This is a genomic window from Mucilaginibacter sp. CAU 1740, assembly GCF_039839285.1.
GTDB lineage: Bacteria > Bacteroidota > Bacteroidia > Sphingobacteriales > Sphingobacteriaceae > Mucilaginibacter.
In genome coordinates this window covers 346,029-403,699 of sequence record NZ_JBDOQS010000002.1, presented here as the reverse complement: position 1 = coordinate 403,699, position 57,671 = coordinate 346,029, and the positions used below count along the sequence as shown (strand labels likewise).

At 44.4% G+C, this 57,671-nt stretch carries 38 protein-coding genes (2 of these 38 cut by a window edge); 17 read left to right on the top strand and 21 right to left on the bottom strand.

Annotation, left to right across the window (positions count from 1 at the left end; all coding sequences use genetic code 11):
* A protein-coding gene (locus AAFN85_RS05990) for an ROK family protein (protein ID WP_347526115.1) crosses the window boundary here: on the bottom strand, positions 1-469 show its 5' portion. Its footprint begins 386 nt before the window's first position; 469 of the gene's 855 nt are visible here — the first part of the coding sequence; its start codon is at positions 467-469; its stop codon lies off the left edge, out of view.
* Positions 470-471: 2 nt separating this feature from the next.
* A complete protein-coding gene (locus AAFN85_RS05985; protein WP_347526113.1) occupies positions 472-1,719 on the bottom strand; it encodes an MFS transporter in 1,248 nt (415 codons plus the stop codon).
* Positions 1,720-2,156: 437 nt separating this feature from the next.
* On the opposite strand from AAFN85_RS05985, the gene AAFN85_RS05980 reads away from it, so the two are divergent.
* Genes AAFN85_RS05980 through AAFN85_RS05970 form a run of 3 tightly spaced genes read left to right on the top strand, consistent with a single transcriptional unit; the run spans position 2,157 to position 4,514 of the window.
* The gene (locus AAFN85_RS05980) at positions 2,157-3,215 is read left to right on the top strand and encodes an AI-2E family transporter (RefSeq protein WP_347526112.1); all 1,059 of its coding nucleotides are present in this window, start codon (positions 2,157-2,159) and stop codon (positions 3,213-3,215) included.
* A 3-nt stretch (positions 3,216-3,218) separates the two neighbouring features.
* Positions 3,219-4,151, top strand: coding sequence for a cation diffusion facilitator family transporter (locus AAFN85_RS05975; RefSeq protein ID WP_347526111.1), 933 nt, complete (start codon positions 3,219-3,221; stop codon positions 4,149-4,151).
* Between the two features lie 36 nt (positions 4,152-4,187).
* Positions 4,188-4,514 (top strand): phosphoribosylpyrophosphate synthetase, encoded by a 327-nt coding sequence (locus AAFN85_RS05970; protein WP_347526109.1) that lies wholly within the window; start codon positions 4,188-4,190, stop codon positions 4,512-4,514.
* Positions 4,515-4,647: 133 nt separating this feature from the next.
* Here the strand turns inward: AAFN85_RS05970 and AAFN85_RS05965 are convergent, their stop codons facing one another.
* Both AAFN85_RS05965 and AAFN85_RS05960 read right to left on the bottom strand, forming a co-directional pair.
* Positions 4,648-5,394 (bottom strand): HAD-IIB family hydrolase, encoded by a 747-nt coding sequence (locus tag AAFN85_RS05965; protein ID WP_347526108.1) that lies wholly within the window; start codon positions 5,392-5,394, stop codon positions 4,648-4,650.
* 60 nt (positions 5,395-5,454) lie between these two features.
* On the bottom strand, positions 5,455-7,650 hold the full coding sequence (locus tag AAFN85_RS05960; protein ID WP_347526107.1) for a DUF5916 domain-containing protein: 2,196 nt from the start codon (positions 7,648-7,650) through the stop codon (positions 5,455-5,457).
* A gap of 512 nt (positions 7,651-8,162) precedes the next feature.
* Between AAFN85_RS05960 and AAFN85_RS05955 the strand changes: the two genes are divergently transcribed.
* The 6 genes from AAFN85_RS05955 (at position 8,163) to AAFN85_RS05930 (ending at position 17,419) form a co-directional block, all read left to right on the top strand.
* Complete coding sequence (locus AAFN85_RS05955; protein ID WP_347526105.1) at positions 8,163-11,309, top strand: TonB-dependent receptor; 3,147 nt, start codon at positions 8,163-8,165, stop codon at positions 11,307-11,309.
* A 12-nt stretch (positions 11,310-11,321) separates the two neighbouring features.
* On the top strand, positions 11,322-13,136 hold the full coding sequence (locus AAFN85_RS05950) for a RagB/SusD family nutrient uptake outer membrane protein (RefSeq protein WP_347526104.1): 1,815 nt from the start codon (positions 11,322-11,324) through the stop codon (positions 13,134-13,136).
* A 24-nt stretch (positions 13,137-13,160) separates the two neighbouring features.
* A complete protein-coding gene (locus AAFN85_RS05945; protein ID WP_347526103.1) occupies positions 13,161-13,865 on the top strand; it encodes a DUF3823 domain-containing protein in 705 nt (234 codons plus the stop codon).
* Positions 13,866-13,889: 24 nt separating this feature from the next.
* A complete protein-coding gene (locus tag AAFN85_RS05940) occupies positions 13,890-15,035 on the top strand; it encodes a hypothetical protein (protein ID WP_347526102.1) in 1,146 nt (381 codons plus the stop codon).
* A 68-nt stretch (positions 15,036-15,103) separates the two neighbouring features.
* The gene (locus AAFN85_RS05935; RefSeq protein ID WP_347526101.1) at positions 15,104-16,120 is read left to right on the top strand and encodes a family 43 glycosylhydrolase; all 1,017 of its coding nucleotides are present in this window, start codon (positions 15,104-15,106) and stop codon (positions 16,118-16,120) included.
* 18 nt (positions 16,121-16,138) lie between these two features.
* Positions 16,139-17,419, top strand: coding sequence for a glycoside hydrolase family 71/99-like protein (locus AAFN85_RS05930; protein ID WP_347526100.1), 1,281 nt, complete (start codon positions 16,139-16,141; stop codon positions 17,417-17,419).
* Between the two features lie 77 nt (positions 17,420-17,496).
* Here AAFN85_RS05930 and AAFN85_RS05925 read toward each other — a convergent pair whose 3' ends face one another.
* The 7 genes from AAFN85_RS05925 to AAFN85_RS05895 all read right to left on the bottom strand — a co-directional run bounded on the left by AAFN85_RS05925 (position 17,497) and on the right by AAFN85_RS05895 (position 28,884).
* Positions 17,497-19,293: a DUF885 family protein gene (locus AAFN85_RS05925; protein ID WP_347526099.1), complete on the bottom strand. Its 1,797-nt coding sequence runs from the start codon at positions 19,291-19,293 to the stop codon at positions 17,497-17,499.
* 46 nt (positions 19,294-19,339) lie between these two features.
* Positions 19,340-20,242 (bottom strand): AraC family transcriptional regulator, encoded by a 903-nt coding sequence (locus AAFN85_RS05920; RefSeq protein ID WP_347526098.1) that lies wholly within the window; start codon positions 20,240-20,242, stop codon positions 19,340-19,342.
* Positions 20,243-20,832: 590 nt separating this feature from the next.
* The gene (locus AAFN85_RS05915) at positions 20,833-22,077 is read right to left on the bottom strand and encodes an FAD-dependent oxidoreductase (protein ID WP_347526096.1); all 1,245 of its coding nucleotides are present in this window, start codon (positions 22,075-22,077) and stop codon (positions 20,833-20,835) included.
* A gap of 288 nt (positions 22,078-22,365) precedes the next feature.
* Positions 22,366-23,367 carry a 4-hydroxyproline epimerase gene (locus AAFN85_RS05910; protein WP_347526095.1) on the bottom strand — a complete coding sequence of 334 codons (1,002 nt, stop codon included), beginning with the start codon at positions 23,365-23,367 and terminating at the stop codon, positions 22,366-22,368.
* A 6-nt stretch (positions 23,368-23,373) separates the two neighbouring features.
* Positions 23,374-24,312: a dihydrodipicolinate synthase family protein gene (locus tag AAFN85_RS05905; protein WP_347526094.1), complete on the bottom strand. Its 939-nt coding sequence runs from the start codon at positions 24,310-24,312 to the stop codon at positions 23,374-23,376.
* A 122-nt stretch (positions 24,313-24,434) separates the two neighbouring features.
* The gene (locus tag AAFN85_RS05900; protein ID WP_347526093.1) at positions 24,435-25,832 is read right to left on the bottom strand and encodes a SusD/RagB family nutrient-binding outer membrane lipoprotein; all 1,398 of its coding nucleotides are present in this window, start codon (positions 25,830-25,832) and stop codon (positions 24,435-24,437) included.
* A gap of 25 nt (positions 25,833-25,857) precedes the next feature.
* The gene (locus tag AAFN85_RS05895) at positions 25,858-28,884 is read right to left on the bottom strand and encodes a SusC/RagA family TonB-linked outer membrane protein (protein WP_347526092.1); all 3,027 of its coding nucleotides are present in this window, start codon (positions 28,882-28,884) and stop codon (positions 25,858-25,860) included.
* Between the two features lie 341 nt (positions 28,885-29,225).
* Here AAFN85_RS05895 and AAFN85_RS05890 point away from each other — a divergent pair, with 341 nt between their 5' ends.
* Together AAFN85_RS05890 and AAFN85_RS05885 are read left to right on the top strand one after the other, a co-directional pair.
* On the top strand, positions 29,226-31,595 hold the full coding sequence (locus AAFN85_RS05890; RefSeq protein WP_347526091.1) for a beta-L-arabinofuranosidase domain-containing protein: 2,370 nt from the start codon (positions 29,226-29,228) through the stop codon (positions 31,593-31,595).
* A gap of 119 nt (positions 31,596-31,714) precedes the next feature.
* The gene (locus AAFN85_RS05885; RefSeq protein ID WP_347526090.1) at positions 31,715-34,117 is read left to right on the top strand and encodes a glycoside hydrolase family 127 protein; all 2,403 of its coding nucleotides are present in this window, start codon (positions 31,715-31,717) and stop codon (positions 34,115-34,117) included.
* Between the two features lie 187 nt (positions 34,118-34,304).
* Here the strand turns inward: AAFN85_RS05885 and AAFN85_RS05880 are convergent, their stop codons facing one another.
* Positions 34,305-34,895 carry a hypothetical protein gene (locus tag AAFN85_RS05880; protein WP_347526089.1) on the bottom strand — a complete coding sequence of 197 codons (591 nt, stop codon included), beginning with the start codon at positions 34,893-34,895 and terminating at the stop codon, positions 34,305-34,307.
* A gap of 338 nt (positions 34,896-35,233) precedes the next feature.
* Between AAFN85_RS05880 and AAFN85_RS05875 the strand changes: the two genes are divergently transcribed.
* Complete coding sequence (locus AAFN85_RS05875; protein ID WP_347526088.1) at positions 35,234-37,087, top strand: DNA topoisomerase 3; 1,854 nt, start codon at positions 35,234-35,236, stop codon at positions 37,085-37,087.
* Here AAFN85_RS05875 and AAFN85_RS05870 read toward each other — a convergent pair whose 3' ends face one another.
* The 5 genes from AAFN85_RS05870 to AAFN85_RS05850 all read right to left on the bottom strand — a co-directional run bounded on the left by AAFN85_RS05870 (position 37,088) and on the right by AAFN85_RS05850 (position 44,992).
* Positions 37,088-38,104, bottom strand: coding sequence for a hypothetical protein (locus tag AAFN85_RS05870; protein WP_347526087.1), 1,017 nt, complete (start codon positions 38,102-38,104; stop codon positions 37,088-37,090).
* 320 nt (positions 38,105-38,424) lie between these two features.
* Complete coding sequence (locus AAFN85_RS05865) at positions 38,425-39,957, bottom strand: SusD/RagB family nutrient-binding outer membrane lipoprotein (RefSeq protein WP_347526086.1); 1,533 nt, start codon at positions 39,955-39,957, stop codon at positions 38,425-38,427.
* 18 nt (positions 39,958-39,975) lie between these two features.
* Positions 39,976-43,422, bottom strand: a complete 3,447-nt coding sequence (locus tag AAFN85_RS05860; protein ID WP_347526085.1) for a SusC/RagA family TonB-linked outer membrane protein — start codon at positions 43,420-43,422, stop codon at positions 39,976-39,978.
* 21 nt (positions 43,423-43,443) lie between these two features.
* Positions 43,444-44,478 (bottom strand): FecR domain-containing protein, encoded by a 1,035-nt coding sequence (locus AAFN85_RS05855; RefSeq protein WP_347526083.1) that lies wholly within the window; start codon positions 44,476-44,478, stop codon positions 43,444-43,446.
* A gap of 73 nt (positions 44,479-44,551) precedes the next feature.
* On the bottom strand, positions 44,552-44,992 hold the full coding sequence (locus tag AAFN85_RS05850) for an RNA polymerase sigma factor (protein WP_347526082.1): 441 nt from the start codon (positions 44,990-44,992) through the stop codon (positions 44,552-44,554).
* A gap of 14 nt (positions 44,993-45,006) precedes the next feature.
* On the opposite strand from AAFN85_RS05850, the gene AAFN85_RS05845 reads away from it, so the two are divergent.
* Complete coding sequence (locus AAFN85_RS05845) at positions 45,007-45,210, top strand: hypothetical protein (protein ID WP_347526080.1); 204 nt, start codon at positions 45,007-45,009, stop codon at positions 45,208-45,210.
* Positions 45,211-45,339: 129 nt separating this feature from the next.
* Here AAFN85_RS05845 and AAFN85_RS05840 read toward each other — a convergent pair whose 3' ends face one another.
* A complete protein-coding gene (locus AAFN85_RS05840; RefSeq protein WP_347526078.1) occupies positions 45,340-46,104 on the bottom strand; it encodes a DeoR/GlpR family DNA-binding transcription regulator in 765 nt (254 codons plus the stop codon).
* 143 nt (positions 46,105-46,247) lie between these two features.
* On the opposite strand from AAFN85_RS05840, the gene AAFN85_RS05835 reads away from it, so the two are divergent.
* The 4 genes from AAFN85_RS05835 to AAFN85_RS05820 all read left to right on the top strand — a co-directional run bounded on the left by AAFN85_RS05835 (position 46,248) and on the right by AAFN85_RS05820 (position 52,982).
* Complete coding sequence (locus tag AAFN85_RS05835) at positions 46,248-47,828, top strand: glycerol-3-phosphate dehydrogenase/oxidase (RefSeq protein ID WP_347526077.1); 1,581 nt, start codon at positions 46,248-46,250, stop codon at positions 47,826-47,828.
* A 56-nt stretch (positions 47,829-47,884) separates the two neighbouring features.
* The gene (gene glpK / locus AAFN85_RS05830) at positions 47,885-49,399 is read left to right on the top strand and encodes a glycerol kinase GlpK (RefSeq protein WP_347526075.1); all 1,515 of its coding nucleotides are present in this window, start codon (positions 47,885-47,887) and stop codon (positions 49,397-49,399) included.
* Between the two features lie 25 nt (positions 49,400-49,424).
* On the top strand, positions 49,425-50,153 hold the full coding sequence (locus tag AAFN85_RS05825) for an MIP/aquaporin family protein (RefSeq protein WP_347526074.1): 729 nt from the start codon (positions 49,425-49,427) through the stop codon (positions 50,151-50,153).
* A gap of 930 nt (positions 50,154-51,083) precedes the next feature.
* A complete protein-coding gene (locus tag AAFN85_RS05820) occupies positions 51,084-52,982 on the top strand; it encodes a gliding motility-associated C-terminal domain-containing protein (protein ID WP_347526073.1) in 1,899 nt (632 codons plus the stop codon).
* Between the two features lie 373 nt (positions 52,983-53,355).
* Here the strand turns inward: AAFN85_RS05820 and AAFN85_RS05815 are convergent, their stop codons facing one another.
* The 3 genes from AAFN85_RS05815 to AAFN85_RS05805 form a co-directional block, all read right to left on the bottom strand.
* The gene (locus AAFN85_RS05815; protein ID WP_347526071.1) at positions 53,356-55,194 is read right to left on the bottom strand and encodes an alkaline phosphatase; all 1,839 of its coding nucleotides are present in this window, start codon (positions 55,192-55,194) and stop codon (positions 53,356-53,358) included.
* A gap of 63 nt (positions 55,195-55,257) precedes the next feature.
* A complete protein-coding gene (locus tag AAFN85_RS05810) occupies positions 55,258-56,772 on the bottom strand; it encodes a RagB/SusD family nutrient uptake outer membrane protein (protein ID WP_347526070.1) in 1,515 nt (504 codons plus the stop codon).
* 35 nt (positions 56,773-56,807) lie between these two features.
* Positions 56,808-57,671, bottom strand: the 3' end of a protein-coding gene (locus AAFN85_RS05805; RefSeq protein WP_347526069.1) for a TonB-dependent receptor. The gene runs 2,493 nt beyond the window's last position; the window shows 864 of its 3,357 coding nt (coding positions 2,494-3,357); its start codon lies beyond the right edge, outside the window; the stop codon is at positions 56,808-56,810.

Genomic DNA, 57,671 nt, shown 5'->3' with positions numbered 1-57,671 from the left:
CCGCACCACAGTTGTAACCCGCGTATAATTTACCTTGGGTGATGATGCCTGTACCTAACCCTGTGCCAAGGGTTACGCCAACCATACTATCTACTTCCTTTCCCTTGCCAAAATATAATTCGCCCACGGCAAAGCAATTAGCATCGTTATTTACATAAACCGGGATATTGTAACGTTCCTGCATCAGTTTTTTCAGGTGTACCTCCTTCCACGATGGGATGTATTGCACATCGTAAACAATACCTTCGGCAACGTCAACCACGCTGGGTACACCTATGCCTATAGCGCTGGCTATATCATTTTGCAGCAGTGCATCCACTACGGTATAAATATCATTCAGTACATCTTCAACACTGCCATCGCTTTTAATTCGTTGCGATACGATGTTGCCGATCGTGTTATTTTCAACTATCGCTCCGCGGATATTGGTAGCCCCTAAATCAATCCCTATAACTTTTAAATTGCTCATTGTTATGCTTTATTCTCGTTATTATCAAAAATGGTTTTATTGGTAACCAATGGCTTAGCCCAAAAGCCAATACTGAGCATATAGCCGAAAGTGATATACAGAAAGCACATCCCCTCTCTTAAACCAAACCAACTCCCCAATCCGCCTATCAGCAATTGCACAACCGCGCCGCCAATGATGCCCGTAACCAGGATACCCGCGAACGAGCCATGATCTTCGGAAACTGAACTCAACGCCAGCGAGAATATGATCGGATACATCACCGACATAAAAAAGCCAACTATCGAAAAGGAGTACAATGATGTTTGAGGCGCACCAAACAAGCCGAGCGTTAGGAATATCAAGGCGAGAATGGTAAAGATCACCAGCAGCTTCCGGCTATCCATCAGCTTCAATAAAAACAAGCCTAAAATACCGCCTGCGGTCATCAGTCCCCAAAAGTAAGCCACGGCATTTGCCCCCGTTGTTTGCGGATCGAACTTGTGATACTCGAACAAAAATTGCGACATCCAGTACGATACACCCTGCTCGCTGCCCACGTAGCAAAACAAGGCTATAAAATAGGCTACTACTACAGGTTTTTTAAACAGATCGATATGAGTTTTCCATGGCCCTGCCTTTTCGTCGCTGGCCAACTCAACTTTCGGAAATTTAGATACCAGCATGATTACCACCATAGCCAGGCAAATCACCGCGAACAGCCAATACAAAGAGATCCAGGGCATACCCGCAGGTACATGTGCCTCCAGCATAGGGAAGAACCCACCTTTACTGCTCCCCATATTTTTAACCATATAGGAGTAAACCAGCGGACTAACAAAAGATGCCCCACCAAATATCAGCTGTGCCAATACCGATGTAAAAGCATAGTTTTCTTCCCCGCCCGATGTGCGCAACAAGGGATTGATCACCACCTGCAGCATGGCCATACCACATCCTATTAAAAACAAGGATAGTATTGCCGTAAGGTAATTGGGGTAAACCGCCAATAACAATGAGCCCGCAAATGCCACTATAAACGCTGCCACCATAATAGCCTTCTCATTATATTTCTGAACCAGCATGCTTGATGGTATCGACATTACCCCATAGGCTATAAAAAACGCGAAGGGTAACAACCCCGCCATGGCATCGCTCAGCTTAAAATCTTTGATAAACTCGGGCGAGAGTGGGCCGATGATATTGGTTAAAAATGAGATCACAAAAAACGTAAGCATGATAAGCGTTACGATGTAGTAGTTTTTTTTCATTGAATGAAAGGGGCTATGGTATTGGTTATTGACGCTTAACTAATATCGCTAAAAATCTATTGGCGGGATAATTTTACAAAATGTTATTTAAATTGTTACACTTTCTTTTTAAAATATTTTAAAAAGTTAAAAACTGGAATAGTAAATCATTTTAGCGAGATCGAGCTTGTCGTCGGTGTTGTCGCCCGCATATTTACTCACCCCGACATCGCTACGCTTGTCACCCCTCTCTACGCTGCGCGCAAAGAGGGGAAACCTTATGTTATTATTTGTCTCCCCTTCACCCTTTGCGGCTTGCCCGAGAGAGGGCGGTCCAGCGTAGCGCAGACCGGGTGAGTAATCATCCGCCGTTTTACATAAGGCTTGCTCTCACTATTAACACCATCTTAACCTAAAATTCTCCTAAATCAAAACATTTAACACATACATACGTGTTTATGGGAAACACCTGCTTTATGGCCCCCAAACGCGAAAAAGAACTTACTTATATCGAAAAAGTATGGCACACCGTTGCCATTGTTGCCCTGTTAGTAGTAGTGATATTGATAGCACGGGTTGCTTTCAATGTACTGCTGATGATACTTTCAGGAGTATTGATATCAACTTACTTTCATGGCCTTGGCGATTTAATTGAGCGTAATACCAAAATGCGCCGGAGGTATGCCATGATCATATCTGTATTAGGATCTTTTTTAATAGTTGCCGGCTTGCTTTACCTTATGGGGACTACCATACAGCACCAGATAGCTTTATTAAAAGAAACCCTGCCGCATACGGTAAATAACTTCAAGGCCAAACTATCCTCAAATCCTACAGGCAAACAAATTCTTGATTATTTCTCGGGCGATAACGATCCGGATAAAATGGTGGTTACCGTACAGCATTTTTTCAGCACTGGCTTTGGCGTGTTGGGTGATATCTATATCATTATGTTTTTGAGCATTTTCTTTACGTCCAACCCCGATGTTTATAAAAATGGTATCCTGATACTGCTATCCGACCAGAAAAAGCAATTAGGCCGCGATATTATGGATAGGATCAGCTTATCGTTGAAGGGTTGGTTAAAAGGCATGTTATTATCTATGGTACTGCTGGCCATATTGCTTACCACGGGCTTAAGTATTATGAGTATTCCGGCCGCTTTGATTCTGGCCTTGTTTGCGGGTATGCTGAAGATCATCCCCAACTTAGGTTCAGTAATAGCCATGATACCCGGTGTTTTACTGGCACTCACAGTGGGGCCAAACTCGGCTATTATTGTGGCGCTGATCTACATAGTATCACAAACTATTGTAAGCAATATCGTAGTGCCGATAGTTCAGAACCGGATGATCAACCTGCCACCTGCCCTCACCATTATAAGCCAGGTAGTGATGGGTACGCTTTCGGGCGTATTGGGTATTATCTTAGCGGTGCCTATTGTAGCCATCATTGTTATTTTGGTTGATGAGTTGTATGTAAAAAAATTAGGCGATGCCGAGGTAATAGCTCATTAACACATGGCTTCATCAAAAAAATCTATCTACAGCGCGCTTATTGCCAATCTGCTGATAGCAATTACCAAATTTATAGCCGGTGTTATTGGCCGAAGCGGATCCATGATCTCGGAGGGCATCCACTCGTTGGTTGATACTGCGAATGAGTTATTACTGCTGCTCGGCCTATACCGCAGCCGGAAAGCGCCGGATAAAACCCATCCTTTTGGTTATGGCAAAGAGTTGTATTTCTGGTCGTTCATTGTATCCATCATGATTTTTGGTTTAGGTGGAGGCTTATCCATTTACCAGGGTATTTTACATATCCGCGAGCCAGAAGCACTTGGCGATCCGACGCTCAGCTATATCGTATTGGGCTTATCAATCATTTTTGAAGGTTCATCGCTTATCATCGCCCTGAAAGAATTTAATGCCGTACGAGGAAATCAAACCTGGTGGGAAGCCGTGGTTAAAAGCAAGGATCCTTCAACTTTTTTGGTGATGTTTGAAGATAGCGCTGCAGTTGCCGGGCTTTTCATTGTAGGTATTTGCCTGTTCCTAAATCATCGCTATCATATTCCTGTACTTGATGGCGTTGCCTCGTTATTGGTTGGATTAATTTTGGTGGGAGTTTCGGCAATATTGGCCCGCGAAAGCCGGAGTTTATTAATGGGCGAAGGCATCTCATCCGAATCGAGAGAAAAAATAAAGCAACTGGTTGAAAAGGATAGCTCGGTATTAAAAGTGATGCATATGCTCTCTACCTACCAATCGCCGGATGAGATCATTTTGATGCTGATAGTAGCTTTTAAAGAAGATCTTGATACACAGCAAATCAACCAGGCTATCGACCGTATTCGCGATTGTATTAAGCAAGAATTTAGTTTGGTAAGGTTTGTATTAGTACAGCCCGAAACATTTTCGGCAGAAATTACCGAAACAGGTAGTGTACTTTAATTGTATATTAGCTATAATACCAAACACCCTACCCTCATGGAAGAGCAAAAATTTCACTACGCTACAGTAACCGAAGCAATAACCAAATTAAAAGAACAGGGTTATACGCACGAATTTAGCCTTGAAGGCGATCATTTTAAAGACGGCGAAGAAATTTTCCCCGCCGCCAAATTTGAAATAACAGACCTATACCGCTACGAAGGCCCCTCCGACCCGGCCGACGAAGCCATCGTCTACGCCCTCGCTTCAACCGACGGTATCAAGGGCACATTAGTAACTGGCTATGGCGTATCTACCGATGAGGCCACTATCGAAACTTTGAAGAATTTGCATTATAAATATCAGCAGGAGCAGCAAGGATAAAACTATTCGCTCCAAATACGATAACCGTCATGTTGAATTTATTTCAACATCCCACTTGCTGAGTCGCCTGCTAAGTCAATCGTAAAGCTGTCCTGTGGGATGCTGAAACAAGTTCAGCATGACGATTTTGCGGTTACTCCAAACACAACACCATCCCCTCAACAACCCGCTTAGTCTCTTCCGGGTCACGCACCTGGATGCAATCAACACCTGTTTTCCTGGCGGGGTGATCATTGCCTCCTTCAAACAAGGCATCGCCGATAAATATCATTTGCTTAATTTTTATGCCGAGGGTGTGCTCAAGCTTATGGATACCGTAAGCTTTATCAATGCCGGGTTTGGTAATATCGATAGAGGTTGCTCCTCCCATTTGAACTGAAAATCCTATGAGCGATCTATCCAGTTTGCTTTTGATCTTTTTGCGTTTGGCAAATTTGGGGTCCCACTTTTTCTTTGCATCAAGCGGGGCTAATTGACCTAATGCCGAAAAAGTGATCTGGCTGCCTCGGTCTTCTATCTGCTCACCCCAGGTTTTTTCAGGTTTAACGCCAGATCCGTCGATGGCTTCATTCAGCTTATCAATGATCTCTTTTTCTTCATCAGCGGTAAAATCTTCCGAATACAACTTCCTCCAACCCGATTTTTTATACTGATAATACTTGGTGCCACATGTTGGCAGGATGGAAAGGTTTTTAAGCAGACCTTTTTCGGGCAAATTGGAAAGCACCTGTTTCTCAAACTGGGGCCAATCGCCGCCCGATATGATGGCGACCTTAGCAACCTTGAGCAAGCTTACCAGCAGCTTGGCCATTTCTTTATCCAAAGCAGCCTTACTTTCGGCAAGGGTACCATCAAGGTCAAATATGATCAGTTTTTTCATGAGTATATGCCGACCTGACTGGCCTTGCATTAACCCAACGTACACATGGCAGCACTTGTTTTACAGGTTACACCAATAGGTCCATTTTAAAGTGAGCTGCCTGTTTTTTACGGTATAAGGCGATGGTGTGGTATTATCCCCATAAACAATAAACAGATCGGATGCCGGTTTGTACCGCCACTGCAAACGGGTATTGATGTTGATGTTATCAATCTGCTGGTTATACTGTACATAAGTGGTAAAATACAGCGTGTTAGTAAACGTAACATCAACCTTAGGCCCTACCAGCCAAAAGGTATTATGCCCAAAAGGTTGCGGCAGGCGAAGATCATTAAACGAGGTGTTGATGGCGATGTTTACATAAGGCTGAAAGCGATAGCCTATCAGCCCGGTTAAGCTATTACGCACGCCATTATCATAATAGCCACCATGCGAAGCCTCGAGCAGGTAGGTAAATACATTTTGCGGCTTCGATGCAAACTGCACATCAATAGTATTCCAGTTATGTTCCGAGCCGGTTGGCAGTAAACCCTTACCTATATTGGTTGGATCATAAGGCCTTAGCAAGCGTACATAATCATTAATGCCCGATACCGACAGTGTAGCCCGGTTGCGGAAGGTAATGAGATACGAAAGGATACTCTCGTTATCGGTACGGTGAAACGACTCATCAAAAAAGTAATTGGATGTAAGCTGGATACCATGGCTCAGGATATTGCCCTTTTTAGGAAAAAAGTTGCGTAACAACAATGGGCTTACCTTGATATATCCTACACGCGGCACATAGCCAACCTCGGCATTGTAGTTTTTGCCTACATACTCTTCCTGCAGGTACAATGTCCAGTATTTGCTGAGGTATTGAAAATGATCTGATAGTACCCAGTCTCTACCACTTACGCCGGGTGTAAAAGATTTTAGGGCGAGGGCCTTGCCTGTCCAGATGTTGCTTCGTGAGGCAAGGTTAAACTCAGCACCGATATTACGGTTATATAGATTGGAGCCTGTATTTGTACCGGGCACGTTTGAAGTAGCATCCTTATTTACAAAAAGGAAAGCAATGTTTGAGCGATCGAGCACCCGGCGTTGCAGAGTGATGATGCCGTAATTTGCCGCGGATTGGGCGGCAGTTGCAGAACTACCCGTTTGAATATCCATTACGCCAATGCGCCAATCTTTATCCAGCTTGCCGGTTAATCTTGCACCAAAATCAATAGGAACATTCAAGCCTATCCGCCTTGAAAAAAAAGGCCGGATATCCGAATAGCCGAAATTGGCAAAAAGATCGCCATTCTCTAAAAAGAACTGCCGTTTTTCGGGAAAAAAGAGTTCGTACCTATTTAGGTTGATCACCTGCTGATCTACATCTACCTGCGAAAAATCGGGATTAACCGTTAGGTCGAGGTTTAATGAAGGAGTAACAGATATTTTGGCATCTCCGCCAATAGCATGTTTGAAATCGGTTTTAGTATTATGCTGATAATCTTTACTAACACCGGTAAGCGCGTAAGGGATGATCGATACGTTACTGCTGGCCGTCGGTGGCGGTTCGTCCCAAACTAATGTACCTGTATAAGCCAATGAAGCAGTAGGGAACTGGCGCGGTATTGGTGTCCAGCTTGATTTTTCTGCGGTTTTTAAATCGTTACGACTAAAGTTGATGCCCCACTCGGTGATCCCTTTTTTATAGCGGATACTTTTAAACGGAATAGCCGCCTCCCATACCCATTTATCAGGATAGTTTTTCACTGCCGAATACCAACGGTTATCCCAACTCAGATCAACCTTGCCGCCTTCGTACATACTCCCATCCCACTGCCCTCCGGCCGCGTTGGCACCAAAACTGAAACCATCGGTACGGGCATCAAAGGGATCCATAAAAATGAGGAAGTTATCATTCTTCACAAAGTTGAAATCCCGCTTTAACGATTCTACCATGTATGGCCCCGGAACCGAGTTGTAATTAATAGCCAGGATGTATAGGTTCTTATCATCATAACACATCCGCACCACCGTTTTCACATTGGCCTTGCTTGTATCCATCGGCAACACCATAAAAAAATCGCCCGCCGAATCGGCCTGCATCCAGGCTTGTTCATTTATTACACCGTCGATACTGATAGCTGAAGTTGCTTTGCGGATATGATATTTATACCCGGCGTTCTTTTTTTGTGCAGAAGCATAATGGCCAACAAAGCAGCAAAGCAGTATGATCGGCAAAGTTTTTAGCGCAGGCAGGCGGTGTAATTTTAGGGGCATTAAGATGAAGGTTCTGATTTTTATTGGTTACGGTTTTAAAGCTACATTTTTTGCTCAAAAAGCTAAGCCCTGTATCATATAAATTACCGCTACAATCCGCATCTTCGCGCCAACCATTATACACCTGCTAATCTGTATCACGTTTTGTTAAAAATGTATCAATACTTCTGCCCTGCCATTATCAAACAAATTATTTCTGCCCAAACCCTCTTTTTTCGCAATCGATTGCAAAAAACTTTATAAAAGCCTGTTTTTGGCCATTAACAGGGCAATTATTAATGTATTATTTATTTTTTATTAATGCCTCCCTGTTGTTTTGTACCTGAAATTATAAACCATCAGCGGTGTTTTAATAGCCAATAGGTAAACGCGCACCGCTTAACCAAATTTTATTTAAACCATGTATTACAACAACCCCAACCCGCCATAAGGCCTTGCCGCCGCATGCGCTATTTACTACCTGCAAGGTAGCCCAACCAAATAAACTTAACCAATCAACAAAGAGAGACGATATGAAAAAATATAAATACTTACTTATACTTTTCTTCCTTTTCCCGCTTAGTTTGTTAGCCCAGCAAACTACCATAACCGGAAAAGTTATAGACTTAACCGATGGGTCGACGCTTCCGGGGGTAAGTGTAAAAATTAAAGACACCAATAACGGTGTGATAACCGATATAGCTGGAAAGTTCCAGCTACAGGTACCCAACTCCAACGCAGTTTTACAGCTATCGTACATAGGTTATGTAACCCTTGAGATAGCCGTAAAAGATATTAAAGATGGCACAATCGCCCTAAAAACAACCAGCAAAAGTTTGGAGGAAGTGGTAGTAGTAGGTTATGGTACGCAAAAAAGGGCAACCATAACAGGCTCTATCGCCACACTGCAAAGCAAAGAGATCACCACCACTAAAAACGAAAGTGTGATCAACATGCTTACCGGTAAAATACCGGGTGTACGCATCCAGCAAACAACTGCCGAGCCTGGCTCATACGCCAATAACCTTAACATCCGTGGTTTTCAGGGTTCGCCGTTGATCGTTATTGACGGCATCATCGGTGGTGATCAATCAACCGTAGGCCGCATGGACCCTAACGAGATCGAGAGCATTTCGGTACTGAAAGACGCGGCTGCCTCTATTTATGGTATGCGTGCCGCAGGCGGTGCCATTTTGATCACTACCAAAAAAGGCGGCAAAAACGGTAAGATTAATATTAACTATTCGGTTAACAGCGCGGTTCAAACTTTTTTGGGCATGCCCGAGGGCGTTGGCGCGGTGGACTATATGTTGCTTACTAACGAGAAGGTTAAACGCGATTTTGCCAATAACTTTGTCCACAACGTAACCCCGCAATATTCATATGCAGATATAAAACCATGGCTCGACGGTACCAATAAAGCGTCGGACTGGATTGGCCTCGCTTTCAGAAAAACGGCTGATCAGATTGCGCATAACCTGAATATTGATGGTGGAAATGATAAGATCAGTTACTTTTTCAACTTTGGTTACCAAAAGCAAAACGGCGTTTTTAAAAGCGGCGATTTAAACTACAACAAATACAATTTCCGATCGAACGTTACGGCAAACATAACCAAAGGGTTAAAAGCACAGGTATTAACATCGGCATGGATGGATGAAAAAAACCAGCCATTTACCGATGAGTGGACGGTTTATAAATATACCTGGAACCAGATCCCCATCAACCAGATCTACGCCAATAACAACCCGCTATATCCCAACCTTATACCTAATGGCGATAATGTAAACCCGGCAATCGCTACCGATGCTGATAAAGTGGGTTCAAAAAGGTTCAGAAACAAAAACATCACCAGCCAGCTCAATTTGCAGTATGATATCCCTGGTGTTCCCGGTTTAAATGCCAAAGCCCTGTTTAACATCGAGTATGGCGTTGCTGACAACAACCTTGTAAAAAAAACGTACAATTTGTACACCTACAAAGCCGAAACCGACACTTACATACCTAACCTTGTAAACTCGCCTGCAGGTATTACCCGTCAGTATTATACGCATTTAAACACGTTAAGCCAGTTAACATTAAACTATGCGCACACATTTGCAAAAGACCATAATGTTGCGGCCATGGTTACTTACGAGCAAAGCCATGAAACAGCGGATAACTTTAATGCTTATCGCGATGTGGAGATCCCTGTTGATTACCTGTTTGGCGGCATACCAAACGCTAACATGTCAGGCGGTATGGAGCAGGGCGGGTTACAAGATCGCGCACACCGCAGTATCATTTCAAGGCTTAATTATGATTATAAAGGTAAATATCTTTTAGAAGGCACCTTCCGCCGCGATGGCAACAACCTTTACAAGCCAGGAGCCGACCAATGGGGCAACTTCTTTGGCGGTTCGGCAGGCTGGGTTATCACCAGGGAGAGTTTTTTCCGCAAACTGGTACCTGATAACATCCTGTATAACTTAAAACTAAGGGCATCGTACGGTAAACTGGGAGATGAAGGTAATGCACCACCATTTAACTATGTTGATGGTTATACCTACCCTGTAAACAGCTATATTTTCGGTTCGGCCGCGGTAAATGGCTCGGCCCCTAAATTGGGTAACCCCGGCTTAACCTGGTCTGTAAATACCATCCAGAACATCGCTTTGGATTTTGGTTTGTTTGGCGGAAAAGTTGACGGTACCATCGAGGTTTTCAGGAACGACCGAACAGGCTTACCTGCACAACCATCTGTTGCATTACCCGGAACAGTAGGTGCAGATGTACCGCAAATTAACTACAACAGCGACCGCGTGCAGGGTCTGGACCTTAACTTATCGTACAGAAACACTTTTGGCCAGGTTGGTTTAAACCTTAGCGGTAACATTGGTACAACCCGTTTAAAAAAGTTGAAAGTATTGCGCGGCAATTCGGGTAATGAATACCTTAACTGGAAGGAAAACCAAACCAACAGGTACCAAAACATATGGTGGGGTAAAGATTATGCCGGTCAGTTTACCAGCTATAACCAAATCTACAACTACGGTGTAAATACCGGCGGTGGTAATAACAATACCATTCCGGGCGATTACTACTACAAAGACTGGAATAACGATGGTGTAATTGACGATAAAGATGATCACCCTATCGCTACAACCGATATTCCGCTATACAACTACGGCCTTAACATCGGCGTAAGCTACAAAGGCTTTGATATGACCATGCTTTTACAAGGCGCGGCAGGCGTTTACGTGCAATACGGAGAACAATTTGCATCACCGTTGATGTATAACAGAAGCGCGCTTACCCGATTTTTGGATAGCTGGCACACGGTTGATCCATCGGCCAACGTATTTGATCCTAACACCCAATGGGTTCCGGGCTTTTACCCTGCCATGGGTTCGCCAGACGCGCAAGGCACAAAGGCCGTTCAAAACGCGAGCTACCTACGCGTAAAAACGCTTGAATTTGGCTATTCGCTATCGCCTTCAATCTTAAAATCTATAGGTGTGCGCAAATTCAGGGTGTATGTAAACAGCTATAACCTGTTAACATTTACCGGCCTTAAAAACTACGATCCGGAACACCAGGGCCCTAAACCAGGCGATAACGGCTTTGGCGCTACAGCTTTAGGCGGTTATACCTATCCTATGAACCGCACCTTTAACCTGGGTGCCAATGTTTCATTCTAAATCATTTAACACATGAAAAAAGTACATAAACTTATTATAGCAATTGCCTTTGGTGTAGGCGCTTCGGTAACTTCATGCCAGCGCCTGGATATTCCACCAAAAAATATTTTTACGCCCGATGTTATTTATGGTAGCGAGGCCGGTGTTAAATCGTTTTTAGCAACCATTTACGCCAACCTTCCTATCGAAGATTTTAAATATCGCCCCGATCAGGGTTTTAAAACCGGTGGTAACGATTGGGAAAATTTTTATAACTCGGCGTCAGTTACCGGGGAAGAGGTTGGCCCCTTTGGTGGCATGGATATAGGTGGCGGTTTTGGGTACTGGCCCTACGGCGATATCAGGAATGTTAATATCCTGATTGATGAATTGCCAAAGCACGTTACCGCTTTAAGCCAAAATACCGTAAACGCACTGTTGGGTGAAGCTCATTTTTTGAGGGCCTATTATTATTTCGGCCTGGCTAAACGTTATGGTGGCGTGCCTATCATCAAAGTTCCGCAAAATCCGGGCGCTCCCCTATCCGAGTTGCAGGTACACCGCGATAAAGAAGAAGCTACCTGGGATTTTATTGGCGAAGAGCTTGACCTGGGCTACCAGATGATGCCCGAAACCAACGATGCAGGCAGGGCCAACAAGTATGCCGCGGCAGCATTAAAATCGAGGGTGATGTTGTATGCCGGCTGTATAGCTAAATATGGCTCAATCAATTTTGTTGATGGCCCGGCAAGGTCTCAAGGACTGGTAGGCATCCCCGTTGCAAAAGCAAATACTTATTTCCAGGCTGCTTACGATGCCGCTAAATTGCTTGAAGGGCATTACTCCTTGTATAACGGTAATGCAGACAAGGTGCAAAACTATGTCGACCTGTTTTTAAAAGCCAGTCCCGAAACCATTTTCATTAAGCAGTATTCTATTGCCAACCATACGGCACACAGCTGGGATGCAACCATGTCTCCGCGTTATTTCACAGCCAACGCGTTGTCACGCTCGTACCCAACGCTTGATCTGGTGCAGCTATGGGGCAATTTGAATGTAACCAATGATGATGGTACTCCTAAACGTTTCAATAGCCGTACCGAGCTGATGCAGGGTTTGGAGCCAAGGTTACTGGCAACCATTTATTTTCCGGGTGCAACCTTAAGGGGCTTAACTTTTGATATGCAGCGTGGTATTTACCCATCATTTAGCGGTACTGCTGCTGCCGAAGTGGCCAAACAACCTAACTCACGTTCGTACATTTTATCGGGCGATACCAAAACGCTTTACAACGGCAAACAGGTTATCGGCTTCACCGGTCCGTGGACTGGCGGCGACGAACTCACCCGTACAGGTTTTTATGTGCGTAAATATGTTGATTATAATAAAGCGCAACCTACTGTTGATCTGAACAGGAGCGAGCAACCATGGATAGACCTGCGTTACGGTGAAATTTTATTGAACCGTGCCGAAGCAGCAGTTGAATTAGGCAACAATGGCGATGCATTAACATCTATCAACCAACTGCGTACCCGTGCTGGTGCTACCATTTATGGCTCTATTGATCTGGATAAAGTACGTAAAGAGCGCCGCATGGAGCTTGCTTTTGAAAACCAGTATTACTGGGATTTGAAAAGATGGCGCATTGCCGATGTTGTGCTTGACCGCGCCCACTTTAAAGGCCTGATGCCATACTATGTATTTAACGAAAACAAATACATTTTCCTGGCCGAGCCGGAACTGTTTAACCGCGAATACACCTTCCAAAAACAGTTTTACTACGAGCCTATACCCGGTGGCGAAATTGGTAAAAACCCTAACCTGCTTCCTAATAACCCTAATTATTAATAAAGAATTTAAAAGTTATAAGATATGAAAAATCTGATTGGTAGAATTTTGGTGGGCATAGCTATACTGGCAAGTTCTGCATGTACAAAAACAGATAACTACGATGGCCCTAACGCTTCGTTACAGGGCAATATCCTATCGTCCGAAGGTGGTAACCTCCTCACCTCGGGCGGCAGCACCACCATCAAAATGCAACAAATAGGCTGGACAACCCCGCAAACCATCCCAAGTAAGTTTGATGGTACTTATGAGGATACCAAACTATTTAAAGGCGGATATAAAATTGTGCCAACCGGTGGCGCGTTCTGGCCTGTTACCGATACTGTTACGGTTAATATAGACAAAGGCACCAAACATGATTTTACGGTTACGCCATACATCGTGATCAAAAATTTCCAGCACACCTTAACGGGCACTACGCTTACACTTACGTTTGATATCGACGCGCCTGTAATTGCCGGTTTGCCAACTATTAAAGATGTGCAGCCTTATGTAAATACTACAAGGTTAGTAGGTACCGGTGCATCTATCCGCGATTTTTCGGATCTCAACGCTAAAACCATCAATAAGGCATTTATTGATATGAGCGCTGCCGAAAAATCGATCACCCTTACAGTACCTGACCTGATCCCCGGTCGCACATTTTTTGTGCGCGTGGGTGTAAGGCTGAGCGATAGCTTCAACAGCTCCAATTTTTCGGAGATAGTACAGGTAGATATTCCTAAATAAGTTAACCTAAAACCAAAAAAGGAAATGAAAATCACAAAAACAACAATGGCATGCGCCATGATGATAATAGGCCTTGGCATTGCCGGCTGCAAAAAAGAAAAATACACATCGCGCGATACTTCGTATATTAAACCACCGCCACCGGATACTACCGCTCCACCAGCGGTAGATGCCACGCTGATATCGTTTGATAATGCCGATAAACCAGACGGCTGGCAAACCGTAGGCACACCTACCATAGCCACAAGCGGCCAAAAAGAGGGCACCGGCTATCTGAAAAACACCATCGCCAACGGAGGCGATTTTATGCAGTTTATTAAAGATCTGGCTACACCGCTTGATACTAAACTTACCAGCGATAACGGCCAGTTTAAATTTTGGTGGTACGTATCGGATGTATCATTGCTTAAGGCAGATGGATCTATTGAGATCACCAGTTCTGGAAAATCCGACGATCATGAATCGGCATGGGATGTGGCACCGCTAATCCCGACCCTTAAAAATGGTTGGAACGAGATCGCTCTTAATTTTAGCAAAGCGATTAAAACCGGCGATGGTGGCGCTGATTATTCGGCAATTAACCACTTCCGCATTTTCTTTTTCACCACCAGTAAAGCTCATGACGATCTGGTTACCGGTGTTGATGACTTTGTTTTCAGAGCTGCCCCTGCCCCACCTCCGGTAGTATTCGACGCTGTTGATAAAGCCGATGGCTGGCAAACCGTGGGTACACCAACCATTGTTACGGGCGGACAGAAAGAAGGTACCGGCTATATGAAAAACACCATAGCCAATGGCGGCGACTTTATGCAGTTTATTAAAGATGTTGACCCGCCGGTTAACACCTCTTTCGGCGCTGCTGATGGCAGATTTAGTTTCTGGTGGTATGTATCTGATGTTTCATTATTGAAGGCTGATGGCTCTATCGAGATTACCAGTTCGGGCAAATCTGACGATCATGAATCGGCCTGGGATGTAGCACCGTTATTACCAACGCTTAAAAACGGCTGGAACAAGATCACACTTGATTTTGATAAATCGATCAAAACCAGCGATGGTGGTGCGGATTACACGGCTATCAATCACTTCAGGATCTTTTTCTTTACCACAAGCAAAGCACACGATGACTTGACTGTAGGTATCGACGACCTGCGCTTCATCTCTAAATAAAATAGCCCCAAAATTTCAAAACAAGCCCGGCAACCTGTTATGGGTTGCCGGGCTTAAATACCCAAATAATGATCTTATATAATCTATTTAAATCAATTGCCCGCAAAAGTGCCCCTACAGCTATGGCTTGTAGCCTGGTAATATTGGCAGCAAGCTGTAGCAAGGCTCAAAATAAACAGCCAAAGCAGGATAACAGCAAACCTGCCGCGGAAACTCCCCTTGCCCCTAACCCCTTTATCCGCGATATGTACACTGCCGATCCATCGGCGCACGTTTGGGCCGATGGGCGTTTGTATGTTTATGCTTCGCACGATATTTATCCTGCACGGGGTTGTGACTTGATGGATCAATATCACGTATTCTCTACCGATGATATGGTGCATTGGAAAGACCACGGCGAGATCCTTCGTGCATCGCAGGTATCATGGGGCCGCCCGGAAGGTGGTTTTATGTGGGCCCCTGATTGCGCATATAAAAACGGCACTTATTATTTCTATTTCCCACACCCAAGCGGCACCGAATGGAATACCACCTGGAAAATTGGTGTAGCAACCAGCAAAAGCCCGGCAAGTGGTTTCACCGTTCAGGGCTACATTAAAGGACTTGAAGCCATGATAGACCCCTGCGTTTTTGTTGACGATGACGGCCAGGCCTATTTTTACTATGGCGGTGGAGGTACCTGTAAAGGCGGTAAGCTTAAAAACAACATGACCGAAATTGACGGCGATATGAAAGCCATGGAAGGCCTTAAAGATTTCCACGAGGCAAGCTGGGTACATAAGCGTAACGGCATTTACTATTTATCCTACTCGGATAATCATGACGTTAATGGCAAGCACAACCGTATGAATTATGCTACCAGTAAAAGCCCGCTTGGCCCGTGGACGTACGGCGGTATCTACATGGATCCAACCGATAGCTATACCAACCATGGTTCGATAGTACAGTTTAAAGGCCAATGGTATTCATTTTATCATACCAGTGCCTTATCTCACGATGACTGGCTGCGATCGATATGTGTAGATAAGCTTTACTACAATGCCGATGGCTCTATCAAAATGGTTGAACCAACCGCAGGCAAATAACCCTAACACTTAAACATCATGAATATCAGAAAAACAACTTTTACAGCGGCGGCGATAGGCATTATGCTCGGCGTTACCTTAAGCTGCTCGAAAAAAAGTAGCGGAGGCGGCGATGTTAAACCCGACGATAAACCGAAAGATACGATAGACCTTACCCCCTCACCCGTTGGCGATGTGGTAGGTAAAGTAATTGTTGGCTACCAGGGATGGTTTGCGGCCATTGGCGATGGATCGCCGATTGACAGGTATTGGCACTGGGCACAAACCTGGGAAGAGCAGCCATCACCAACCAACACCGCCATTAAATCGTGGCCGGATGTTCGTGATTACACTAAAACATTCCCTACCAAATATGCCAACCTGAATAATGGCCAGCCCGCTAATGTGTTCTCATCGTTTTCGGATCAAACCATTGATATGCAGTTTAAATGGATGCATGATTATGGTATTGACGGTGCCGCACTGCAACGCTTTAACCCAAGCGGACTGGAAGGCCCTGTACGTGATGCCATGGCAGCCAAAACCAAAATAGCGGCCGAAGCGCACGGTGTTAAATTTTACATTATGTACGATGTAAGCGGTTGGAAAAACATGCAATCAGAACTAAAAACCGATTGGACCAACAAAATGTCGGTCTATACCTCATCCCCTGCTTATGCCAAGCAAAACGGCAAACCGGTAGTATGTATCTGGGGCTTCGGTTTCAGCGATGAAAACCATCCATTTACTGCCGCGCAATGTATTGATGTGATCAACTGGTTTAAAAGCAAAGGTTGTTACGTTATTGGCGGTGTGCCTACTCATTGGCGTACCGAGGATAGCGATTCGCGCCCCGCCTTCCTATCAGCCTATAACGCGCTGGATATGATCTCGCCGTGGATGGTTGGCCGAATTGGCAACAAAAGCGAATCGGATAGTTTTTACGGCTCGGTTAACCGCCCCGATGTTGCTTATTGTAAAGCCCACGGCATCGATTACCAGCCCTGCATCCTCCCTGGCGATTTGCAGGAACACCAACGCGCCCATGGCGATTTTATGTGGCGTCAATTCTTCAACATGAAAAGCGTAGGCGCAAATGGCCTGTATATTTCCATGTTTGATGAATACAACGAAGGTAACCAGATAGCCAAAACCGCCGAAAGCCAGGATTGGGTACCGGCAGGTTCATCATTTGTTACTTTAGATGAAGACGGCACTGCCTGCTCATCTGATTATTACCTGCGACTTACCGGCGATGGCGCTAAGATGTTTAAAGGATTGATCCCTTTAACACCTACAAGGCCTACCCCTGTTAAATAAGCAAGGCCCTATCACAAATGCGAAAGCCCCATTTACCGGTTGGTAAAGGGGCTTTTTTATTAACTATTAGTGATACCTTATTTGCCAAAATCGTAAAACTTCCAACTGGTGCTAAAATCGCGGGTAAGGGGTTGGTTGATTAATGTAGCCCTGATCATCTCTATCGGGATCAGATTTTCTTTCATTACCGCATCATGAAATTGCTTGTAGCTCATTTTGCCGCTATCAACCAGTTCGCGTTTTAACGACATGATCTGTAAGCCTCCCGTAAGGTAAGCAACCTGATAAAGCGGGCTATAGCCACCTTCAAACGAACGCCTTACTTCGCCCTCGGCATTGGCTTTTTCGTGGCCAACACGGTCTATCAAAAAGTCGATACATTGTTGTGGTGTCCATTTACCTAAATGATAATTGAGCGAGAAGATGATCCTTGCGCAGCGGTGCATTCGCCAAAACAGCATGCCAACCCGTTCTTCGGGTGTTTGAGCAAAGCCTTTTTCGTACAATAACAATTCCCAATATAACGCCCAACCCTCGGTAGCAAACGGGGTTGAAAAATCCTGCCTGTAAGCTTTGTACCTGCTATTCATAAAATATTGCAGGTTATGGCCGGGGATTAATTCATGCTGTACTGTCCCCCTCGAAAAATAAGGGTTATTACCGCGCATGCTCATCAGCTTATCTGCTGCCGACATGGTATTGGTTGGGTACGAGATACTGATCTCTTTTCCACCCGTAAAAAAAGGATTAACCAACTGCCGCTCCGGCGACATCATGACCATGCCCCAGGTTTCTTCCGCCAGAGGTGGTATGGTGATCAGGTCGCGTTGTTTGATGAAACTTAAGGCATCATTATATAATTTCACAATTAATTCGGGCTGATGGCCTACCGGTACATAGCTATTCTTTACCTTTTCCAGCGCCTTTTTCCAGTCGCTGCCAAAGCCCATTTCCTGCGATGCTTTCAGCATTTCCTTATCGCACCAGGCAAATTCTTTATTAGCTAACGCGATGAGTTCTTCCGGGGTGTACGGGATCATTTCTGTACGCAACTGGCGGATCAGATCCTCCCGGCCAATAGGCACGCCTTTTATACCACTGGCATCAGGCTTTTGGGTAGTGTTTACTTTACCTTTGGCTAATGCTTGATCGCTGTAGGCTTGTAAGGCGTTGTTTACTGCTTTATAAGGTTCGGGCACCCACCAGGTAAAAGCAGGATCGAAAGTATTATAGAAACCATAGAAATCTTTCAATCGCCCTTTTAAACCCAACAAAGCTTCTTTTAGCATGCGAGCTAACGGCATATCAATGTTGGCTACTTTATTAATGGAGGCTGTATCAGCTTTGATCTGTTTCAGAATGGTGTCGAGCGAGGCGGCTACTTTCTGACCGTCAACAAATGTTCCGCGGCGGCGCAGTTTTTCGAGGTTGTAGATACCATCAGCGCAGCTTAAGTATTTGGTGATCTGGCTGTATTGGTCGCTTTCTTTTTTCAGATCGTCAATATCGTAATTGATCCGTTTTTTGAGCAGGATATAATCCACCTTGCCGTAAATACTCATCGAGTTAAAATCAACCTGTTCCAGCTTTTTCAGGTAATCGTTATCAGTTTCAAGCAGGCGTTTACGCTGCTCGGGCGAGTTCAAAACATTGATCTTATATTGATATTCCGCATGCTCGTTCACGCTGTAGGGCGAATAAAAATCGTGCACCGCACCCATATCCTGTCCGTATTGGATAACGGTACCTGCCATTTCGCTACTTTGTTCATAAATACTTGCCGGAATAGAAGTTTGGGCATCAGCATTAAGCGCAGGAATAAGCAAAGCAATGGCTGCTAAGGACATAATATGCCACTTTAAGTTTTTGATCACTTTTTAAATTTTAAGTTTTTTAAGAAAAATATTTCGGGAAAGCCTGTTAGCTCGCTGCCCTGTTTAAACTGATGAGGTTATTATTATATGCATCCAAATAACCCCTCGGCGAATTACCGATAACACATTTAAACACGCGGTTAAAGTTGGTAATACTCTTAAAACCACATTTATAAGCCACTGTATTGATACTCTCAAATTTATGCGAGATCAACTTTTTACAGGCCTCATTGATCCTGATCTCGTTCAGGAAAGAGATAAAAGTATGCCCGGTATGCTTTTTGAAATACCTACAAAAGGATTCGGGTGTCATGAAAGCTACCTTGGCTACATCTTCCAGCGTGATATCCTCGCTGTAGTTCTGCATAATGAAATTGTAGATATTACCTATCCGGATCCCCTCATTTTCGGTAATACCGGGCAGGTTTCCGTAAGATGAAAGCGGATCGAGTTTAGCTTTGATATTGGTCAATCCCTTAACCAAGTTTAAAAACTGGATCAATTGATCGGTACCTGAGGCATTTTTAAGCGCTATCATGAGCTGTGCCACCCTATCGTTAACATCATCAGGTACTTTAAACCCTTGCTGATGCTGCTGCATAAAGATCTTGTTCGATTTTAATTCGGGCAGATCAAACATGGCGGCCAGCGTTCCTTCGGGGTTAAAGAAAATGGTTAATGCCTCTACGCTTTTAGCAGGATCACCCGCGAAGTATTCGGGATTGCTTTTAAATACGTGGGGCAGATTGGCTCCTAATACAAATATATCACCGGCCGTATAATCGTGCATATTATTTCCGGCAATCAAAGTGCCCTCACCACGCTGGATCCAGGTGATCTGGGTTTCCTTATGGCGGTGCAGATAAGGATAAAAATAAGGCTGCGAAACCTTTTCGGCAATTACGCTTTTATCGTGCGCTACTGGAATAGTGAACTGTAAAACTTTCATCCTGCTGTTTTTTAATCCTCCATGAATTTACAATTACTTAACTCATTTTCCCAATTTTTCACCCACATAGGATAAAATACGGTCAATATCAGTTAAATTAATGTATGTTGAGGTAATGAGAAATTAACTCATCAATGTGCATAGGATATATCGCTTTGAGATACGAGGCACCTACGGAGCCAAAAAGCCCGTCTTTGATTTGCTATAGACACGTGACTCCTAACGGAGTCGTCCAACAATTATAATAATCAATTGGTCTTTTAATTAAAATTCGCTGCTACCGCAAGGCTGTGCCTTGTGATGAACACGCCAAGTCTCGAAGCGACTTAGGGGTTTCGCAAAGGCATGGCTTATACCTTGCATGTGAGCCACAAGGCACAGCCTTGCGGTAGCGACGCCCCTAACTGGCAATTCGCATCTTAAAAATATGCTGTGTACCCCGTAGGGGTAACGTGTTTATAGCAACGAAAAGATTGATGTTTCGGCTCCGTAGGTGCCTCGTATCTTAAAGCGACAATCATTAACTATCCACGAAGAAGCCCGTTCACATAACTGCAAACGGGCTAATTAATAAATAATAAATCTTAAATCTATTTCCTTTCCGGCGCAAAAGCCTCAACAGAAATACTTGTTGGCTTACCCGATATAATTTCGCTGGTCAATAAACCAGTTGCAGCGCCAAGACTCAACCCCATCATACCATGCCCGGTTGCAACTGTAACATTATTGTATTTACTACTACGACCGATATATGGCAAACCATCAGCAGAAGACGGCCTAAAACCAAACCAAATATCTTTTTCGGCAGGGACAGTCGGTTTTAAATCCGGGAAATATTTGGGCACCGATTCAACTATGCCCTTTACCCTGTTCATATTGATGCGACTGTTGATCTTATCCAATTCCATAGTACCGCCGTAACGCAAACCGCCATTCATCGGGGTGATGGCAACACGTGCTTCGGCCAGTAATGCCGGGATCTGCATGGTTTGCTTTTCATCTTTTACATTGAATGAATAACCTTTACCCGGCATCAACACAATATTCAATCCCAATAATTTACCCACAGCAGGCGACCATGAACCGGTAGCAATAATATATTCATCAGCAGTAAATTCTTCATTGTGTGATAACACCCGACTTACCTTACCATTGGTTGTTTCAATTTTAGTAACCTCCTTATTAGTGATGAGTTTTACACCTACCTTTTTAAGGTAAGCCAGTAAAGCAGCCATTAATTTATTAGGCGATAAATGCGCATCGCAACGATAATGTACAGCACCTAAAACGTCCAGTTCCAGGTTTGGTTGTAAAGCTTTGCATTCAGCCGGACTCAATACGGCCATGTCCAAACCAAGTTCCCTACCCTTTTCGGCCATGTGCGCTTCTTCTTCGCCGGCTTTTTCCGTTTTGTAAAACATCAGGATGCCTTTTTCAACAAGGTCGAAATCAAAACCTGGCTCTTTACTCAAATCTTCGTAAAGCTTCTTGCTAAGCAACGAGAGTTCGGTTAAAGGCACAGCCGAATGCTCAACATGGGCGTTGTTAGCTTTCTTTAAAAACTGCAATCCCCACGAAATTAATTGAGGGTTTAACGACGGACGCACATAAAAGGGGCTTTTGCTGTTAAACATCCACCTGATGCCTTGTGCAACCATGCCCGGAGTAGCCAGCGGTATAAAATGGCTCGGAACGATCATGCCGGCGTTACCGTACGAGCAGTTATCCGTCATATCGCCTTTATCAATCACCGTAACCTCATGCCCCACCTTTTGTAAATAATACGCGGAACTTAAACCAATTATCCCACCGCCTATAATGAGCACTTTTGCCATTTTTATTTTTTGAGCTGAAAGCTTAAGGCGGAATGCCGAAAGCTTGTTTGTATTTTGGATCTAATTAAATTAATACGTCATTGCGAGGTACGAAGCAATCGCGAACTATACAGGGCGGATTTGCCTGCGTGCGATTGCTTCGTACCTCGCAATGACATGTTGGAATATTTGCTTCTGAGTCCAGACTTACGAAGTTTTAAAAACTTCGTAAGTCTTACCTGCTTTGTCATACACTCATTCAGAGGCCTCGGCTTTTATTACTCGCAATAACAATATTGAGAGTATGAATTATAACACCTGAAAACCATGCGCATACGGATCGTCATCATCAATTTTGATGTTGTTGTATCCGTAAACCCTGGCCCAGCCTTCAACACTTGGTACAATGGCATCTATATCATTGATCTTCACCACTTCCTCAACCTTGCCGATAAACTTGCTGCCAATGATACTTTCGTGAATGAAAGGCTCACCAACTTTCAGTTTACCTTTGGCAAACCACTGTGCCATACGGGCAGATGTGCCTGTGCCACATGGAGAGCGATCGATAGCCTTGTCGCCATAAAACACAGCGTTGCGGGCTGTAGCATCTGCCGATAGCGTAGCGCCAGCCCAAAGGATGTGTGTGCAAGTGTTGATAGTAGGATCAAGCGGGTGTACAAACTGGTATTTCTCGTTGATGCGTTTACGCAAAACTTGGCTCCAGGCCACCAGCTGACCGGCAGTGTATTTTTCAATACCCTCAAAGTTAGCCTGCGGATCAACAATGGCGTAGTAGTTACCACCGTATGATACATCGATAGTTAGCATACCCAGATCAGGGCACTCCACCTCCAGGTTAGTGGCAGCGAGATATGCCGGAACGTTCCTCAATTTTACCGAGGTTACTTTTTTACCTTCCTGCTTGTATTCGATCAATACCAAACCGGCAGGCGCTTCCATCCGCACAATTCCGGGCACTTTAGGTTGGATCAAACCTTCTTCAATAGCGATGGTGATAGTACCGATGGTACCGTGACCGCACATAGGCAAACAGCCGCTGGTTTCGATAAACAGAACAGCTACATCATTTGCCGGATCATGAGGCGGGTACAAAATACTGCCCGACATCATATCGTGGCCGCGTGGTTCGAACATCAGGCCGGTACGGATCCAGTCGTACTCTTTTAAAAAGTGCTGGCGTTTCTGGCTCATATTATCGCCCACCAATTGCGGACCGCCACCTGCAACCAACCTTACCGGGTTACCGCAGGTATGCGCATCAACACAAAAAAAAGTTTTACTTGCCATAGTTAATTAAGCTACCTCTTCAGTCACTTTACCCCAGCTACCAACAGGCAATTCCGGACGGATAGCCAACGCGTCATCAATCACTTTCTGAACGTAGGTACGCTCCTCGCCAACTAAAGCTAAACGTGGCGCGCGTACATTTTCGGTACCAATACCGGTAGCAACTTCGGCCAGTTTAATGTATTGTACCAGTTTTGGGTGGATATCCAGTTCCAACACCGGTAAAAACCAACGGTAAATGGCCAAGGCCTCGTCATATCTTTTAGCTTTTACCAAACGGTAAATGGCAACGGTTTCTTTAGGGAAGGCATCAACCAAACCGGCAACCCATCCATCGGCCCCCATCACCAAACTTTCCATAGCCAGCGGATCAACACCTGTGAAAATTTTGTACCTGTTGCCAAAGCGGTTGATCATGCGGGTAACGTTCGAAACGTCACGGGTTGATTCTTTTACCGCTTGGATATTGCTGTAAGCAGCCAGTTGCTCAAACATATCTAAAGTAACCTCAACCTTGTAATCAACAGGGTTATTGTATATCATGATAGGCAGTGGGGTGCTTTCGGCAACCGCGGCGAAGTAAGCTATTGTTTCGCGCTCGTCGCTTTTATAACGCATTGGCGGCAACAACATCAAACCAGATGCACCTAATTCCAATGCTTTTTGAGCACACCTTACTGCTGCTTTAGTAGTTTGCTCGGCAATGTTTAATATTACCGGTACTTTACCTTCCACGAAGGCTACGGTGTGTGCAAGCAGATCATATTTTTCCTGCTCGTCCAATACACTGGCCTCGCCTAATGATCCGCCTAAAATAAAACCGTCAACACCGGCTTCAAGTTGGGCTTTCAGGTTAATATCAAATGCGTCGAAATCAAGCTCGTCGTTATCTGTAAATTTTGTAGTTACTGCAGGGAGTACGCCTTTCCAATCAAAAGTTATCATTCTTAAATATTTTTCACAAAACTAAAATAGTACTATATAATGTTTATTTAACAATTTAGCAGACACTAACCGTATTTTAACCAGTAATGCTATTTAACCGGTTAATGCCTGCTAAATAATGCCTATTGCGCATCCCACCAAACCCTATCGGTAAGTTTGGCGCTTTGTTGCGGCTGCGGATTAGGCACAATTTCCGACTGCGGATACAGCACCCTGCGAGGGATTTCCGACAGCGCGTTTTTTACCTTTGTTAAAGCGGGATAACCAGTCCTTCTCCAATCGTTGTAGTTTTCCATGGTCAGGAAGTTGGCAATTACCTTCTCTTCGATGATCAGTTGCTCGGCATTAGCGCTGGTTAATGTACCCCTCGTGGCCAGGTAAGCAACAATATCAGTTTCGGCAATACTCAATTTTGACATATGCGATCGTACAGCCAACAAATAAACTGGTTGCGCCGCTGTAGCACCAGAAATGATCAAAGTAGCCTCAGCCTTTAAAAACAACGCTTCCGAGTAGTTAAGCAGGTAATTATTGGAGCTTGTGCTGGCATAAAACGAACCACCTAATGAGTATGATTCCAAACTGCCGATATCATCAGCACCTATCTGCCTGCCGGTGTATAATCCTGTTTCTGCAGCTGGTGCAACCATTTTTATTTTTCGCGGATCATTACGGGTTTTAAAGCCTTCCACAAAAGTTGAAGCCAATACCAGCGTTGAACCCGGCAAAAAGTTTTGCTGCCATGGGTTTTCGGCACCTGCCGCACCGCTGAAAGGCATTTTCATATCATCATCGTTGCTGGTCATGCCGTTTTCAAGAGCGGTTAGCGCTAACTGAGCCTGTGTTGCCGCGGTATGGCCAGGAGCTTTGGTTAAATGCATGTAATAGCGGGCTTTTAAAGTATAGGCTGCCCTCTTCCATTTATCCATATCGCCGGTATAGTAATAATCGTCGCCCGCAGGCACAACAGTGCTTTTTTTAGCGATATCGGCAATAGCACCATCTAATAATGTTTGGATCTGTGTATAGATAGATTCCTGGCTATCATAAGTTGGGGTTAGGTTACTGATACCTGTAAAGCCTTTTGAATATGGCACATCGCCCCAAACATCAGTAGCCGCACCAAGCGTGTAGGCCGTAAGCACTTTTGCTATGGCAGCATAATTAGCATTACCGTCGGCCTCGGCTTTTTTATTCAGGATAACAAGGTTGTTCAGTACCTGCGGATAAAAATTGTACCAATCGCCGTCCATATCCTGGTGATACATCAAATAGGTGCCAAAGTTTGGCGGAACCTGGTTAAGGGCAATTACCTGCATATATTGTTGCAATACAACGGCGAGGTTACTATTGCCGGCGGCAGTTATATTTTGTGAGATGGCTGCCTCAACCGGGGCCAGGATCAATGATTCCTTTACTTCGGCCGGACGGTTTGGATCCTGATTTACGTCGATAAATTTTTTACAGCCTGTAAAGCTTATTAAAGCACAGGCAGCTAACGCGATATATTTATTTTTCATGCTATTTCTTATTAATGATTAAAAACTACAGGGTTACCTTCAGGCTAAAATCAATTGATCTTGATGTTGGAGTTGAGAACGAGTAAATCCCCTGCGAGCCGTTTGATGAACCGAACGAGCTAACTTCCGGGTCGCCGCCGGTAAAGTGCGGCGCGTGGATCCATAAGTTACGACCGGTTACGCTTAACGTTGCCGATTTGAAAGGGCTTTTGCTTAACCATGATGGTTTTAAAGTATAGCCCAGGCTTACGTTACGCAATTTCACATAACTGCCATCCTGGATAACAGATTCGAGGATACCATTGATACGCTGATAGTATTGCTGCCCGTTAACCGATACCGTATTGGGCTGACCGGTAGTAGCGTTTATACCATCAACCACCCTTGGGCCACGGTTTTCAGTAACTTTAGGTGTACCATAAAAGTAGCCGTAACCATCAACGTTGTTCTGGATATCGCCGCCGCGTTTAATATCAAAAAAGAAACTGAAGTTGAACTGCTTGAACCTGATATTGTTATTGATACCACCCAGCCAGTTAGGGTTGATATTGCCTATTATGCCCTGGTCATCAGCTGCAAAAGGTAAACCCGAATCGTCGGTTAATAATTTACCGGCTGCATTACGCGCGTAACGGGTTCCATAAATAACGCCATAAGGCTGGCCAACTGTAATATTGGTAAAGCCGTTGCCCAGCTGCTGCTGGTTCTGGTAAATTGATAATACTTTGTTACGGTTGCGCGTAAAGTTAAGGGTAAGGTCCCAGTTAAAATCTCGGGTTTTTATTGGGTTTACATTCAGTAAAACCTCAATACCGCGGTTACGCATAACAGCTGAGTTTACAGATGTTGAAGAATAACCGCTTGATGGAGCAATGGCTACGTTAGGAATAATACCGGAAGTTGTTTTTTTACTATAGAAAGAAGCCTCCAGGCTGATTCGGTTATTAAAGAAACCCGCTTCAAAACCGGCTTCAAACTCGTTGATACGTTCGTTTTTAAGAGTAGGGTTTCCATAAATATCACTGATGAGGAAGCCCGCCTGCCCCGCGTAAGGGAAGTTGAGGTTACGGATAGCAGCTACGTTATACGGAGTTAACAGGCTGTATGGGTTGATGCTACCATCGTTGCCTACCGTACCGTATGATACCCTCACTTTACCCAAATTCATAACTTTTGAAAACTCAGGACTAAAGAACTCAGAAAAAATAAAGCTGGTTGCAGCCGATCCATATGGATAGAAATTATGATCGGTTGATAGTACTGAGTTACCATCGTACCTGCCGGTTAATGACAATATCAGGAAGCGCTTATACTCAATGTTTGATTGCAGATAGAAGCCAATTTTGCGTTGTAATCTCTGATTTTCGGAATAGGTAACTGTAGATGCCGAAGCCATATTGTACAGTCCAGGTACAGTTAAGCCAACACCGTTTGCATAAGTATATTCATTATAGGTAGAGATAATGTTATTACCCAATACCACATCTACATTAAAATTACCGAAGGTTTTATTAGCGCCTATCAATAAGTCGTTATTAAACTGGCGATAATTGATATTCTGATCAACCAAACGGCCATTAGGATTTGATACCGATTCGGTTGATTCATGGTAACGATCCATTTCGGTATAAACATCAGCACCAAAACGTTCTGTAACCGTTAACCATGATAAAGGCTTGTAATCCGCCGTAAACGTTGGCAAAAAGTGGTTAACGCCCGAGTGGTTTTTGATATTATCCAACACCCAGTAAGGGTTGTTACGCGAAAAGCGGTACAAGCGCTGCGTGCCATCGGCGTTTGTTGCCGGTTGCAGATTGTATGATACAGGCGCGGTGAAAATTGTCCAAACCGGGCTTTCCAAAGCGTAACCTTCAGGTAGCCTGTCATTTTGGGAGTTGGAGTAGTTTAACTGGAAAGTTGTGTTCAGGTTATCCAAAATATGCGCGCTATATTTAGCAAAAAGAGTGTTGCGCAAAAATTTGGTAGTAGGCACAGTACCTTGCTGGTTAAAATTTGAGTACGATACCAGGTAGGTTGAAGTATTGCTGCCGCCACCAATGTTGATGGTGTTATTATAAGTATGGCCGGTTTTAAAAAACAAATCCGACTGGTTATAAACTTTTGCAGCCTGACCGTTTATTTTCAGCGTATCCATACGTGCGCCCCATGAGGTACTTGTTTTTTGGGTTTCGCCATCGTAATAAATGCCATTGGTACCTTGCGAATATTTGTTTTGAATTTGCGGAAGCAAGGGATTCTCGAACGAAAAATCAGAAGTAAAAGTGATAAGTGGCTTTTTATTCAGCGCGCCGTTTTTGGTGGTGATCATTACTACACCATTAGCGCCTTTTGAGCCGTAAAGCGCTGTAGAAGCAGCACCCTTTAATACGTTGACACTTGCAATAATAGATGGGTCGATATCTGCAATACGGCTTGTACCGGGACCAGAGTTCAGGTTACCTGTTTCAGAGTTATCAACAGGAACACCGTCAATAACCATTAGCGGTTCGTTATTACCATAAAATGAAGTGGTTCCCCTGATCAGGATGCGCGCCGAACTACCCGGCGTACCCGAAGAACTTGTTACCTGCACGCCCGATACCTTACCGGCAATAGCGTTTACAATGTTCGGCTCTTTTGATTGGGTAATAGATTCGCTTTTTACTTCCTGCGTGCTATATGTGAGGATGCGTTTTTCGCGTTTGATACCTAAAGCGGTGACAACCACCTCGTTCAAGGCTTTGCTATCACTATTAATAGTAATGTTGATGCTGGCCTGGCCGCTAAGCTTAACCTCGGTAGGGGCATATCCTATGGCGGATACCGTTAATGTACCTGTGCCCGGATAGGCAATTTCGAACGCGCCGGTAGCGTTGGTTATCGAACCCTTGTTGGTTCCTTTTAATTTAACCGAGGCTCCGGCTACGGCCTCGCCTTTCTCGTCGGTTACTTTACCTTTTAATGTTATTGACTGTGCATAAGTGTAATTAACACACATAAATACACTCAATAATGGTAAAATGAGTTTCTTGAGTAAATGTTTAAACTGCATAAAATTAAATGAGGTGGTTAGCAATTATGTCTTTATATCTGATTTTCAGATATGTAAAACTATATTTCACCCGCCCATCATTTTTTTATGAATTTTGCCAATACTACCCGTATATTAACATTGTTGTTACACTAAGATTATTTAATTGTGACTTTTACAATAATTTTAAACATTAGGGATAGTTTAGTTTAAGGCTACAAAATCATTTTTATACCCACAATTCGGCTTTTCAGTTAAAAAGCGGTTAATATCCGGTTAACACCGGCAAATAATCACCCATAATTATCAGCACATGAGGGCTACTTTTATAAACTGATTTTGATGAAACAAAACCCCATATCATGCTCACAAAAAAATGGCTTAAATTAAATACCTGTATTGTAGCCTGCCTTGCAATAACTAACGCGGCACAGGCGCAATCATATCTGCCCCTTCAAAACGATACCCGGATGAAGGTAAAACCGGTTGTTCCGGTAAAGGCCTATGCCTTCGATCTGAAAGATGTAAAACTGCTTGATGGGCCTTTTAAAGTGGCGCAAGAAGCTGATGTAAAGTACCTGCTTTCTATCGAGCCGGATAGGCTGCTATCTGCATTCCGCTCCCATTCGGGCTTAAAACCTAAGGGCAAAATGTACGAGGGCTGGGAATCATCAGGTCTGGCTGGGCATACGCTTGGTCACTATCTTTCGGCCATTGCCATGCACTACGATGCAACCCGCGACCCGGAATTTTTAAAACGCGTTAATTATATAGTAACAGAGCTTAACGAATGCCAGGTTGCCCGTAAAACCGGCTATGTTGGTGCGATACCTAAAGAGGATACCTTATGGGCCGAGGTTGCCAAAGGCGATATCCGTTCGCGGGGCTTTGATTTGAATGGCGGCTGGTCGCCCTGGTACACCGTGCATAAGGTGATGGCCGGTTTGTTGGATGCTTATTTATATGCTGATAACAAGCAAGCCCTGAAAATATGCAAAGGCATGGCCGATTGGACCGGTGAGACCATCAAAAACCTCGACGACGAGAAGCTACAAAAAATGCTGCTTTGCGAATATGGCGGCATGGCCGAAGTGCTTGCTAACTTGTATGCTATCAACGGCGATAAAAAGTACCTCGAGCTATCCTATAAGTTCTACGATAAAAAGATCCTCGATCCTTTGTCGCAGCAGCAGGATATTTTGCCGGGCAAGCATTCCAACACCCAGATCCCTAAAATAATTGCCAGTGCCCGCAGATACGAACTTACCGGCGATAAAAAAGATAAAACCATTGCCGACTTTTTTTGGGAAACCATTGTAAATAACCACTCCTACGCTACAGGCGGCAACAGTAACTACGAATACCTGAGCGAGCCACGCAAACTGAACGACAGGCTTACAGAAAACACCACCGAGACCTGTAACACCTACAATATGCTGAAGTTGACCCGGCATTTGTTTGCGGTAGCTCCTTCGGCAAGTTTGATGGATTATTACGAAAAAGGATTATATAACCACATCCTCGCCTCACAAAACCACAGCACCGGTATGATGTGCTACTTTGTTCCGCTACGGATGGGTGGCACCAAGCAATACAGTACCCCGTTTGATGATTTTACCTGTTGTGTAGGTTCTGGCATGGAAAACCATGTAAAGTATAACGAGACCATTTATTTTAAAGGTGCTGATGGTAGTTTGTATGTTAACCTGTTCATCCCATCGGTATTGAACTGGGCATCAAAGGGTATCAGCATGAAACAGGAAAGTAATTTACCTAATACAGATCGCACCACGTTTACTGTTACTGCAACTAAGCAGGTTAATTTGGCTATCCGTATCCGCAAACCTAAATGGAGCGATAATGTATCGGTAAGCATCAACGGTAAAAAACAAACCGTTAATGTTGATGCCGAGGGCTATTTGGTATTGAACCGCAAATGGCGCAATAACGATAAAATAGAATTAATCACGCCAGAGAGCTTATATACCGAGGCTATGCCCGATAATGCCAACAGACGCGCGGTATTTTACGGCCCCGTGTTATTGGCCGGTGTATTGGGTAATACCGAACCTGATCCGCTTAAAGGCGTTCCGGTTTTTGTTACCAGCGAAACCGATCCAAACAAATGGTTGCAGATGGTTGATCAGAAGCAATTAAGCTTCCATACCACGGGTATCTCTAAACCTGTTGAAGTTAACCTGATCCCCTTCAATCAAACTAAAAATGAATATTACTCGGTGTATTGGGACGTATTTACCCCTGATGCCTGGGTGGTACAGCAAAAAGCTTATGATGAGCAACGCAAAAAACAACAGGAACTGGAAGCCCGCACTACAGATCTGCTCCGCATAGGTGAGATGCAACCCGAGCGCGACCATAACTTTACCAGCGAGAATGCCACAACCGGCGAGGACCACCAGAAAAAATGGCGCTCGACAGAGAACGGCGGCTATCTTCAATACGAAATGAAGGTTGATGCCAATGCTCAAAACACGCTCATTAATACTTATTGGGGTATGGATAACCGCGGCCGTAGCTTCGATATTTTGATAGATGGCATCAAACTATCAACCGAAGATTTGAACCAGTACAAGGAAAGCCGTTTTTACGATATAAGCTATACACTCCCAATAGAACTTACCAAGGGCAAGCAAAAAGTTACTGTAAAGCTGGTACCAAAAAAAGACAACAGCGCCGGTCCGGTTTATGGCAGCCGGATGGTTAAAAATTAAGCTGAAAGCCGAAGGCTGAAAGCTAAAAGCTATACAGATAAGCGAAAAGCCAAAGGCGTAAAGCTAAAAGCTATTTAATTGGATAAAATAACACATATCAATCTGTTTAAAATAAGATCATGATCAATAAAAGCAAGGCGGCCTGGCTACTATCGTTAGCGGCTATGACTGCTGCTACCAATGTATTCGCGCAGCAAAAGGACTACCCTATCCAGCCGGTAGCCTTTACCAGTGTGCATGTTAACGATAATTTCTGGGAGCCAAAAATGGAGGTTAACGCCAACGTTACTATCCCCTACGTGTTGGAACAATGCAAAAAGAACGGCCGGATGGATAATTTTTTGCGGGCAGCCAAAAAGCTGGATGGCGATAAACTAAGCGAGTTCCCTTTTGATGATACTGATGTTTACAAAGCTATCGAGGGGGCGTCATACTCCATGCAAAACAAAAAGAACCTGAAGCTGGATAAATACATCGATACGCTGATCAACATTATCGGTGCCGCGCAGGAATCTGATGGTTACCTGTACACTTTCCGCACGGTGAACGCCAAAAAGCCGCATGAGTGGATAGGCAGCAAACGCTGGGAGAAGGAGGAAGACTTAAGCCATGAACTTTATAACGCCGGGCATTTGTATGAAGCTGCTGTGGCACATTACCAGGCTACCGGCAAACGCACCCTGCTTAATATCGCCATAAAAAATGCAGACCTGTTGGTGAATACTTTCGGGCCGGGAAAGATTGAAGAATATCCGGGTCACCAGATCGTAGAGATTGGCTTGTCAAAAATGTATCGGGTTACGGGCAACAAGAAATACCTTGACTTAGCTAAGTTTTTCCTTGACGTGCGTGGCCCTAAAGGTGATGCCTACAACCAGGCCGATAAAAAAGTGATAGACCAGCACGTGGCTGAAGGTCACGCCGTACGCGCCGCCTACATGTACACCGGTATGGCCGATATTGCCGCTTTAACCGGCAACGCGAAATACCTCGCTGCTATTGATGATATCTGGACGGATGTGGTAACGAAAAAGCTGTATATCACGGGTGGCATTGGTGCAACCGGTAATGGCGAGGCTTTTGGTGACGATTATCAATTGCCTAACATGTCGGCCTATGCCGAAACATGCGCGGCTATTGGTAATGTGTACTGGAACAACCGCATGTTTTTACTACATGGCGATTCGAAATATATTGATGTGTTGGAGCGCACGCTTTACAATGGTCTGCTATCGGGTGTGTCGCTGAGCGGCGATAGGTTCTTCTACCCAAACCCCTTGGCATCTATGTTTCAGCATCAGCGCAGCGCATGGATCAGCTGTGCATGCTGTATCAGCAACATGACACGCTTTTTGCCATCATTACCGGGTTACGTTTACGCCAAAAACCAAAACGACCTGTACGTTAACCTTTACATGAGCAACACCAGCGAAGTTAAATTAGCTGCAGGTAATGTAAACATCACCCAAACCACAGATTACCCTTGGAAAGGCAATATCAATATTGTAGTTAATCCTGCTAAAGCTACCGCGTTTACGTTAAGGTTACGCATACCAGGATGGGCAAAAGACCAACCAGTTCCCGGCGACTTGTACACCTACCTGGATAAAAATCAAAAACCGGCAACCATACTGGTTAACGGCAAAGCGACAACTTACAGCACCGAAAAAGGCTACGCTATAATTAAACGTACCTGGAAAAAAGGTGACAAGGTTACTTTAGACCTGCCAATGGAAACCGAAAAAGTTTTGGCCAACAACAATATTAAAGATGACCGCGGCCGCTTCGCCTTTCAGCGCGGACCAGTAGTGTATTGCCTTGAAGGCCCCGATAACCGCGATAGCCTGGTGCAAAACATTATGGTTGATAAAAATGCCATCGCAGCAGCCAACTACCAAGCCAACCTGCTTAATGGTGTTGATGTAATAAGCGCCGATGGTAAGAGCACCAAACGCCAGCTGAATAGCGACGCGCTGATAGAGACCGATCAACAGGTAAAAGCCATCCCCTACTACGCCTGGGCCAACCGCGGCCCGAGCGAAATGACGGTTTGGATCCCATACGAGGCTTCGGCAGCAAGGCCTAAACCGGCACCTACCATTGCCAGCACCAGCAAAGTAACATCATCCGTAAAAAATAAAAGGATGTACAATGCCATTAAAGACCAGTACGAACCGGCAGATTCGAAAGATACCAACTACCCTTACCTGCACTGGTGGCCAGCACACAACACAAGCGAGTTTGTTCAGTACGATTTTGATGCAGCGCATACCGTGAGCGAATCAAAAGTGTATTGGTATGATGACGGGCCATGGGGCGGTTGCCGGATTCCGGCATCGTATAAAGTTCTTTATTTAAAGGATGGGCAATGGGTTCCGGTTAAAAACACTACGCCATATGCTATCAGCAAGGATGCTTTTAATGTGGTGAGTTTTGAGCCTGTCACTACAACAGCGTTAAAGTTAGAAGTACAATTACCGGTTGATAATTCGACCGGGATACATGAATGGGAAGTTAAATAGATCAGTTAATATGTTAAGCATAAACCCGGCGCATTTTATGCGACCGGGTTTGCTTTTTTTGTTCCATACAACTATAAAAACGTCATTACTTCGTACCTAATAATGACGAGGACTGAAAGCTCCATACAAGAAAAAAGCCGCTTTTTTAAAGCGGCTTTTTTCTTGTAATACTTTATTATTCAGCTCCTCAACCCTTAGTTATAACAACACTGGCTACATTTTGCCAGTTCTGAATAACCTGATCGTAAAAAGGCTCATCTGCCGAGCCGCCTTTCCAGATCACATAGGTCTTTTTATTATCAGTACCTAAATAAAACCTGGCAGAAGATTGAATATCTCCGACTGTAATGCCGGTTAGTGTGTTGTAAAGATTGAAGTTAAAAGTAGCCTTGTAGTTATCTGAAGCTCCAACTACAATGTTCGATACAGCCAGGTTAGCTTCAAATGGATAAGAACTGCCTACCATTATGCTATCCACCCCGCCCGAGGTATTGGTGAACGTACCTCTAAAATCAAAAGCATAATCGGATTTTGGAGATTTGCGGCAAAACATCGTCACTTTCACATCATCGTACGAGCCAGCTGGTAATTGAATGGCTCCAGCTAAGGCATCAGCGCTAAAAATATTCAGCTTTTTCTCTACCATGATAACCGAATCAAGTGTTTTTTTGCCTTGTGCTACAAGTTCGATCTTTTCAACCCAAACCGTGGCCGATGACCAGCTAACAGCTATTGGCTTTGAAGCACTGTCAGTCAACACTGTCGTGTTGGTTTTCATTTTAGCGTTTAAAGACGTGTTAGCTTTTACAAAATAAGAGATCTTACCAGAACCGGAAGCTGTTTTTTGAGGATCGTTGCTCTTTTTACAGGATACAACAACAGACGCAATTAGCGCAATAGCACAAAAGTGCTTTGTGAATAAGGAAATAGGTTTCATTAGAAGTTATATATAAGTTAAAATTCTGCTTAAAGGTATAAACAATTCTTAAATTTAAAATTGATCTTTTTATTTTTAACAACCCATAATTACCGGATAGCTACCACTTACCAACATAACTTGCAGCCCCACCGGTAATTTCATACTTTCGTCGCCCTTAACACCAACGTGAAAACGATATGAAAGTGATCATAGCCGAGAAACCTTCTGTAGCCCGCGAAATTGCCAGGGTGTTTGGCGCTAATACCAAAAAAACGGGCTATATTGAAGGTAAAGGCTTCACTTTTACATGGGCATTTGGTCACCTGTTACAGCTTGCCGCCCCGCAGGAATACGGTTATTACGGATGGAATATCCAAAACCTGCCCATGCTTCCGCCCAAATTCAAACTCTCTATCCGCAAGGTTAAAACCAAGGATGGCGTGGTTGATGACCCATCGGTAAAGAAACAGCTGGATGTGATCAAAGCCCTTTTTGATGAGGCTACAGAGATCATTGTAGCAACGGATGCCGGGCGTGAGGGTGAACTCATCTTCCGTTATATTTACTATTATCTCAAATGCAAAAAGCCTTTCAAAAGGCTTTGGATCTCCTCACAAACTGATGAGGCCATTAAAGAAGGGTTCCGCAATCTGAAACCGGGGAGCGATTACGATACATTGTTTAATTCGGCCCATTGCCGTTCACAATCGGATTGGTTGGTGGGGATGAACGCCACACAGGCGCTAAGCCTCTCATCAGGTAACCGGGCGGTACTTTCATTGGGACGGGTGCAAACCCCTACCCTGGCTATGATCTGCTCACGGTTTATCGAAAACAGAAATTTCGTACCGCAAACCTATTACCAGGTAAGCATCCACCCGGATAAAGACGGCCAGGTATTTAAAGCGATATCGACCGAAAACTACGCTACTAAGGAGGAAGCAGAGGCAGTATTTAACCAGGTTCAGGATGTAGAAGGCGGCTTTCCGCAAGGCGGCCATGTTTTACAGGTTGAGGCTAAGCCACGTAAAGAACCACCTCCGTTATTGCACGATCTGAGCAGCCTGCAACAGGAAGCTAATAAACGTAAAGGATTTACTGCAGATCAAACCTTAAACCTGCTGCAAAACCTGTACGAAAGCAAACTGGTTACCTATCCACGTACAGGCAGCCGTTATATTGGCGATGATGTTTTCGCGGGTGTGCCAACCCTGATAGAAAAGCAGGAACAGCATCCTTTATTCGGCAAACAAGCACAAGCCCTTGCCGGTGCCAAATTGAGCAAACGAAGTGTGAACGCGAAAAAAGTAACCGATCACCACGCTATTTTGCCTACCGGCGAAACGCCTAATCACCTCTCGGCCGATCACCAGGCCATTTTTGATATGGTGGCAGGGCGTATGCTCGAAGCTTTTCACCAGGATTGTATTAAAGAGATCACCAAGATCACAATGCAATCGGGCGCTAAATTTGTAGCCAGCGGAACTGTGATCCACACCGCCGGATGGCGTGCTGTGTTCAACGATAAAGAAGACGACAAGAAAGACGAGGAAAACGCCACTTTACCGAAAGTAACGCAAGGCGAAAACCTGCCAGTTACAGCTAAAGCTATCCTCGAAAAACAAACCAAGCCCAAACCGCTATACAATGAGGCCAGTTTACTAAAAGCCCTCGAAACAGCAGGCAAGGAAATTGACGACGAGGAATTGCGCTACGCCATGAAGGATAGTGGCTTAGGAACACCGGCAACACGGGCCTCCATTATCGAAACCTTGCTTAAACGAAACTACATTCTCCGCGAAAAGAAAAATCTCGTACCTACCCAAACCGGACTGGGCGTTTATGATGTAGTAAAAAACCAACAAATAGCCCAAGCCGAATTAACGGGAAACTGGGAAAAGCGACTGGAAGAGATCCGTTCAGGGGCTTCGGTTACTGATTTCCAGGAAGAGATCAAAACTTATACCCGCGCCATCACATCCGAGCTATTGAGTTTGGGCAAGGCGCTTAACATTCCTGCACCGGAAGTTGCTGCCAAGCCCAGTGCTTAATTAGCGGATGCCCATAATGTAGCGGCTCTCCTCCAAGAAACGGTCGATCTTTTTAGTGCTCCTGAAGCTTTTAAGCGGCAATATTTTTTGTTTATTACTTCCGGGGATCTGGAAATACATTTTCACATCTGTACCCGAGTAGATCATGTTTGTAGTGCGCCTGGTGATCTGAAAGTTGATAAAATCGGCAAAGCTATAGGTCTGGTTACCGATGCCTAAAAGATTCTCCCGGCTCACGGTTTTGGCATTGGTATCAAAAGTTACTTTGGTAAATGCCGAAAAAGCAAAAATAGCACCGAAGCCTAAAAACGCAACGATCACCAAAACTTTGTGAAACGTATCCGAATCGTGAGTGATGGAATGATTAATAAGTTCATTCACCCCCACAGCCAAAAGCGCTAACCCAATGATAAGGCCGCCAACAACGTTACGTTTAATGCTGTAGTATGGCGGGTTGTTATCGTAAAATTTAAAATCGGTTATAAGTAACTGCGCATTATCATTTACCTGATATCCGGCTGAAAGGAACTTCGATATCACCGAAAAAGCTTCGTCGCTAAGCGCAATAGCGTTAGGATCATCATCTTTTGCGTACGATGCCGAAACCACTACGCCTTTGCCATATTTATCCCTTTTTGGAAAAGCCCTGTAATTGAAGCCGCCCATGGTATTACGTACCATACCAACATTGGCCAGGTCATCAAAACGTTCGGAACGGATACTTAACACACCGAAAAGCTTTTTACGCATCATCCGCGCCTCGTTATCAAACACAACTACTGTGCGGCCTACCGCCCAAATTAGGGCAACAATTATCGCAAACGTAATAAACATGGGTACGCCGGTTGAAAAGGACACTACCGGATCCTGCTCTAACATGATATAAGCAACAACCATAAAACCGATCAATATTATTCCAAAAGCGATACTCAGTGCATTAAAAATACGGTAAGGATACAGTGTTACCCGCTGTGCTTCGACATTCCAACGGGTTTGCGCGAACTTTTTTAGTGCCATAAAGGTTTAAATTTAGATGGTTTAACAAGGTTATCGGCTTATGGTTTTAACTGTAAGGCAATATATTACAAAACGCAATTTAAAAAATGTAATTTCGATAGAGCCTGCGGAGGGATGGCGCGTTGGAGCGAAAGAGAAATCTTATACGCCTTGCAATACCGCCGTACAAGTTGGCCATACAGGGCGTACAAGATTTCTCCCAGCACCCGCACATTGCCCCCGCTCGTCGAAATGACAAATAGGTTTATTACTCCCAAAACAAAAAACGGGGAAAGGCCCCACGCCCTTCCCCGTACAACATTGCATTAATCAAACTAACACTATTGTTTATCCCACCACATCCTGGTCAGGAACTCGTCGGGGCCTTGTCGGGCTACGGCGGCGTTGTATGACTCTGGGTTGAGGTTTTGTTCGCTTATGGGGTACAGCATTCTTCTGAATATTTTACCCCCGGTTGCGTTGCCCGGGTAGTTATTAGGGGTAAGTGCCGGATAGCCTGTGCGCCTGTAATTGGCAAAAGTTTCCTGTGCATCAGGGAACAAGCCAACCCAAAACTGGGTGTAGATCTGCTCCAGCTTTTGCTCGGTAGTACCACTGTTGTTAAACGCATGCGCGTTCATATAACTGTTGATCTGCGCGGTGCTGATAGTACCGGCAGAACCGGCAATAATAGACCATTGCCTCAAAGCCGCCGTCACACCGTTTTCATATAATGATTGCGCTGACGAAGCGCTATACCAGCCACGTAATGAAGCCTCGGCAAGCAGGAAATAACTTTCGGCGGCAGTATAAACCAACCTTGGCGAAGCAAATAACAACACCGTTTTAGGGTTTGGCTCAGAATAGGTTACAAAATCTGCAGGCTTTGCGTTAAAAGTAGCAGGCATACCTTTTTGGATGGCCGATGTGGTATCCGCATTACCGCCATTATAAACTATTGAAACCACACCCAAACGTGGGTCTTTATTAGCTTTCAGGTAGTTAATAAATACGTCCTGGTATTTTCCGCCTTCAATATTGCTGCTTCCGTTTACAGCTATGTAATCGCTATTCCAAAGGTTAAGTGCCAGCGGGTTGATGTTGATATTCTGGCCTGCACCTACGTAAGCAACTTTAGCGATATCGGCATCGTCCATAATAACACCACCGGCAATTGCTTTGGTAGCCCATGTTTGTGCCTGGGCAATGTCAACCTTAGTCATGCGCATGGCGCAACGCAACATCAACGAGTAGGCAAACTTTTTCCATTTGGCGGTATTGCCGCCGTAAATCAAATCGGCACTACCAAAAGTAGCTTTCGCCGCATCAAGGCTTTGGGCGGCCTGGTCAAGCTCTTTTAACAGATCGGCATAGATATCTTTTTGTGCATCATAAGCCGGTTTGTATATAGATTGATTGTACCCTTGTGCAGCTTGCGAGTATGGGATATCGCCATACAGATCGGTTAAGCGGCTAAAGCAATACACCCGCCATATGCGGGCCTCGGCTTTCAGGTTCACCTTGTCGGGAGCATCACCAACGGCTTTTAATACTTCTACCAATTCATTGATCTCGTTGGTGTAAGCGGTGCTGAACACTCCAGCCGATGCCTGCGCCTGGGCCAAAATATACTTGGAACCGAAACCGGCAACATCATTATAACTGGTGGTGTACTGCATAGTACCCAGCAACAGGTTAGCCATATTGGCTGTACCATCATATTGCGCCTTGGTAAAGATCAACGCGGGCGTTGGCGTGGTTGAAGCGTTAGGGTCGATATTTAGGGTATCGAAGTTTTTGGTACACGATTGCGTGGCCAACACGGCTGGCAGTACCATCAGAGAACAGATATATCTTTTTAAAATTCTTTTCATCGTTATCATTTTAAAGGATTAAAACTTAACAGCCAGGTTTACACCAATTGAACGGGTACGCGGCAAGCCAATTGATTCGAAACCCTGGCTTTCGCTGTTGGTAAGCGTTTGTTCAGGATCGAAGTTGTCTGTCTTTTTATAGATAGTCAAAAGGTTACGTGCAACCAATGATACACTTGCCGATCTGATCCTTACAGCCTTCAAATCAATAGGTGGAATATTGTATGATAATATTACCTGGCGCAGTTTTACAAAGCTTCCATCGTGTAAAAACAGGTCTGAATAAATTTTATAATTATCGTAGTAAGTACGCAGGCCGCTTACAGGTACAGTGCGGGTGTACGGGTTACCGCTTTTATCAACTCCGGTTACCGTTAAGCCGCCGTCCCTGCCCGGAAGGGTTGATTTCATCAAACCTAAACGGGTAGCGTAAACCTCCATTAATGAGAATACCTTGTTACCGAATTTACCATCAAGCAGTACGTTTAACGAGAAGCGTTTATACCTGAACTCGTTGGTTAAACCCATTGTTAACGGCGCAACACTTTTGCCAAACTCATGCAGCGCAGTTGGCACCGGGTAGCCTGTTGTAGGATCAAACACCACGTTTCCATTAGCATCACGCGTCATGCTGGTACCTACCAGCGTTCCGAATGGTTTACCAACAATATTATTCAAATAAGCATAACCATTTACCGAGCTTGCCATTTGTATGGTTGAAAGCCCTGGTGCCAGTTTCAGTACTTTATTATTGTTGTAAGCGGCGTTGTAGCTTACATTCCAAGCAAAATCCTTCGATTTTATTGGGTTACCGGTGATCAGCAATTCGACACCTTTATTGCTCACTTCGCCTACGTTGAGGATAACCGAGCTATAGCCCGATGTTGTTGAGATACTGGTTTTAACAATATCATTAGTGGTTTTACGGTTGTATAAAGTAACGTCAAAACCTAAGCGGTTATTAAGCATCTGCAATTCAAAACCACCCTCGAAGGTTGTTGAAGTGTATGGCTTTAAATTAGGATTGGTAATATTAGGGCTTTTAACGTTTTGCAACGGCGGCCCAGCGCTTGGCACACTGGCGTAACTCAAATTAATAACATACGGATCCGGAGCGCCACCGCCTACCTGTGCCCATGAGCCTCTTAACTTAAAGAGATTGATTGCCTGTGGCAGCTTGATAGCATCAGACAGGATGAAACTTCCACCCACACTTGGGTAAAATATGCTGTTATCCTTTAAGCTAAGTGTAGAGAACCAATCTTTACGACCGGTAAACGATAAAAACGCTAAACTTTTAAAATCAAAATCGGCCGCACCAAATACCGAGTTGGTAACTATCTGAAAGTTATTAGGCGTTGTCGAAGATTTTGAAAGATTGGTAAAACTGTAAAAGTAAGGGATAGTGAAAGTATCACCGGTGAGGTTTAACTCGTTGGTAACGTTACGGCGGCTGTTAACACCTGCCAAAACATTCACATTAAAATCGCTTACAATTTTGGTTTTGTAGCTGGCAGTAACCAGTTCGTTTGTTTCTGATACATCAGATTTATAACCGGCATACGCACCATTTAACATATACAGCGCACCGGTTGGCAAAATATTGGTGTAGTTGTAGTTAAAAAAATCGCGGCTTACGGTGGCTTTAAAGGTCAGGTTATCAATCGGCGTAAAAATAACCGAGCCCTGACCTATAAAGCGGTTTTTCTGATCGTCCTCTTTAAATTTATTGATCACAAAATAACCGTTCGAAGCTATCGAGGCATCATTCCACATAATTTCGTTGCCTTTATCATCGTACCCGGGTTTCAACCAGCGTACATCAACGGTATTGGCAACTTCAAGCGGTGTCCAGTTAGGGTTACCCAAGGCATCACCCGCCCCGGTACGGTTATGTCCGTTTTCAATATTGTATTGGGCCAGCGCCTCGATGGCAATGTGCTTGCTAAGCTTGCCGTTAAGTGCGAGGTTAAAAGTTTTACGATCATAAGTAGTGCCAGGCAAAACACCTTTACTGCTCAGATCAGCTGCCGAAAAACGATAGGTAAAAGCCTCGTTACCGCCAACAAAAGCAATACTGTTGGTATAGGTAGCGCCGGTTTGATAAAAGTTTTTGATGTTATTTTTCTGGGCTACATAAGGGTGAGTTTTGCCGTCGACAGCCACATAATCTGTCGAACCATCTATTTTTGCACCCCATGAACGCCTTCCGGTAGTTTGGGCTTGAGCCAGTGTGGTTGGTTTTACGCCGTTATCACCCTGCCCATATTCGTACTGAAAATCGGGAAATACAGAAGCGTTATCATAGGTGGCCGTCGAATTAAATTCAATACCTATCCCCTGCTGGGCCTTACCTTTTTTGGTAGTGATGAGGATAACACCATTTGCTGCACGCGAACCATATAAGGCCGCCGCCGTACCACCTTTCAATACGCTTATTGATTCGATATCGTCCGGGTTAATGGCCGCGATACCGTCACCGCGGTCAACGTTATTGGTTGAGCCATTAACCGTTGGCGCACCACCCGGCACACTGTTATCAATAGGCATACCGTTAACCACATATAAAGGCTGGTTACTGCCCGATAGGCCACCATTACCCCTGATCACCACGCGGCTTGAACCACCCGGGCCGGTTGATAAACCCGTAGCGTTTACACCGGCAATTTTACCGGTAAGGGCGTTGGCCACGTTATTTTCGCGGGCTTGAGTAAACTCGGTACCCTTAACTTCGGTAACAGAATAGCCTAATGATTTTTTCTGTTTGCTGATACCCAAGGCCGTAACCACAACCTCGTTAAGGGCTTTGTTATTTTGGGCAAGTTTTATTTGTATAGGCGATGCAGGGCTGGCAACAGGAACATCCTGTTGAGAATATCCCATATAAACTACGGTTAACGTAAGCGCGCCGCCCGAATATTTATCAGGTACTAACAGTTTAAAATTACCGCTAACATCGGTAGTGGTACCAACCTTGTTATCGGCTTTCAGATATACCGATGCACCAACAACCGGTTGCCCGTCGGCAGCGTCGGTTACTTTACCGGTTAACACAACTGCTGCAACAATTGGATTAGCCTGTACATCGCGGGCAGCGAAAATAGAGATCTGGTTATCGTTTATTTTACGGTACTCTAACTGAAAAATGGTTAACAATTGTTTCAGGTTATCATCAAGCGATAACAGCTTTGAATTAGCCGATAAACTTGCCGGTACAAATTTGTTATCCAACAAACCTTCCTGGTAAGCAATACGCACATTAAATTGCTTTTTCAGGTTGTCGAGCGCGTCTTTGAGCAGCACTTTGGTTTCGGTGCTTTGCGGTAGCTGGTAGCTGTAGCTGCGGGCATGCATGCGGGTGTTACTGGTTAGTGCCATCTGGGCAAAACCGTAAACCGAATGGCCAAGCAAAACCATCAGGAAACAGCAACATCTAAAAAATTTTGATGAGTCGAGTTTTCGCATAAAATGATCGTTTAGGGGTTTTTAGTTTAGTTTGGTTATAGTGATATTTTTATCAGAGCGCGTAATTTTAACTGGTAGTGTGGTAGATATGGTTTCGATCAGCTCTTCAACGTTGGGTACGTTGATCTCGCCCTCAATTTTAAGCGCGGCCAGATCCGGGTTTGCAAGTGTAACGTGATAGCCATAATCGTCCGTCATGATCTCGCTGATCTGCGCCAGTGTGGCATCATTAAACAATAACTGGTGCTTGGTCCACTTGGTTATTTTTTCAGGTTGAGGGAGAAAAGTGCGGGCTATAGCTTTTTTACGGGCGTATTGTACAAAATCGCCGGGTTTCATAATGAGCGATTGTTTGCTGGAAGCCGGGTCAACATAATCAACCCTGATCTTGCCTTGTACTAAGCCCACATCGGTTTTATTATGGCGCGTGCGCACATTGAAAGTTGTACCCAAAACCTCGATGTTCATATCCGAGCAGTGTACAATAAACCTCTCGGTAGGTTTTACGTGGCTTGGATCCCTGTTAATATGCTTTACTTTAAACAAACCCTCGCCGCTTATCCAAACTTCGCGGGCATTTTTATCCCAGTTATTTTTGTAGCTAAGTTTCGAGTTCCCGTTTAAAACCACGGTCGATCCATCGGGCAGGTTAACGGTACGTAGTTCGCCAAAGGCGGTGCCTATTTCATTATTGCTATTTTTATTTAAAAGCCATAGGGTAACAGCTACTGATGAAATAAGCAGGAATATCGCTGCAACGCGCATAAACCTTTGCATGGTAAATATTTTGGCGCGGGGTTGTTGGGTTTGCAGGGTTGATGTTATCCTTTGCCAAACCTGTTCCTGATTTTCGGCATTGGTAAAAATTTCCTGTTTACGATAAGCGCTGATAACGCTTGATGCCTGGCTTATGGTTTCCTGCAGTGCCGGGTATTGAAATACCACCTCATGCCAAAATAAAATATCATTTGGCGACGGGTTGACAACGAAACGAACAAAATCGTCGTCTTCTAAAAAATCGGCAAGGGTGTAAGTACTGTATTTGGCGGTCTGCATGCGGTATAAGGTTGTTATTTTATCCTTATAGACAGCACCCTGCCCCAATTATCCCTACAAACTCAAAAAAAATTTAATTTTTATAATTATTTATATAAAAACAGGAACAGATGGCTAAAACCAATACCACTTTTGATGTTTTAAGCGACTCTTGCAGGTTATTGAAGGCTTTATAAATAAGTTTATAGGTGGAGCTGATATTAATTTCCATAATATCGGCTATTTCCTCATAGCTTAAGCCTTCGTAAAATCGCAAATAAATAATTTCCTGTTGCCTGGCGGGCAAAGCTTTGACGTGTGCTTTTATTTTTTGCTGCAATTCGTATTCTTCTTCCCCGGCTATGATGTGATGATCGAACGAGATCTCGAACGGAACCTGATGATTAGTTTCTCCGTCCAGGTCAACAAAACGCGATTTTGATTGGAGCTTGCGAAAGATGATACTCCGCAACGATTTGAAAAGATAATTTTTGACTGAAGCAGGATTGCCAAGCCCCTCTCTGCTTGTCCACAAGCGGATAAACGATCATGAATGGCATCTTCAATTACGTTTACATCCCTTGTAAATTTGTAGCCATAATTGTTCAGCATTTTAAAATAGCTGTTGTACAATTGCGTGTAGGCTTCCCAATCGCCCCGCTTAAAGGCAAGCCAGGTTGCAGTATGTTTATCTTCATGAACTACTTGTTCCTGAAACATAGCCTAAATTGGGGTAAAACGTTTTACAATTGAAATCCAGGTACAATGTAGTAATTATAACAATAATTTTACATCTACTTTAAAAGTGTTTTTCGCAAAAAGTATGCCTGCTAAAACAATTTAGAACTTACACGAAATATTTTACCTTCTTTTTAACTTTAACTAAACAACTGTAACCTTCACCCCTTTTTCACTCAGCATTTTAAGCATTGCCGGGCTGATGCCACTATCGGTAATGATCTCATTTACCTGATCTAACGAGCAAATTTTTGCCAAACCACGCTTTCCAAATTTTGTACTATCGGCCAATACAATAGTAGTTTGCGCCGCATTGATCATTTTTTGGTTGAGGCGTGCTTCGGACAAATTGGTTGTGGTGAGTCCTATTTCAGGATCGATGCCATCTACACCTAAAAACAATACGCCGCACAGCATATCATCCAGCATCAGTTCGGCATAGTTACCGGTAACTGATGATGAGGTGCTGCGCATTTGGCCACCTAATTGGATAATATCAACTTCGGGGTGTTGCAGGAGTTCTAAAGCAACCGGCAGCGCTCCGGTAACCACCGTTAAATGCTTAGTAGGTTGCATAGCCCTCGCCAGGGCAAGCATCGTGGTACCCGATGCTATGATCACTGAGTCATTGTTGCCAATAAGAGCGGCTGCGGCCACCGCAATCTTGTTCTTTTCGGGTGCATTGAGTTTTTCCTTTTCGGCTACCGGGCGATCGTTGGTGTAAGGGTTGGTTTTACTTGCGCCGCCGTGGGTGCGGAAAAGCAGGTTCTTATCCTCTAAAAGTTTCAAATCCTTCCGTATCGTAACTTCCGAAACATCCAATTCATCGCTCAGGTCCTGCACGTTTACAAAACCATCGCTCTCTATTTTTTGGAGGATTACTTTATGCCTGTCGGTGTTTTTACTCATTGCCGCTAAATTAATCAGAAAACCTGTTTACAAGTGAGATTAAGCCATTTCTCTCATCAAAAATAACAAAACAAAATTATTTTACATTTCATTTAGTTATTTTTTATTTCGATTTTATACATTTGAATAAATATCGAAACAAAATGAATTTATTTAAAAGAGAAAGCAACCTGCAAGCCATAAGCGATCCCGACAAAACCTGGGACATTATTATTATAGGCGGAGGCGCTACCGGTTTGGGTGCCGCTGTTGATGCTGCCTCGCGGGGTTTCTCTACCTTATTATTAGAACAGGCCGATTTTGCCAAAGGAACCTCCAGTCGGGCTACCAAATTGGTTCATGGCGGGGTGCGTTACCTGGCGCAAGGCGATATAGGCCTGGTGCGTGAGGCTTTGCGCGAACGTGGCTTATTATTAAAGAATGCTCCCCACTTAGTTAAAAACGAAAGTTTCATTATCCCTAATTACAGCTGGTGGGATGGTGTGTTTTATACCATCGGCCTTAGTATTTACGATATATTGGCGGGCAAGCTTGGCTTGGGGCATACCAAACACATCTCCAAAAAAGAAACCCTGAAACGCCTGCCCGGCCTACAGGAAAAAGGGTTACACGGGGGAGTTGTATATCACGATGGCCAGTTTGATGATTCACGGTTGGCTATTAACCTTGCACAAACGGCAGTTGAACAAGGCGCTACGTTGCTTAACTATTTTAAAGTAACAGGTGTTACCAAAAACGGGAACAACCAACTTACTGGCGTGAATGCTACCGATGCAGAAACCGGCACCAGCTACCAGTTTAAAGGCAAAGCCATTGTTAACGCCACCGGTATTTTTGTTGACGATATATTAAAAATGGACACGCCCGAGAAAAAACCGATGGTAAGGCCAAGCCAGGGTGTACATCTTGTATTCGACCGTTCGTTTTTACCGGGTGATGATGCCTTAATGATTCCCAAAACTGAGGATGGCCGCGTACTCTTCGCCGTGCCATGGCATGGTGAATTACTGGTAGGCACTACTGATACGCTAATTGATGAACACAGCCTTGAGCCGGTAGCACTGGAAACCGAGATAGAGTTTATTTTACGCACGGCAGGTCAGTATCTCACCAAACAACCCAAACGCGAAGATGTGCTTAGTGTATTTGCAGGGTTACGCCCGCTCGCGGCTCCGCAAAACGGATCGTCAAAAACAAAAGAGATCTCGAGAAGCCACAAACTAATAGTATCTGATTCGGGGTTGATCACCATAACCGGTGGTAAATGGACAACCTACCGTAAAATGGGCGAGGACATAGTTGACCAGGCAATTAAGACTGGAAACCTGCCATCCACAGCATGTAAAACAGATTCCCTCCCTATCCATGGAAGCAAGCCAAATCCGGATTGGACCGATCCGATGTTTGTTTATGGTGCCGACACCGAGAAAATACAGGCTTTAAGCAATGAAAATGCTGAATGGAAAATCCCTGTACACCCGGATAGCACGTACACCAAAGGCGAGGTTATTTGGTCGGTAAGGAATGAAATGGCCCGCACGGTTGAGGATATATTGGCCCGCCGCACCCGGGTGCTGTTCCTTAACGCCAGACTGGCCGTAAAAATGGTCCCTGAGGTTGCCCGATTAATGGCGGCGGAGCTTCAAAAAGATGCAGACTGGGAAGCTGCACAGGTAGAAGCGTTTAATAAAACAGCTAAAAATTATATACTAACAGCACATTAAAATGAACAATATTAATGTGATATTCATTTAATAAACCAAGGTAAACCAAACCAATTATGCAGGAATATATTTTAGCCCTCGACCAGGGAACTACAAGTTCACGCGCCATAATTTTTGACCATGCCGGCAAAATAGTTACTTCGGCACAAAAAGAATTTAAACAACATTTCCCAAAACCAGGCTGGGTTGAGCACGACCCAAATGAAATTTGGGCCAAGCAGATCTCGGTAGCCGTAGAAGCTATTGCAAAAGCAGGCCTCGGCGGCGGCAATATCAAAGCTATCGGCATCACCAATCAACGGGAAACCACCATAGTATGGAACCGTAAAACTGGCGAACCAATCCACAACGCCATTGTTTGGCAAGACAGGCGCACCGCTGCTTTTTGCGACGAGCTGAAACAAAACGGTCACGCCGATATGATCCGCGAAAAAACCGGATTGGTAATAGATGCCTATTTTTCCGGCTCAAAAATAAAATGGATATTGGATAATGTTGAAGGTGCACGAGAACAGGCCGAAGCAGGCGAGCTGGCGTTTGGAACAGTTGATAGCTGGCTGATCTGGAAACTTACCCGCAGCGAAGTTCATGCTACTGATGTAACCAATGCAGGGCGTACCATGTTGTTCAACATCCGCACTCAACAATGGGATGATGAGCTGTTGCAATTGTTCAATATCCCTAAAAGTATCCTCCCTGAAGTAAAACAATCAAGCGAGTTATACGGCCATACTGCAAATAACATTTTCGCGCAAAGGATCCCGATAGCAGGTATAGCCGGCGACCAGCACGCGGCCTTGTTCGGGCAGATGTGTATTGATAAGGCTATGGTGAAAAACACCTACGGCACAGGTTGTTTTATGCTGATGAATATTGGCAACGAGTTTATCCAATCAAAAAACAACCTACTTACCACCGTGGCCTGGAAAATTAACGGCCAGATCACCTACGCTTTTGAAGGCAGTATTTTCATTGGCGGTGCCGTTGTGCAATGGCTGCGCGATGGATTGGGCATTATCAAAACATCAGCCGATGTGGAGCGCTTAGCTACCTCGGTTAAAGATACCGCAGGTGTATATTTTGTACCTGCCTTTGCCGGTTTGGGTGCCCCCTACTGGGACCCGGAAGTGCGTGGCGCTATTGTAGGTTTAACACGCGGGGCAACGGCAGCCCATATTTCGAGAGCAGCACTGGCCTCAATCGCATACCAGACTATGGATGTATTGAAAGCTATGGAAGCTGATGCCGGTATGGAGATAAAAGAATTAAGGGTAGATGGCGGGGCTACGGCCAATAACCTATTGATGCAATTTCAATCGGATGTATTGAATTGCAAAGTTATCCGTCCGGAAATTACTGAAACCACCGCACTTGGTGTGGCTTATATGGCTGGTTTGGCTGTGGGTTATTGGAAAGATGTAGCAGAGATCCAGCAACTATGGGCGGCGGAAGCTGAATTTAGTCCGGCTGAAGATCTGGAAGAAGTAAAAACAGGAATAGCTGGATGGAAACGTGCGGTGGGTACGGCGCAATGCTGGTCGAACGCGGCAAACCCGGTAACAGTTATATAGTATTCACCCTTTAAAACCTATCAACATGTCACCTTTTGTAGCCGAACTGCTCGGCACCATGCTTATGATATTATTAGGCGATGGCGTAGTGGCCAACGTTGTTTTAAAAGATACCAAAGGCAACAATAGCGGCTGGATGGTAATTACTACCGCCTGGGGCTTAGCCGTTTTTGTGGGCGTAGTTGTGGCCGGGCCTTACAGCGGCGCGCACCTTAACCCTGCCGTTACCCTGGCACTGGCCATAGGCGGTAAATTTGCATGGGCAAATGTTATACCTTATATAATAGCGCAATTTGCAGGGGCCTGCCTTGGCGCATTTTTAGTATGGATAATGTATTACGATCATTTTAAACGTACTAACGATCCGGCTACTATCCTCGCGGTATTTTGTACAGGCCCTGCTGTGCGCAACTATGTATCAAACATTGCGAGTGAGGTGATCGGCGCTTTTGTATTGCTGTTCACTATATTCTATATAACGGGTGCAGAGATCACACCTGCTAAAACTCCGGTGGGATTAGGATCGGTCGGGGCTATACCGGTAACATTTTTAGTTTGGGTGATAGGTTTGGCGCTTGGCGGCACTACTGGCTATGCCATCAACCCGGCGCGCGATCTTGGTCCGCGGTTGATGCATATGTTATTACCTATTAAAGGAAAAGGTAGCAGCGATTGGGCTTATTCCTGGATCCCAGTTGTGGCTCCGTTAGTAGGGGCTTCGATAGCTGCAGTATTATATCTAAATCTTAAATAACTCCAGATCGGAAAAAGAAAATCCGCCTGTCATTTCGACGAACCGGGAAGGGATTGTGCAACCGGGGTGAGGAGAAATCTTATACGCCCTGCAAATCAAACACGCATGGCGGCTTTGCAGGGCGTACAAGATTTCTCTTTCGCTCTGGCGCTCTTGCCTGCCCTTCGCTCTATCGAAATGACATGTTTATAATAGAGTTCACTCATCATATGCCGAACTCCCATTAAACAGGTAAGCCATTTTTTATATTTGCGGAGGATAGCATTTTGCTATCCTTTTTTGTTATCCCTCCACCCAAAACCGATCAAACTACATCGGGCATTTTCACCAATTGTTATCGCTTACAACTCCACGTTTTTGGATTTTAGATGACCTGTTCATTTTATCCATTCAAATTGTTCATTAATGGATACTCTGTTCAAGTTGTTCATTTAATTAATACTTAAGCTAAGAGCTAACAGGAATACTGTTTGCTTGCCATAAAATCAAGATTACTTGTAGATTTATTTTCCCGAATTGGGATTTATTGAAGATTTTTTTCTACGCCACAATTAAAAACAGCCAATTTTTAATCATCAAAAACCAAGCCAATAGTAGTTTACTTTTCTGTGACATAATTTTTCATTTTCGGCTTTTTATGCCAACAACGGCTACTTTCAGATAATGCCGGGATAAAAAAAACTATACTTAGTGTAAGTTTTACAACTTGTGTTTTTAATACACTATCTCTCCTGTTTTCGCACCTCCAAATTTGGCACACTGCCCTACCTACGAATAAGCCTGTGGCTTTGGTTTTGCAACTCTATCTGAAAAAACAACAACGTTAATCCATGTTTGATCAATTGAGGCTGTCCCCCGGCCAGATTGATTAAACTTTAAAGCAAGAAGGTTGCTTTTGTCGGCTCCTTCTTGAAACATGCGTAAAAACACATGAAAATTTTTGCTTTATCAGCAATAGGAATTCTATTGTCATTTTTTACCCTGCGCTTGCAAGCCCAGGAGGGGGAAGCCGTATTAATTGAAGATTTTGGATCTGGCGCAAACCAGATCGGTCCGAAAATAAGCGACGGCGACTTTTCAACCACTTACACGTACCTGCCATCACAACCCGGCGAGGGCAATTATACTATTGCCAACTCAACCAATGGTATGTACCCCGAATCGTGGCTGCAAACCGGCAATCATACGCCCGGCCAGCCTAACGGATATATGATGATTGTTGATGCCACCAACAGCATTGATGAGTTTTACAAACGCACGGTTAAAACTTTGTGCCCTGGCACTACTTACCGTTTCAGCGTTTATGTATTAAACCTAATGAAGGAAGGCGGCATTAAGCCGGATATCACCTTCTCAGTTATAACATCCGCAGAAACAAAAACAAACCATACCGGCCCTATTGCCAACGGCCAGGGTTGGCTGCAATATGATATTATATTCAGCACGCCCGCAACCGGCGGCGATGTTACTATTAAAATGGTTAACAATGCCAGCGGCGGTTATGGTAACGACGTAGCGCTGGATGATATCTCATTAAGACCTTTCGGCCCGGCGCTTACCGCTTATATCGGCGACAATAAAACTACTGTTTCGGCACAAGGCTGCGCTCAAGCTAATAAAATTTATAATTTAAACGTGAGCGCCGCTTCTGCACAGCCATATGCTAAACCGGTTTATCAATGGCAATCATACGTAAACAATGCCTGGGTAAATATTCCAGGTGCTGTATCGGCCTCTTATCCCCTGCTTCAACCTGCTAACGCAGGTACTTATCAATATCGGGTATTGATGGCGCAGGAAGGTAATATTAACTCGGCACAATGCAGATTGATCTCATCGCCGGTTACTTTAACTATTGTTAACCCGGAACCAGTTGTGGCTACGGCAAGTTCGCCGGTGTGTCTGGGTGAGAGCATTTATTTAACCGCTCCGGCGGGCGAAAGCTATAGCTGGACAGGTCCTAACGGCTTCACATCAAACAAGCAAAATCCTGTTATCCCAAATGCAACGGCTGCTATGGCCGGGCAATACCAGGTTGTTATTATTAAAAACGGCTGCGAAACGGTTTCCCCCGCCGTTTCCGTGGCCATTAATAAACCTGTTGAAGCTAATGCAGGCGATAGCAGGACTATTTGTAAAGGCGACAACGTTACCTTGCATGCCACCGGTGGTACAAGCTACCAATGGTTCCCTGCAGCGGGCTTATCCAACCCCAATATTGCGGATCCGATAGCCTCGCCCGACGTGACAACTACCTACAGCGTAACCGTAACCAACGGTACCTGCAAGGCCCAAAGCAGCATGACGCTAACGGTAAACAACGGCCCCATAGCCTACGCCAGCGCTGCGGGCGCAGAGGTTGTTAAAGGTGAACGCATCCAGCTACATGGCAAGGTTGAAGGCACCAATGTTACTTATTACTGGACGCCAAATAATGAGATCAGCGACAGCAATACCCTAACCCCATTTGTTTCGCCCACCAGCGATATTACCTACGTACTGCATGTATTACAACCAGGTTCGTGCAAATTTGAAGCTACTGCAAGTGTGGCGGTTAAGGTAGTTGATAAATTTATTGTCCCAAATACTTTTACCCCCAATGGCGATGGAGCTAACGACACTTGGAAGATAGACGCGTTGGCATCTTATCCAACAGCTACTACACAAGTATTTAACCGTTATGGAACAATGGTTTTCGAGGCAAGAGGATATTCAACTCCCTGGGATGGGACTTATAATGGAACTAAGCTATCTTCCGGTACTTATTATTATAAGATCGATTTGAAAAACGGGAAGGTTTATTCTGGTTGGGTGCAGATTATCGGTTAGTAAAACCGGAGAGGCTGTTAAAAAAGGTATAAAAGCCGTCATTGCGATTAATAAAAGTCGAGGCGTCTGAAGGAGTATATGACATTAGGAGGGATGGCCTGTCACCCTGAGTAAGGTTTATTTGCGCGCAAATAATAGCATTGCAGATGACATTTTTGTGCGTCTGATTATCAACGCATTATAGACTTGTCAATGACAGCTTGTCGAAGGGTCGCGCGCAGAGGCCCTGCCCGCCATGCTTCGACAAGCTCAGCATGACACCCATTTTAAAGATGTCATTGCACGAAGCAATCGCGAACTTTACAGGGCGGACCTGCCTCCGTGCGATTGCTTCGTACCTCGCAATGACGATCTTATTATTGATGGTTAGGCTTTATTGCAACAAAGCCTTGATCCTGTTAAAGATCTCCGTATTGTTAAAAGCACCCCTAAAATCCAAAGAGTGAGGGCCGTAGCTAAATACCGGCACCGGTGTTCCAGTGTGATCGTTGGTACTGAAATCACCCCATACATATCCCTTTTTGATATCGCCATCAAGCAGGGTTAAGCCTCCTGTTTCATGATCGGCAGTAACAATAACCAGGGTTTCGCCATCTTCATCAGCAAATTTAAGGGCATCGCCAACTACACGGTCAAAGTCGCTGTTTTCGGTGATGATCTGCTTCAGGTTGTTAGCGTGACCACCGTGATCAATCTGCGAACCTTCAATCATCATAAAGAAACCTTTTGGTGCGTTTTTGAATGCCTGGGTTACTTTATTGAAAGCTAAAGGCAGGTAGTTTCCCCTACCCTCCATTTTTGGGCGGGTTACGCTATCATCCATCAGACCAAGAATTTTTGATGATGTGCTGCTCAAAAACTCATCGAAGTTGCGGATAACGGTATATCCCCTTTTCTTCATTTTATCAACGGTACTTTCACCGTTTACCGGTTGCGCGAAATCTTTATAAGCCGAACCTAAAAAGATGTCAACCGGCGATTGAGTGATGTTATTCGCGATAGCTACCGAATTACTTCTTTCTGAATTGTGAGCATAAAAAGCTGCCGGGGTGGCATCGGTTAATTCACACACTGCTATGTCGGCTGTTTTCTTTCCTGCTTCTGCACTGTAATCGGCCAGTGATTTTAGTGGCTTGCCTGCCGGATCAACACCAATAGCCCTGTCATTAGTTTTTTGGCCTGATGCGAAAGCGGTAGCCCCGGCAGCTGAATCAGTAATATAAGCATCGGCAGAATTAGTTATCGAAAATCCAATATTCAGCATCTGAAAGATATTCAACTGCCCACGGTTAGCTGTATAAGTTGAATAAATCTGCGATAAACCCATACCATCGCCAATGCACAAAATGATATTTTTTACTTTTTTTACCGAGCCGTCAGATTTGTAAGTTGGTTTATAAATAGCGTAAGGTTGCGGCGCGGTGTACTCATCAGCAGGCTTTTTGTTCAGGAAATCGCCAAGCTCTTCTATCTTATCTGTGCCAATTACATCTACGCCTAAACGGATCAAAGCGAGCCAGCTGCTTTTGGTATCTGGAGTTTCCCAAAAACGGATCTTTTTACCGGCATTGTGCACGCTGTCAATTCCGCCTTTTACCCTGGCTATTTCTTCATTATTTAATACACCCTTACCATTCCAGTGCATGTACTTGCCGAATGGAAAACTTACCAGGCCTATTTTTTTCCATTGCTCGGGCGTGAAACCGTCCATGTGGTCAACATCGAAAGAGATCCAGGCCGGGTAGTTGGTCATCTCCGCAGGAGGTGGCACAGCGCCTGTCATCACAATAGATAATCTGCCAGGGTGGCCTTCGTAATCGAAATATTGCTCAAGCGGCTTTAGTTCTTTTATCACCAATGGTAATACCGCTTTATGATCTTCTTTTATTTCGATCAACAATCTTAAATGGCGTTGCGGATCGCGTTTAAATTTCTCAATCAGCGGGTCGATGTAAAGAATTTTTAACGAACGTTTCGGGTCGATCTCTTTCTTGTCATGCGCCACCATCAACTGGCCATTAACGGCATAACAATCAGCCTCGATAGATCCAAAACCTTTTTCGTAAGCCCTTAAAAAAGGAATACTGTTTTTGTAATCGTTGTGCGAATGGGCATCGGCAACGGTATAAGATGTTTTTACCTGCGCATTTACCGATAATGCTGCAATTGCAAGCAGCGATACCAGCGTGATAATTTTAGTACAGTTTTTCATATGTGTATTTAATAGTAAAACCGGGCAATGCCCGGTTTTAAAGTTTTTAGCATGTCAAAAAAATTACCAGCCTGCGTTTTGCTTCAGCTGTCCCTGGCTAATCTGGATATCCTTTGGTGGAATTGGCCAAACGTTATCCCTTGCCGGATCAAAGGTACGTGCTTTCCACACAACTGAGCCATCCGCGCCGTGTAAAGGTTTTGCGTAAGTTGCCTGCGCATCACCCCAACGAACAAGATCAAAGTTACGGTCGCTCCACTCACCTGCCAGCTCAACGCGGCGCTCGTGTTTCAGGTTAACCATAGTGGCGTTAGTAATTGGTTTTAAGCCTGCACGTACACGTACCAGGTTAAGAGCGGCATCACCATTTTTTCCCTGCATAATCTGCGCCTCGGCTTTGATCAGCAAGATCTCGGCATAGCGCAACAACGGCACGTTCAAATCCGTAGATGGCTCATCGCCGTTAGGGCTTACGTGGATCCCACCGGCATAGCTAAACGGCTCCATGTATTTATTGAACTGGTAACCGGTTAAGCTGTTGCTTTTACCACCAATTGGGTAAGTATAAGTTTGACCGAAATACTGGAAGCTATCACCATTTTTCAGGATAGTAGCCGGAAGCCTTTTATCACCGGTCTCAAACTCGTCAACCAACTCTTTGGTAGGCTGAAAATAACCGAAGCCATTGTATAAGCCCCAACCTTTGTTCTCCAGCATGGCACCAGGCAAAATGCTTTGCCCATTCAGGTTACTTGCTACCGACCAGATATATTCCGAGCTGTAGTTATTAGCTATCTTGAACACATCAGCATAGTTAGTTAACAGGCTATGCTTGCCGCTCAGGATCACCGAATCAGCATATTTTTCGGCATTGGCATAATCCTTAGCATGCAGGTAAGTTTTAGCTAAGTAAGCCCATGCAGCGGTTTTGTGCGCGCGGCCATAATCAGTTGTAGCCAGCTTATCAAAATAAGGCAATAACGAAGCTGCTTTTTTCAGGTCGGCCTCAATGTAAGCGTAGTTATCTTTTACCGATGGCAATTGCGCCGGGAAAGCCAACGCGTTAGCGCGATTTTGCAAGGGAGCACCTTGCTTATCTGTTCCGTACAAATCGGCAATTTCCAAATGCATAACCGCGTGGATAAAATAAGCCTGGCCTAAAATGAAGTTTTTAGTCGCTGCATCCATGTTAATGCCCGGCACATTATTGATCACATCGTTAGCACGTTTCATCACCACAAAGTGCAACGACCATGGAGCGTAAATACTGCTTTCATTACCTGTACAGATAAAGTTTTTGATATTTTCCCTATCGGCAGATGTACGGCCTACCACCATATCATCGCTTGCATTGATAAACCAGAAAAACCCACGACCATACATATCTTCACTGTTGCTCTGCTTTTCGTATAAACCATTTGCAGCAGCCTGTGCATCATCAGCAGTTTTCCAGAAATTGGTGCTGGTTGGCGTACCCGTTGGTTTAATGTTATCTAAAGTTCCTTTTTTACAGCTTTGAGCCAGCGTAATAGCCATTACACCTAATAAACCGCCGCTAATTATATTTTTAAGTTTCATTGTAATTATCTCTTTAAATTATTTGCCTTGATTTATTATAAGCCTACGTTAACACCAATTAATATTACACGGGCCTGTGGGTATAAGCCTAAATCAACACCGTTTTGATTAATACCAACCTCCGGATCAAGACCGCTGTATTTGGTGAATGTTGCCAGGTTTAAAGCGTTAGCGAAAACACGGGCGCTACGTACACCAATTTTAGTCATCAAAGCTTTTGGCAAGGTATAACCAAGGGTTACATTTTTGATGCGCATGTACGAGCCATTCTCTACGTAAAAATCAGATACGTTACCAAAGTTACCGTTAGCATCACTTGCCGATAGGCGTGGGATATTGGTATTGGTATGCGTTGGCGTCCAGGCGTTTTTAGCATCGGCCAAAAGGTTATAGTTTTGGATAGATGCATTCAAACCAGTGTATTTAACCGCATTGAACAACTTATTGCCGGTAACGCCTTGTAAAAACACGCTCAGATCAAACGGGCCATAGTTAAAGTTGGCGGTAAAACCGTAGCTAATCTTCGGGAACGGTGTACCTAAGTAAGTTTTATCAGCTTCAGTTATTTTTCCATCGCCATTCAGATCCTGGAATTTGATATCGCCCGGTTTTGCATTTGGCTGGATCAACGCGCCTGATGAACCTTTGTAATTGTTCACCTCATCCTGCGATTGGAATAAACCCGCGGTTTTTAATCCGAAGAAAGAATACAATGATTGACCTTGCTGCAACCAAACTGGCACCAGGTTATCCCTTACAGTTGGGTTGGACAAAATGGTTTGCTGGCCAGGCAGGATATCATCAATTTTGTTTTTGATGTACGATCCGTTAGCTGTTAAATTATAGTGAAGGTCTCCAACATTGCCCTGGTATTTTACAGATAGCTCGATGCCTTTGTT

Coding starts and splice junctions, on each gene's coding strand:
- AAFN85_RS05810 (WP_347526070.1), bottom strand. CDS start 56,772: ATGAAACTTAAAAATATAATTAGCGGCGGTTTATTAGGTGTAATGGCT.
- AAFN85_RS05940 (WP_347526102.1), top strand. CDS start 13,890: ATGAAAATCACAAAAACAACAATGGCATGCGCCATGATGATAATAGGC.
- AAFN85_RS05875 (WP_347526088.1), top strand. CDS start 35,234: ATGAAAGTGATCATAGCCGAGAAACCTTCTGTAGCCCGCGAAATTGCC.
- AAFN85_RS05955 (WP_347526105.1), top strand. CDS start 8,163: ATGAAAAAATATAAATACTTACTTATACTTTTCTTCCTTTTCCCGCTT.
- AAFN85_RS05980 (WP_347526112.1), top strand. CDS start 2,157: ATGGGAAACACCTGCTTTATGGCCCCCAAACGCGAAAAAGAACTTACT.
- AAFN85_RS05935 (WP_347526101.1), top strand. CDS start 15,104: ATGATCTTATATAATCTATTTAAATCAATTGCCCGCAAAAGTGCCCCT.
- AAFN85_RS05910 (WP_347526095.1), bottom strand. CDS start 23,367: ATGGCAAGTAAAACTTTTTTTTGTGTTGATGCGCATACCTGCGGTAAC.
- AAFN85_RS05985 (WP_347526113.1), bottom strand. CDS start 1,719: ATGAAAAAAAACTACTACATCGTAACGCTTATCATGCTTACGTTTTTT.
- AAFN85_RS05920 (WP_347526098.1), bottom strand. CDS start 20,242: ATGAAAGTTTTACAGTTCACTATTCCAGTAGCGCACGATAAAAGCGTA.
- AAFN85_RS05945 (WP_347526103.1), top strand. CDS start 13,161: ATGAAAAATCTGATTGGTAGAATTTTGGTGGGCATAGCTATACTGGCA.
- AAFN85_RS05905 (WP_347526094.1), bottom strand. CDS start 24,312: ATGATAACTTTTGATTGGAAAGGCGTACTCCCTGCAGTAACTACAAAA.
- AAFN85_RS05860 (WP_347526085.1), bottom strand. CDS start 43,422: ATGCGAAAACTCGACTCATCAAAATTTTTTAGATGTTGCTGTTTCCTG.
- AAFN85_RS05890 (WP_347526091.1), top strand. CDS start 29,226: ATGCTCACAAAAAAATGGCTTAAATTAAATACCTGTATTGTAGCCTGC.
- AAFN85_RS05825 (WP_347526074.1), top strand. CDS start 49,425: ATGTCACCTTTTGTAGCCGAACTGCTCGGCACCATGCTTATGATATTA.
- AAFN85_RS05835 (WP_347526077.1), top strand. CDS start 46,248: ATGAATTTATTTAAAAGAGAAAGCAACCTGCAAGCCATAAGCGATCCC.
- AAFN85_RS05960 (WP_347526107.1), bottom strand. CDS start 7,650: ATGCCCCTAAAATTACACCGCCTGCCTGCGCTAAAAACTTTGCCGATC.
- AAFN85_RS05915 (WP_347526096.1), bottom strand. CDS start 22,077: ATGGCAAAAGTGCTCATTATAGGCGGTGGGATAATTGGTTTAAGTTCC.
- AAFN85_RS05840 (WP_347526078.1), bottom strand. CDS start 46,104: ATGAGTAAAAACACCGACAGGCATAAAGTAATCCTCCAAAAAATAGAG.
- AAFN85_RS05870 (WP_347526087.1), bottom strand. CDS start 38,104: ATGGCACTAAAAAAGTTCGCGCAAACCCGTTGGAATGTCGAAGCACAG.
- AAFN85_RS05855 (WP_347526083.1), bottom strand. CDS start 44,478: ATGCAGACCGCCAAATACAGTACTTACACCCTTGCCGATTTTTTAGAA.
- AAFN85_RS05820 (WP_347526073.1), top strand. CDS start 51,084: ATGAAAATTTTTGCTTTATCAGCAATAGGAATTCTATTGTCATTTTTT.
- AAFN85_RS05970 (WP_347526109.1), top strand. CDS start 4,188: ATGGAAGAGCAAAAATTTCACTACGCTACAGTAACCGAAGCAATAACC.
- AAFN85_RS05900 (WP_347526093.1), bottom strand. CDS start 25,832: ATGAAAAATAAATATATCGCGTTAGCTGCCTGTGCTTTAATAAGCTTT.
- AAFN85_RS05865 (WP_347526086.1), bottom strand. CDS start 39,957: ATGAAAAGAATTTTAAAAAGATATATCTGTTCTCTGATGGTACTGCCA.
- AAFN85_RS05880 (WP_347526089.1), bottom strand. CDS start 34,895: ATGAAAACCAACACGACAGTGTTGACTGACAGTGCTTCAAAGCCAATA.
- AAFN85_RS05950 (WP_347526104.1), top strand. CDS start 11,322: ATGAAAAAAGTACATAAACTTATTATAGCAATTGCCTTTGGTGTAGGC.
- AAFN85_RS05885 (WP_347526090.1), top strand. CDS start 31,715: ATGATCAATAAAAGCAAGGCGGCCTGGCTACTATCGTTAGCGGCTATG.
- AAFN85_RS05975 (WP_347526111.1), top strand. CDS start 3,219: ATGGCTTCATCAAAAAAATCTATCTACAGCGCGCTTATTGCCAATCTG.
- glpK (WP_347526075.1), top strand. CDS start 47,885: ATGCAGGAATATATTTTAGCCCTCGACCAGGGAACTACAAGTTCACGC.
- AAFN85_RS05895 (WP_347526092.1), bottom strand. CDS start 28,884: ATGCAGTTTAAACATTTACTCAAGAAACTCATTTTACCATTATTGAGT.
- AAFN85_RS05845 (WP_347526080.1), top strand. CDS start 45,007: ATGAATGGCATCTTCAATTACGTTTACATCCCTTGTAAATTTGTAGCC.
- AAFN85_RS05965 (WP_347526108.1), bottom strand. CDS start 5,394: ATGAAAAAACTGATCATATTTGACCTTGATGGTACCCTTGCCGAAAGT.
- AAFN85_RS05930 (WP_347526100.1), top strand. CDS start 16,139: ATGAATATCAGAAAAACAACTTTTACAGCGGCGGCGATAGGCATTATG.
- AAFN85_RS05815 (WP_347526071.1), bottom strand. CDS start 55,194: ATGAAAAACTGTACTAAAATTATCACGCTGGTATCGCTGCTTGCAATT.